The sequence below is a fragment of the Olsenella sp. KH3B4 genome (genome assembly GCA_900111695.1).
Lineage (GTDB): Bacteria > Actinomycetota > Coriobacteriia > Coriobacteriales > Atopobiaceae > Tractidigestivibacter.
On record FOHD01000001.1, the window covers coordinates 230,069 to 287,739 of the forward strand.

Here is a 57,671-nt window from a genome sequence, read left to right on the forward strand (position 1 = left end):
CAGGGCCAACCGCGTCGGGCTGCCAAAGGTTGCTCCAAGGCTCCCGCACTTCTCTAAGCGAGACTTTCTGAGCGCACAGCGCGAAGCAGTCTCGCGTGAGAAGCGCGGGAGCCCCGAGGGGGATGCTTAGAACAGCCCGACGATCTTGCCGTCAGGCGTCACGTCGATCTTCTCGGCGGCCGGCACCTTGGGGAGTCCGGGCATCGTCATGATGTCCCCCGTGAGCGCCACTATGAAGCCGGCGCCTGCAGAGACCCTGAGGTTGCGCACCGTGATGCGGAAGCCCTCGGGGGCGCCGAGCTTGTGCTGGTCGTCGGTGAAGGAATACTGGGTCTTCGCGACGCAGATGGGGAGCTTACCAAAGCCCTGCTCCTCGAGCTCCTTGAGCTGCTTGGCCGCCTTGGTGGTGTAGTCCACGCCATCGGCGTGATAGATCTTGGTCGCGATGGCGTCGAGCTTGTTGGCGATCGTGTCGTCCACGTCGTAAGCGAACTGGAAGTCGTTGGGCTGGTCGCAAAGACGAACGACCTCCTCGGCGAGCGCCAGGCCGCCCTCGCCGCCCTTGGCCCACACCTCGGAGAGCGCCACGTTCACGCCGAGCTTGTTGCACTCGTCCTCAACGAGCTTGAGCTCAGCGGCGGTGTCCGTGGGGAACGCGTTGATGGCAACGACGACCGGAAGCTTGAAGACGTCTTTGATGTTCGAGACGTGGCGGAGCAGGTTGGGCAGGCCGGCCTTCACGGCATCGAGGTTCTCCTCGGTAAGCTCGGCCTTGGGAACGCCGCCGTTGTACTTGAGGGCCCGGACGGTAGCCACGAGCACGACGGCGTTGGGGTGCAGGCCGGCGTAGCGGCTCTTGATGTCGAGGAACTTCTCGGCGCCAAGGTCGGCACCGAAGCCCGCCTCGGTGACCACGTAGTCTGCGAGCTTGAGGGCAGTCGTGGTGGCCTCCACGGAGTTGCAGCCGTGGGCGATGTTGGCGAAGGGGCCGCCGTGTACGAAGGCGGGGTTGCCCTCGAGCGTCTGGACCAGGTTGGGCTTAATAGCGTCCTTGAGCAGCGCCGTCATGGCACCCTCGGCGTGGATGTCGTGGACCGTGACGGGCTTGCGGTCGTAGGTGTAGGCAATGACCATGCGGCCGAGGCGCGCCTTGAGGTCCATGAGGTCGGTTGCCAGGCAGAAGCATGCCATGACCTCGGAGGCTACGGTGATGTCGAAGCCGTCCTCGCGCGGCATGCCGTTCGCGACGCCACCAAGGCCATCGACGATGCTTCTAAGCTGGCGGTCGTTCATGTCGACGCAGCGCTTCCACACGATGCGGCGCGGGTCGATGCCTAGGGCGTTACCCTGTTTGATGTGGTTGTCGAGCATCGCGGCGCACAGGTTGTTCGCGGCTCCGATCGCGTGGAAGTCGCCCGTGAAGTGCAGGTTGATGTCCTCCATGGGGACAACCTGGGCGTAGCCGCCGCCCGCGGCGCCGCCCTTGATGCCAAACACAGGTCCCAGGGAAGGCTCACGCAGGCAGAGCATGGCGTTCTTGCCCATCTTGCAGAGGGCGTCCTCGAGGCCGACGGACGTGGTGGTCTTGCCCTCGCCGGCAGGCGTGGGGTTGATTGCGGTGACGAGAATGAGCTTGCCCTTCATTGGCACGTCCGTGAAGGCGTGGATGTCGACCTTTGCCTTGTAGTTGCCATAGAGCTCGAGCTGCTCGGGACCCAGGCCAGCCTTCTTGGCGACCTCGGTGATTGGCAGCATCCTGGCCTCTTGGGCAATCTCGATGTCGGACTTAGCCATCTCCAGACTTCCTTTCGCTTTATGGCGCTGGTCGACGCCAAAGGTTACCGAGTTTCACGGGACGAACTGACCATGTTCCATTGTGCCGTTCTTGGTCTAATCGTCTTGGCAAGAATCCAACTTGAAACAGGGACACCATCAACACGCGATGGTCGAGAGGCCAATGCGCCATCCATAGTCCGCCCGTCCGGCAGCAGACACCAATTGCCACCCGATGTCAAAACCATGGGGTCCGCCGACAAGGCGGACCCCCTTACTTCGTGCGTCAATAGGAGCCCCTAGAATGAGGTCCAGCCGCCATCGACAGTCAGTTGAGCTCCATTTATATACGCGTTGTCATCATCAATGAGGAACAGTATTGCACGCGCGATGTCCTCCGACGTTCCCATCATGTTGTTCCCTGCCGCATCGCAGCCCAAAGACACGCCGCCACGAACGTTATACAGGTCATTGCCCTCTGGATCCATGACGTCGCGATCTGGCCACTTTTCCATGGCGTTCCCCAAAATGCCCGAGATGATTGCGCCCGGATTCACAACGTTAACCTTTAGGTTGCGCCAGTGATATGACCACGCGAGGTTTCGAGCCAGGCCAAGAACCGCATGCTTGGAGGTGACGTATGCAGCGCCGGCAGTCGAGCCATACAGGCCACCAACAGAGCCAACTATCACGACGTTCGCCGCTGGCCCCTCATGGTCAAGCAGCATCGATAGACAGTCACGAACCAGGTAGAAGCAATCGTTGCAGTTCACATCCATGACGTACTGCCAAAGCAAGTCGTCGGTCTTGTGGGCTGGGCACATGAGGTCGAGAACCCCTGCGACGTACAGCAGGCTGTCAATTCGCCCGTACTTTTCGCGAACAGTCGTGACGAGCCTTGACCGGTCCTCGGCACTTGTGACGTCTCCGTAAACCACGTTGAGATTGTCTTTGAATTCTGGCAACTCTTCGTTGATTTCCTCAAGCGTATCGGCCATGTTCTCCCTGTTGTTGTCGAATCCGGTTACGGTTGCGCCGGCAGCAAGGAGCAACTTGAGGGTCGCCGCCCCCATTCCCGAAGCGCATCCAACCAGTACGACAACCTTTCCCTTCATAGAAGCCATGAGGCATCCCTCCTAGCACCACTTGGGAGCTACGATTACTGCAGGTGAATCATTGGGGCCAATGGTTACCTTGGTACCAATGGGGCACTTTTCCGCATCGACAATCGCAAAGCCGATGTTCTTGTCGACTGTGTAGCCGTAAATCATCTGACGGCATTTACCAACCGGCACGCCACGCTTGCGGACTATCTCGTTCTGACAGATGTCCTCATAGCTCTCGCGTTCTATCTCAACGCCAACGAATGCAAAGCGCGGACCCTCCTCCTGGGCCTTCTCCAGCGCAGCTCGTCCGATGAAGTCGTCCTTTTTATCGAAATGGACCGACCATCCAAGGTTCGCCTCAAATGGCGTCAGGAAGTGATAGTCCTGCCGGAGAGCCATTCCCTTCTCCATAGGGAGACTTCTCACAAATACCTCGAGTGTCTGCAGCTCCCGGATGCCAGTGCTGCGGAGAAGCTCAGAAATGCGAGCGGAATCAGACCGTGAGCAGTAGAGCTCATAGCCAAGCTCTCCCGTAAAGCCGCCTCGGTCAACATGAACCGGGATTCCAGCGATGGTGGCATCCACGATTTGGAAACGCTTCAAATCGTCGACGGGAACGTCTAGGAGCTTATCCATCACCTCTGTCGAGCGAGGACCCTGCACCGAGTACATATCCACAGTTGCCGTGATGTCGGAATAGGAGACATCGAATCCTTGCTTGTGCTCATCCAGCCACTTGATCATTTGAGGCCCGTAGAGCGTTGAGAGCCACCAGTGGCTCTCCTCAAGGCGGATTGCCATGAGGTCATCTATAATTCTGCCGTTGTCGTCAAGCATGGTGGTGTACTTTTCACGCCCCACCTTGCACAGCGCGACGGTATTGACAAGAAGCTTGTCCAGAAGCGCAGTCGAATCCGGCCCCGTCACGTCCACTGTGTCGTGGGTCCAGCGATACCAGCCAGCGCTGTTTCTCACCGCAAATGCATCGGCACGCGCAACTTCGTCGTCTTTGAACAACATAATTCGTCACTCCCCTACACCATGCGGCTATCGAGCTTGCGCCCTATCTGAATGAACTGGAACTCGTCGTCTTTTCCGTCAATCCAGACGGACCACTCGGGCGACACAAGCGTCTTAATTGCACCGTTCCACTCCGCCTCGTATCCAGCGGTAATTTCGTCGAGGGGCGCCATGGGAAACCGGCCATTGAAGTCGTCTGTCGAGACCTTTATGGTGACGCCGTCTTTGTCGAACGCCTCCCATTCGAAGGGGACAAGCTGGCAACCCATGATGGCGCCAATGTAGGCACCCATGACACGAGGATCGTTATCTCCAATTTCGCGAGGAATGTCGAGCCACGTCCTGAGACCCTCTCGTGCGAAGGGGTCGATGAAGTGGTTCTTTCCTGCGGTTGCAAAAACGATGGAAAGCACTCGGTCAAAGTCACCCTCGTTTTTCTCCATATCCCTTATTGCGATAAGCGGGAATGAGACCGACCAGACCCAGCCCATCTGAGCAACCCAGTTGTACTGCCACTCAAAGGACTGCTCCTCACCGAACGCCTGCGTGTACTGGCCACTGCGAAGGCCCTCTGCATGCTTCACACGGCGCTCTGGTGGTGTGTCGTGAACGGGAGCAGTAGACGCGCCTCGGTGGTCAAGCCACCCCTGGTGGTCCAGACCATACGCGTCAAGTCGCTCTGCAACCACTCGGCAGTGGGGGTTGCCGCACCCGCGGGCCTCGCACATGTTTAGAGCGACGTCGTTGGTAATCTTCCCATGTTCGCCACCAGCCGCAATGTCGAAGTTAGCGGTAAACATCGCGGTTGTCATGTTGCACATCTCAGAGCCCACGATGTCCCAAGGGCAGGAATCGAGCTCCTTCTCAACCCGGTTGCGAGTGAATTGTATGACGCGGCCCGCCATGTCCTCGGCCTCGTCCCCGTAGTCACCCCAGATGGCGCCTATCCACGCCTCCCTGTCGACGAATTCGGGGATGTTCCATTCATCGTAGAAATCATTGAGATACTGCTGCAGCTGGCCTTCGGATCCCGAGCATGCCGCACAGTTCATCATGTTCGCGCATTCGCAGATCTTCTCCGTACGGTCCTCCCAGTCATCGTTGAGAATGCGCATGACCTGGAAAATGTTTGCGGAGAATGCCGCGATTGTCCTGAGACAGTAAGAATATGCCTCCTTCTCGGGGATCAACTTCCCGAACGCCGTCTCGACTCCACGATGAAGTCCAACCTTCTGTTCGAGTGTCATGTCTCGCTCCTCCTCCAACGACAGCAATGGGACTGCACAAGCCTCATGAAGGAGGGTGGACGTAGATACGCTCTGCGGCTAGCTGCGATCTTGCGGATATATTCATCCAGGATACCTACAAATCGTAGGCCCCGCCGTCACCATGCGTCCTTCTACCGAGACACGCCGGTCCCTTGGACGGAAACGGGAACACGAAGCCCCGCTCCTCTGCTACATTGGCAATGGCATAACGTAACGAAAGTTTTTATCATTTAGGCACACACGGTGGTTGTAATGAAGCTGAGCCCACAACTGGTCTTTGATAGCCTGCCGGCTGAGTTTGGGGCACAGCTTTCTGGCATCTCCCCCATGGATGCAACACTGGAGGCGCCGGAACTTCTCGCAACGGATGCTCAGGAGCTGCAGGGGGGACGGCTCATCGTGACAAACGCGAACCGCCTCCCCCGGCTTGCCAAGGTAACCGCAGGCTGTGCACTGCTCTGCATAGGAGATTCCAGGAGACTCGACTGGTTCAGAAGATACTGTGCGGTCATTACCGTACGTCCAGATTTGGATTTCTACACGGTTTTCTCCACTGTTCAGCAGGCATTCCTCCGCATTAGCAAGTGGGTGCTCGACCTATACCAGATTCTTGAAAGTGAAGGCTCAATCCAGTCCATGTTGGAGGTGTCCTCCGCGGTCACCCCGGCTTCCGCGATTGTTGTCGACTCAAGCTTCACTTGTGTTGCCTCCACCGGAGTGGGGGCAAACCAGGAAGGGACTCCAAGCGGCACATCAACCGGAATCGCGGATGGGGTAAGCAAGCGAATCCCCATCTCAGACGTAGACCAGTACCTTGCGTCCTACAACCTCTCGATGAGTGTAAAGGAACCTTTCACCCTTGACTTTGGTGAACTACAGAGCTTGAATGCAAATCTCATTGACTCCAACGGATACCATGGGTGCCTCTCGTTTCTCTACCCCAACCATGACCTGCGCCCCGGCGACGGCCTCATCGTGAGGCATCTGGCTCACATGGTGCTCCGGGGCATGTCCCTCGTGGGCAGTGGCACAGAGACTGGCAATGACGTATTAAAGCGGGCCCTCTCCTGTCTGATAGACAATCTCCCGCTTGGCACCTTGGAGCTTGCCGCTCTTCAAGCAGCCTCCTCGAACGGGACATACGTCTGCGTGCTTATGCGACCGCAGAGGCGAGCACGGGAACTACCGCTCTCCTACATCTGCAACTCGCTCGAGGAAGACATTCCCGGAACGGTAGCGTTCGAATATAGACAAACTTCCGTGGCAGCTTTCATTCGCATTGACAATCTTGCACCGGAAGGGAGCCGCAGAGACGAGCTTGAGCGCAAGCTACTTCCCATCCTTGCCTCGTTGGACATGAAGGCTGGCATGTCTGACCATGTGAGCGATCCCCTTGAGGCGAGAAGCTATTTCCTCCAGGCGAGCATTGCTCTCGACAAGGGGTCATGCCTGGATGAGAGCCCCCTTCTCTACCGCTTCCAGGACTTTGCGCTCGCCGAGCTGCTGGAGAATTGCACAGGGGAGATGCCCTTGGAATTGTACTTTACGAGCGGTCTCAGGCGACTCCTCGCTCATGACAGGGATTCTGCGATTTCATACGTGCAGACCCTAAGCGTCTATTTGAAGCACAACATGAACGTCACGCACACCGCCAAGGCGCTCTACATTCACCGATCAACGCTTCTCGACCGCCTCGAACGCATGAAGGCGCTCCTGAACGAGGACTTAAATGACCCCGACGAACGCCTTAGGATCGAAATGGTGCTTCGCGCACTTGAGCTGCGAGACCAGTTGAAAACGCAGCTCGGGGGATACGACCAGGAGCAGTCGAATCCCCCGCGCCAGACTCACCTTCCTACACTAGTCGATGTCAGACCCGCCGACTAGTCTCCAAGGGCCTTAAGCTCGGCATCAATCTCATCGAGATGCTCTGCGAGTTCCTTGGCCTGGGGGAAGCTCGCAAGCTTTCTCAACGTAAGCCCAAACACCATCTTCATTTGCGGATCGGTCTTGAAGCCAGGGGAATACTTGGCCACGATATCGGCCGCAGCCTCGTTTTTCGCCAAGACCTTTATCTTGCTGTCGACAGAAACACCCATTGCTTCCTCCTCACCTCGACGGGAATACATCCCGTGCCTGCGTGGATTGCGAGGGCATCCTCGCGGTTCACCAACAGCATCGTGGCAAGAGGCGCTTTCGTACACCGCACAAACAGGAGGAGGTTTTGGGCAGGGACACCTACAAAGTATCTGTCATCGCCGCTGAGTTCGCGACCGAGTAGAGAATGTTGTGACACGCCTTACGCATGGGCTATGGGGGCACGCTCTCGGCCGGAACGCACGACGGTACGTTCTTTCTCAACATGATGATTCCGCTACCTGCGAGTCATTTGGATTAGGTGTTTAGGGAGCAGTGTCTTCAGCCGCGAAGCCCCAGCGCTAACGGATGTCCATCACCGTCTGACGCTCGACAAGCGTGCCTGCAATCCTAATCTGCTGGACACGATAGTTGGGGCTCGTGGCGAGAAGTGCCTGCTCAAACGCTCGACGTCCGCGCGAGAAGAGATCGAACCGGACGGTCGTGAGACGGTTGTGCGGAACCGAGGCAGAGAGCGAGTCGTCCACGCCCACAACGCTCACGTCCTCGGGCACCCGCCTTCCGGCGTCCTCCAAGGCGGCAATGACGCCGAGCGCCATCTGGTCGTTGGCAACGTACACGGCCGTCGCGTCCTTGTCGGCGGCAAGTGCCGCGCCTGCCTCGTAGCCGCTGTCTGCCGTCCAGTCGCCACGCAGCGGCTCGACGACGTCGAGACCGCGAACCTCAAGCGCGTCTCGCCAACCCCGCTCGCGGAAGTTTGAGTCGACGGAGTACAAGGGCCCGGCCACAAAGCGAACCTGGCGATGCCCCCGCGAGAGCAGGTGGTCCATCACGAGCATCGAGCAACCGTACTGGTCGGAGTCAACCGTGGTGCAATGGGGGTGCTCGTACATGGTGAGCAGGACCGTGCCAAACCCAGGGCTGGGACGGAAGGTCTCGAAGTCCTCCGCCTTGATGCTCATGCTCATGATCATGGCGTCAACCGGCAGGGAGAGCATGCGCTTGGTCATGCGCTCGAGGGAGACCGGATCGTTGTCGCCCATCTCGACCATGGTGATGGCGTCCCCATGCTCACGGGCTGCAGTCATGATGCCATCGAGCGTGGAGAGGTTGCCAAACTCGGTGATGTTGTAGATGCAGAGACCCACCGAGCGATACCGCCCGCTCCTGAGCGACCTTCCGGCGAAGTTTGGCCTGAAGCCAAGCTCGTCCATGGCCTTCTGAACCGCTCGCCTCGTCGACTCGCTCACGTTGCGCTGTCCGTTGACCACGCGAGAGACCGTCTGCTGAGAGACCCCTGCCTTCTCAGCTACGTCTGCCATCGAGACAAAACGATACGAGCTGTCATGGCGAACCGCGCTCATCCCAGGTCCTCTCCTGCACGCACCTGCCCAGTCGGGCCCTACCAGTTACCGTCCGTCGGACAAGCGAGAAAAACCTCGAGACTCTCGTCGCCCAACGTCGTTGAGTACGTTAACATAACTCTGCTTGCATTCGAGCAGCTTTGCACAAATTGCTGCTTACTGGGCAATTATCGCACGTGAGAGGAGACCCCATGATCAGTTCGGAGGTCCTTGGGCGTATGCCGACAGGAGAGCAGGTCCATCTCTTCACAATCAGCACCCCTCGGGCGCGTCTCAGGCTCATGGAGTTTGGGGCAGCGCTTCTCTCGCTCGAGGTGCCAGATGCCTCGGGTGCGATGGGAGACGTGCTCCTTGGGATGGCGTCGCTCGAGGACTACTTCGACAACCCCGCCTGCCACGGCTCGACCGTAGGGCCAATTGCAAACCGCACCGACGGTGCCGAGATGGTCGTGGGGTCCGCTGCCTGTCACCTTGCGAGAAACGATGGGCCAGGCCTGCAAAACAACCTCCACACCAGCCTTGTCTCGGGTCTCCACAAACGCGTGTGGAGGGCGGTGCCAGACGAGCGGAGAAACGCCGTGCGTCTCACCTGTCATCTTGGCGAGGGAGAGCTTGGCCTGCCAGGCAACCGCACCTTCACCAGCAATGTGTCGCTGGTTGACCTTCCCAACGGCACTACGCAGGTCACGATCTTGTACACCTGCACGACCGATGCCCTGACCTTTGTCAACATGACCAATCACAGCTACTTCAACCTCGCCGGCCACGACACCGGCACGGCAATGGGGACGATCGTGCGCCTGGAGGCAGACGAGTTTCTCCCTGTTCGCGAGGACTCGGTCTCGACGGGCGAGATACGGCATGTCGACGGGACGCCCTTTGACTTTCGCGAGCCAAAGGCCCTGGGGCGTAACATCGACGAAAGCGACGAGCAGCTCCAACGTGCTCGTGGGTATGACCACTGCTTCTGCATTCGCGGCTGGAAGCCGGGGGCTCCGCCTCGCCTGGCGCTTTCGGCATATGACCCCAAAAGCGGTCGCATGCTGGAGATTCGCGTAACCACGCCAGGCGCGCACCTCTACACGGGAAACTGGCTCGATGACACCCACGCAAAGGGTGGCGGCACCTACGGGGCGCGTGCCGGCTTTGCCTTCGAGCCCGAGTTCTATCCGGACTGTGCGCATCACTTCTCGTGGCCGCAGCCCATCTGCACCCCATCCCAACCGTACACCCAAACTATCGTCTACCAGCTGGGAACAGTCGCGCGGTAAGCAGAAAATGATGTAAAGGTGAGATGGGCGCTCCCCTCTCATTGCAATGACACGCAACCCGGCATGCCGGGAGGAAGGAGAACACGATGAACGAGACGAGCGCAGGCTGCCAGGACGGCTTCGAGCGGGCACGACAGCTCTTTTACCAGGAATTTGGTCAGCCACCCGCAGGCGAACGCCTGCTCAGAGTGCACGCTCCCGGCCGTTCTGAGATTGCGGGCAACCACACCGATCACGAGGGCGGCCATGTGATCGCAGGTGCCCTCGACGTCGCCGTTAACGCACTCGCTCGCCCCAATGGCCTGGGCGTTGTGCGCCTTGCAAGCGACAGCTACCCCACCATCGAGGTCTCCCTCGACGTTCTCGACCCCCAGGACGCCGAGAAGAACACCACTGCATCGCTGGTCAGGGGCATGGCATTCAGGATGGCTCAGGACGGCAGGGTCCCTGCTGGCTTTGACCTTGCCATGACAAGCACCATCCCCGTAGGCGGGGGCCTCTCGTCCTCGGCAGCCGTCGAGGCCGCGCTGGGGCGCGCGATGGAGGCCCTCTGGGAGGGACGCAGCTACGAAGCCCTCGAGATGGCGCGCATGAGCCAGTTTGACGAGAACGTCTACTTTGGGAAGCCCTGCGGCCTCATGGACCAGGCGTCCGTCTGCCTGGGAGGCCTTGCCTTCATCGACTTTGCCGTCCCGGAGGACCCCGTTGCCCGGCGGCTCGAGTTCGACTTTGAGGACCACGGCTACGCGCTGTGCCTGGTAGACGTTGGCTCGAGCCACGCAGACCTCACCGACGCGTACGCAGCCATGCCGCAGGAGATGCAGGCGGTTGCTGCCGCGTTTGGGAAGAAGCGCCTCTGCGAGGTTGACCAGGATGACTTCGACGCCCATGTGCCAGAGCTGCGGCGCGACCTTGGCGACCGCGCCGTGCTGCGCGCCATCCACTACTGGCGCGAGAACGAGCTGGTCGACAAGCGCTGGGTCGCCCTCAACGAGCCGGACATCGACGCCTTTCTCGCCTGCACACGCACCTCGGGCGCAAGCTCGGCAATGTTCCTCCAGAACGTCTCGTGTGGCGTGAAGAGCCAACCGGCCATGGTGGCGCTTGGGCTTGCCGAGCGCGTGCTCGACGGTCGCGGCGCCACGAGGATCCACGGTGGCGGCTTTGGCGGCACCATCCAGTGCTTTGTTCCTCTCGACCAGGTCGAGGAGTTCTCTGACCGCATGGACGCCTGGCTCGGCGCCGGTTCCTGCAGGCGGTATCGCATCTCTGACAGGGGGGCGTACGCAGAATGGGAGTAGAGAGAGATTCGGCGGCCATAGACGGGACGTCCCTTGTCGACGCCGCAACGGGAATCGTCGACTACGCCGCTAGCCACGGACTCATTGGCTGGGCGGACCGCGTGTGGGGCGCAAACGCCGTGGTCGAGGCAGTTGGCGCAACAGGCCCCGGGCCCAGCGAGGCATGGGTGCTCGCCGAGGGCACCGGCTCCCCCGCCGTGACGCAGGGAGCGACTGCCGAGGCACCGGACGACCTTCTCGCCACGCTAGCCGAGGTGGCTGTGGCCAACGGCTGCACCGCAGACACCGCGAGCGGCCGCGATCGAATCGCAATGCGTGTAATGGGGCTTCTCATGCCAAAGCCCTCCGAGGTCGAGGCAACGTTCAAGGGGCTTCTCGCGCAGGATGGACCCAAGGCGGCTACCGACTGGTTCTACCGCACCTGCTGCGATGCCGGCTACGTGCGGCGCACCGCCATTGCCAGGAACGTGTGCTGGGACACGAAGACCAGCTGGGGCTCGCTCGAGATAACCATCAACCTCTCGAAGCCCGAGAAGGACCCCCGCGAGATCGCGGCGGCAGGAAAGGCGCCGGCTGGCGAGAAGTATCCTGCCTGCCAGCTCTGCATCGAGAACGAGGGCTACCCGGGACGCGCAGCAACAGACCCTATGGGGGCACACCCCGCCAGGCAGAACCTGCGCATTATCCCCATCTCCCTTGGCGGCGAGCGCTGGGGCCTTCAGTACAGCCCCTACGCCTACTTCAGCGAGCACTGCATCGCCATGAGCGCGAGCCACCGCCCCATGCACGTTGACCACGCCTCGCTCTCGTGCCTGTTCGACTTTGTTGACCTGCTGCCGCACTATTTCATTGGCTCCAACGCCGACCTGCCCGTGGTTGGCGGGTCGATTCTCTCGCACGACCACTTCCAGGGCGGTGCCCACGTCTTCCCCATGATGCGGGCAACGACGGCGGAGAGGTTCTCGCTGCCGGGCTATCCTGAGGTCTCTGGCGAGGTTCTGCACTGGCCGCTCTCGGTCCTTCGCCTCTCGTCCGCGAGCCGTGAGCAGCTCCTTGACGCCTGCGTCCACGTGGTTGCGGCTTGGCGCGCCTGGAGCGACGAGTCTGTGAGCGTGGTTGCGCACGACGCGGACGGCACGCCGCACAACACGGTGACCCCCATCGTGCGGCGCGTGGACGGTAAGGGGAACGTGGGAGGCTCGACGTACGAGGCCTATCTCGCCTTGCGCTGCAACGTCACGAGCCCCGAGCACCCGCTGGGTGTCTTCCATCCTCACGAGGAGTGGCACCACATCAAGCGAGAGAACATTGGCCTTATTGAGGTCATGGGGCTCGCCATTCTGCCGCCACGCCTGGTGGGCGAGCTTGGGCGCGTTGAGGAGCTGCTGGTTTCTGGCGCGAGCGAGGAGCAGATGGCCGCGGACCCGCTGGCCTCCTCACATGCCGCCTGGGCGGCTCAGCTTGCCGCTGAGAATCCCGGGCTCTCCGCCAAGAACGTTCGCGAGGTGGTGCGCGACGGCGTGGGCCAGGTCTTCTCGCACGTGCTTGAGGATGCGGGCGTCTTCAAGTGGGACGATGAGGGTCGAGCGGCGCAGATGCGGTTTGTGGCGTCGCTGTAACAACGCGTGCATCAAGACACGAGGGCCATCCCGGCAGCGCTGGGGTGGCCCTTCTCGATTGTGCGAGGCGTGCCAGCAGGCCGAGCCACGGCGGCTCGTCGGCCGCTGGACGCGCCCCTGGCTGCACGCACTCCCTCTCTCCAGGATAACTGCGGTTTAATTGCTGTTATTTTAACGATCCTCCGAGAATAACCGCAGGTAGCAGCCCTGGGTGCAATTTGGGAGCTGCAACTAAACCGCACATTTCCTAGAGCTAAGGATTCCCGAGCAAGATACGCTTCCCGAATCCGGGGATGGCACAGATCGCGTAATGCCGCGAATTCCGAACGGTTAGAGGCACCTAAACGGCGAGAATACGCGGCATTGAATCTCTTGCCGCGCATTCTGGACGGTTAGACCCCTCTAAACGTCCGGAGTTGTCCTAAACGGCGAGAACATGCGGCATACCAACGCCCCGGCACCCGCGGCCCGACACCAACGGCCCGCCCAAACGCAACAGTGCGTCGGGGCGGGCCATCAGGGATGGGAGCCGTCTGGAGGGGGTTCCAGACGGCAAGGGAGGATCTACCAGCTACTTCTTCTGGACGTACTTCAGGCAGTCGAGCGTAACAGCCGTAAGGATAATCACGCCAGAGAACACGAACTGCAGGTTGGTGTCAATGCCCAGGATGGTCAGGGAGTACGTGAGTGCCGTGAAGATGAGGACGCCCACCGTCACGCCGGAAATCTTGCCAATACCACCAGTGAAGGAGACGCCGCCAACGACGCAGGCTGCGATTGCGTCCATGTCCCAGCCCTGGCCATACGCGGCAGAACCAGAACCAACCATGCGCATGCACTCGAGCCAGTCACCAAAGCCGTAGAGAATGCCGGCCATCACGAAGGCCATCAGCGTCACCTTGAAGACCGAGATGCCAGAGACAGCGGCGGCCTCGGGGTTTCCGCCCACGGCGTAGAGGTTCTTGCCAAAGGTAGTCTTGTTCCAGATGAACCACACGATGAGAATAGCGGCCACTGCCCAGAGGATGATTGTGGGGAAGCCGTTGACCTTGGGGATCACCATGGACGGGATGGCAGGATCAATGGAGCCAAACGAGACGCCCTTGGTGGCATAAGTCACAAGGCCGAAGATGATGAGCATGTTGGCCATGGTCGAGATGAACGGATGCATCTTGAAGCGCGCGGTAAAGAAGCCCGCGATGGACGTGAAGAGCGTGCAGAGAGCAACGCACACCACAAGCGCCAGCACAATGCGTCCAACAAGCGGCATGCCAGTGAAGTCAAACACGTGGCCAAACACGGAGCCCGTGTTGACGCCCTGGTGCATGATGATTGTCGCTGCCGTCATGCCCATGCCCATCATGCGGCCAATCGAGAGGTCCGTGCCGGTAAGCAGGATGAGGCCAGCAACGCCCAAAGCCAGGAACATGCGCGGCGATGCCTGCTGGAGGATGTTAAGGACGTTCTGGTACGTGAGAAGCTGCGTGCCCTTCACGACAGGCGTAATCGCACACAGGAAGATGAAGACGAGGAGAATGACGATGTACAGGCCGTTCTTGAGAAGGAACTGCCTACGATCGAAGGTGTACTTGTAGTTCTCCCACTTCTGGGCCTGACGCTGCGCAAACGTGAACTTTGACATGCGCAGGAGGTCGATGAGGTGGTACTCGTAGCTGAAGGCCGCGTGCTCGCGGTCCTTGATCTGCTGCATCTCCTTCTCGAAGACAACCTTAGCGTCGAAGCGACGGTTCTTATAGACGTAGTTCTCGTCCTTGACCTCGGCGCGGTCGGTGAGGCCCGAGAGGTTCGTGCGGTGCTCGTCCTCGAGCGACTTGAGGTTCGCCTGATAACGCTCCTTGGCGAGGACGCGCTCGCGGGCGCAGCTCTCGCGCACCGGCTCGAGGTACTCCTTGGCGTAGTGCTCCTTGAGGTAGCCCTCCGCCTCGGAGACGAGGCTCGCGACCTCCGCCTTGTGGCTCGCCTCGATGGCCTTTGCGGCCTCAAGCTCGCCCTTGTAGCCAGCGATGGCCTGCGTGCGCTCCTCCTTGGTAAGGATGCGGTCACGCTTGGTCGCATCGATGTCTCCCTGGAGCTTGACCACGCGGTCGGTACCGTCGCGCCTCAGCTCGTCGATCTTTGCCTGGATGGCAGAAACGTGCTCGTCGATGGGACGGAGCAGAGCTTGCTCCTCCTCGGCCGTAAGCACCTTATCGCCCTGATTTGCCATGTGTGCTCATCCCCCTTACAGGTACTTCGCGCTCAGACGCAGGAGCTCTTCCTGGTTGGTTTCCCTTGTGTTGACGATGCCGGAGAGCCGGCCGTTGGACATGACGCCAATACGATTTGTGATGCCGAGAATCTCGGGCATCTCGGAGGAGACGACGATGATGGTCCTCCCCTGCTTGGCCATGCCAATGATCAGCTCGTAGATCTCGTACTTCGCGCCAACGTCGATGCCGCGCGTAGGCTCGTCCATGAGGAACACCTGCGGTCCCCGCTCGAGCCACTTGCCAAAGATGACCTTCTGCTGGTTGCCACCGGAAAGACTCGAAATCATGTCATCCGGTCCCATGCACTTGGTGTTCATAAGCTTGATCTCGGCCGCCGTGGCGTTTGTCATCTTGGGATCGGAGAGGGCGATGCCGCTCCGGTAGTGGTTGAGGTTGGCAATCGTGGTGTTGAAGGTGAGGTTGCCCTTGAGGAACAGGCCGTTTGCCTTGCGTTCCTCGGTGATCAGCGCGAAGCCGTGCTCCATGGCCTCGCGCGCATTGTCGAAGTTCATGAGGTGGTCGCGGAAGTAGACGCGGCCGGCAGCGCGCGTGCGCACGCCGAAGATGGTCTCGAGAAGCTCGGTGCGACCGGCCCCCACAAGGCCATAGAGGCCAAAGATTTCTCCCTTGCGCACGTCGAACGAGATGTCCTGCAGGTAGGGCGGGTACTTCGTAGAGAGGTGCCTGATAGAGAGGATTGGCTCGCCAGGCACGTTATCGACGGGCGGGAAGCGGTTCTCGAGCGAGCGACCAACCATGGCAGCGATGAGCTCGTTCATCGTCGTCTGGGAGGTGGGCTTGGTCATGACGAGCTTGCCGTCGCGAAGCACGGAAATCTCGTCGCAGATCTCGAAGACCTCGTCCATCTTGTGCGAGATGTAGATGAGGGAGATGCCCTGCTCCTTGAGCATGCGCATCATGCCAAAGAGCTTCTCGACCTCTTGCGACATGAGCGACGAGGTGGGCTCGTCCAAGACGATGACCTGGGCGTTGTACGAGATGGCCTTCGCAATCTCGACCATCTGGCGCTGCGAGACGGACATCTTGCGCATGGGTTGGTCAAGGTCGACGGTCATGCCCAGACGGCGGAAGAGTTCTGCCGCCTCCTTGCGCATAAGGCCCTCGTCAACGACGCCAAGCGAGTTGACCGGATATCGTCCAAGGAAGAGGTTGTCCACCACGCTGCGCTCGAGGCACTGGTTGAGCTCCTGGTGCACCATAGCGATACCGTTCTCAAGAGCATCCTTGGGACCGGAGAAGCTCACCTCTCGGCCGTTGAGAATGATGGTGCCCTCATCCTTCTGGTACGTGCCAAAGAGGCACTTCATCATTGTGGATTTGCCGGCACCGTTCTCGCCCATGAGACCCATAACCGTGCCGCGCTTGAGGTCGAGGTCGATGTGGTCGAGTACCTGGTTGCGCCCGAAGGATTTGCACATCCCGCGAATCGACAGCACCACGTCGTTCTGGCTGTCTGCCATACTCCCCCATCCTTCCTACTAGTTGCCCGCAAAAGGTGCGGGGGGAACACCCCTCCCCCCGCACCGGGCGCGTGTCACGAACAAGACGTACGAAATGCCTTAGCTCAGGAGGGAGGTGTAGGACGAGGCGTTGTCGGTCTTCACCATGTTGATGGCGAAGGCGTCGTACTCGCTCGGGTTGCCAAGGCGGTTGGTGATGTTGGACTCGGTCTGGCCGTCGCCGCCGATGTAGTCCACCGTGAGGTTGAGGAGCTTGTCGTACTGCTGGAGCAGCGGCTGGTAGGTGGAGCTCAGGAAGTTGTCCGCCGCGTTGTAGATATCGAGCCAGACCTTCTTGGAGGGGGACTTCGAGGAGTCGAGCTGCTTGGAGGCGCCCTCGTAGATCTTGGTGGAGTCCGTGAAGTCGGTGTAGTTGTCGGCGGTCACGGCGACGTTCATCGCGTAGTAGGAACGATCTGCCTCGACGTACTTGTAGGTATCCTCAGCAAGGACGTTGCCCGCATCGTCAGCCTTGGAGATGCCGGTGTTGATGTCAACGCCGTCAAGGGAGTTGCGGAGCAGACGAAGGGTGAGGTAGGCCTGGATGTCGGCGTGCTGGCTGATGGTTCCGCCGTAGCCTTCGGAGATGGCCGCAACGGCGTCATTGTTGGCGTCATAGCCAAAGGTCGGGACCTTGTTGTCCTTAGACCAGGCGTTGAACATCGACATGCCCATGCCGTCGTTGTTGGAGACGATAAGGTCAATCTGGTCACCAAAGGAGGACGCCCAGGTGCCGATGGCGTTACCGGCCGTTGCAGCGTCCCAGGTAGCGCCGGCGGAGTTCTTCATCTCCTGCGAGGCGAGCTCGCGCACGGTGTAGGTCTTGCCACCGATCTCCATCTTTGCGTCCTGGACCAGCGAGGAGGAACCGTCGGTGTTGGTGCCGATGGGGTCAGAGACGATGTTGCCGTCCTTCTCGATGCCGGTGCCGAGCGACTTACGGACGCCGCGCGTACGAGCTATGGAGTCGTTGTGGCCCACGTCACCAATGGCGAGGACGTAGCCGATGATGCCGTCGCCGTTGCGGTCGAGTGTGGCGATGTTCTTCTCGATGTAGTCCTTGACCATCTGGCCCTGCGCCTCGGCGCCCTGGTTGGCATCGAAGCCGACGTAGTAGGTCTTGTCGTTGAAGTTGAGGGCTGCGGTGTCAAGCTCACCAGTGGAGCTGTTGGACGGCTGGCGGTTGAACCACACCAGCGGCTTGTCCTTGTTGGCAACTGCGTCGGTTCCGGAGGAGGCGGTTGAGTCGCTAGACGAGCTGTCGGAGCTGCCGCCGCAGCCGGCAAGCACGCCCACGCTGGCAAAGCTCAGGGCACCGAGTCCGCAGACCTCCAGGAACCTACGACGAGACATTTCCATGGGTTTCTCCCTTTCCCCGTAGTTCGCGCCCCGTTGCGCAAACTTTCGTTGTGAGTACGTTAACGCCACTTTTAACTGGCGTTGTTAACGTTCTCATTTGTTCGACCAGCGGTTGTGGAAAGGGCGGCGGACGGCCATGTAGAGGGGGCAGTGGACGTCCCATGGGAGCTTTATTGGAGCTGCCTGCTTCGCCGTTTAACGGTTCGACGGCACCGCTTGGGCGGGCCTGACGGACGTTGGGGCGGCTGGGCCGCGCCGGGATTTGCTATGCCGCGGATTCCGAACGGTTAGAGCCGCCTAAACGGCGAAAACGCGCGGCATGTGGGAACATGCCGCGGATTCCGAACGGTTAGGGCCGTCTAAACGTTCGGAAAATTCCTAAACGGTGAGAACGCGCGGCATGAGGGCCTTATCGTGCAACAAAAAATGGGTCCGCGGCGGACACTCCGTCGCGGACCCATAACACGCTGGCGAAAAAACAGCCACACCTATGCCAGGTCCACGATCTGGCCCTTCAGCTGCTCGATCGTGGTCGTGAGCTCAGCCTGCTGCGCGCGCTTCTTCTCGATGACGGCAGGGGCCGCCTTCGCGACGAAGCCCTCGTTGGAGAGGGTCCTGCTCACGGAGCTCAAGTCCTTCTCGGCCTTCTCGAGCTCCTTCCTCAGGCGCTTCGCCTCCGCGGCAAGATCGACGAGGCCACCGAGCGCCACAAAGATCTCGAGCGTGCCGTCGGCCACCGTGACCGACCCCTCCGGCTTCTGCTGCTCGTGGCCGAGGGCGAGCTGGTCCACGCGGCCGACAGAGCAGATGAAGCCACGCTGGGCCTCGAGCACCGCGGCGTCCTCCGCGGAGGAGCGCACCGCGACGTCCAGCTCGGCCTTCGGCGACAGGCGGTAGCGGGCACGGGTGGAGCGCACGGCGGAGACCACGCGCTTCGCGAGGTCGAAGTCGTGCTCGGCCTTGTCGTTCACAAAGACAGCAAGGTCTGCGGGCTCAGGCCACGCGGCGGTCATGAGGAACTGCGAGGAGTGGTCGTCAAGGCCGCTCGCGGGAAGGGCGTCCCACACGCTCTCGGTGACAAAGGGCATCACGGGATGCAGCAGGCGCATGGAGACGTCGAGCACGTAGACGAGGTTGCGCTGCACCTGGAGGCGCTCCTCCGGGGTGCCATGGAGCAGGCGGCCCTTGCAGAGCTCGATGTACCAGTCGCAGACCTCGCCCCAGAAGAAGGACTGCAGGTCGCGGGCGTAGTCTCCAAACTCGTAGCCCTCGAGCTGGCGCGTGGCGGCCTCAACGGCACGAGCCAGGCGCGAGAGCATCCAGGCATCCTCGGCCGTCTCGGCCTTGGGTGCACCGGGCGTGTAGCCGTCAAGGTTCATCTGGACGAAGCGGCTGGCGTTCCAGATCTTGGTCACGAAGGAGCGCGCCTGCTCGGTGCGCGGGCTGTCGATGAGCGCGCGCGTCTTCTTATCGAGGTTGGCGTCGAACTTGACGTCCTGATTGGTGGTGATGAGCGTGAGCAGGTTGTAGCGCATGGCGTCGGCGCCGTACTTGTCCATGAGCGCCATGGGGTCAACGCCGTTGCCCTTTGACTTGGACATGCGACTGCCGTCCTTGGCGAGGATGGTGGCGTAGATGTACACGTCGTGGAACGGCACCTCATGCGTGAAGTAGAGCGAGCTCATGATCATGCGGGCAACCCACAGCGCGATGATGTCTCGTGCGGTGACAAGCACCTTGGTGGGGTGGTGGCCCTCCATGCCCTCGGGGTGGTCGGGCCAGCCCTGCGTGGCAAAGGTCCACAGCTGCGAGGAGAACCAGGTGTCCAGGACGTCGGGGTCCTGGTGCACATGGTGGCCGCCGCACTTGGGGCACACGTCGGTGTCCTCCATGAGGGCGTCTTCCCAGCCGCAGTCCTCGCAGTAGAACACGGGAATGCGGTGGCCCCACCACAGCTGGCGGGAGATGCACCAATCCTTGAGGTTGTCCATCCAGGTGAGGTAGGTCTGCGTCCAGCGCTCGGGATAGAACTTGACCTCGCCATCCTGGACGACCTTGGTGGCAGGCCCCTTGAGCTTGTCGACGGCGACAAACCACTGCTCGGAGAGCCATGGCTCGAGGGCGGTGTCGCAGCGGTAGCAGTGCATAACCGAGTGCTCGAGGTCCTCGATGTGGTCGAGAAGGCCGTGCTCGTCGAACCACTTCACGATGGCCTCGCGCGCCTCGTCGCGGTCCATGCCGGAGAACTCGCCGTAGCCGTCCACGATGTGCGCATGCTCGTCGAGGATGTTGATCTGCTCCAGGTTGTGCGTCTGGCCCATAGCAAAGTCGTTGGGGTCATGCGCGGGCGTAACCTTCACGAAGCCGGTACCAAAGTTCTTGTCGACGTGCCAGTCGGAGAAGATGGGGATCTCGCGGTTCACGATGGGCAGCATCACCGTCTTGCCCACGAGCTTAGCCTTCTCCGGGTCCTCCGGCGAGACGGCCACGCCAGTGTCGCCCAGCATGGTCTCGGGGCGCGTGGTGGCCACGGTGATGTACTCGATGCCATCGACGGGCTCGGTAAGCGGGTAGCGCAGGAACCACAGGTGGCCCTTCTCGTCATGGTACTCGGCCTCGTCGTCCGAGATGGCGGTGCCGCACACGGGGCACCAGTTGACGATACGCTTGCCACGGTAGATGAGACCGTCGTGGTACCAGTCGCAGAAGACCTTGCGCACGGCTCGGCTGAACTCGGGGCTCATGGTGAACTTCTCGTCATCGAAGTCGATCGAGCAGCCCATGCGCTTGATCTGTGAGACGATTGTGCCGCCGTACTCGTGGGTCCAGTCCCAGCAGGCGTCGAGGAACTTCTCGCGACCCATCTCGAGGCGAGACTTTCCCTCGCTCTTGAGCTTCTTGTCCACCTTGGTCTGGGTGGCGATGCCGGCGTGGTCGGTTCCCAGGATCCAGCGGGTCGAGCGGCCGCGCATGCGGTTGTAGCGGATGAAGGTGTCCTGGATGGAATCGTCCATAGCGTGGCCCATGTGCAGGATGCCGGTCACGTTGGGCGGCGGGATGACAACGGTGCAGTCCCCTACGCCCTTGCTGCGACGGTAGCAGCCAGCGTCAACCCACTTCTGGATGAGCTGGGGCTCGGCCTCTTGCGGATTGTAGGTCTTGGGCATCTCTTCCACGATACGGTCCTCTCGAACACAGCCATGTGGGGCGCACCTGGCGCCCAGATTGCAGCTTCCCAGCTTAGCACAGGCGCAATGAGACAAAGGGACAGTCCCTTTGTCTCATGCTTTCGACTATTATCGGGGCGATTGCAATAGGACAAGCTAGAACGCGGAGAGACGCATGGCAAACGTTGACGAGACACCTACGTCCAGGCTCGAACTGGTCATGGGAAAGGACGCCGTGAGAAGGCTCGCAAATTCCCGCGTGGTGGTCCTTGGACTGGGCGGCGTGGGTTCCAACTGCGCCGAGGCCCTTGCGCGCGGCGGCGTGGGGTCGCTCGTCCTCGTGGACCGCGATGTGGTCGAGCCAAGCAACATCAACCGCCAGGCCGTGGCCTACACGAGTACCGTGGGCCAGCGCAAGACCGACGTGATGGCGCGCATTGTGGCAGACATCAACCCCTCAGCCAGCATCACGCCCATCCACGTGTTTCTCACACGAGACAACATAGGCCAGATTCTGGGTGGGCTAGACCCGCGCCCGGACTTTGTGGTGGACGCGATCGACAACGTGACCGCCAAGCTCGTCGTGGCTCGCTGGTGCCAAGAGGAGGGAATGCCCCTGGTCTCGAGCATGGGAGGCGCCAACAAGCTCCACCCCGAGCTCCTGCGCTTTGCCGACATCTCGAAGACGCATGGGTGCCCGCTCGCACGCATCATCCGCAAGGAGTGCCGGAAGCGCGGCATCCGCAACCTGAGGGTGCTCTACTCCCCCGAGGAGCCGGTGCGCCCGCACACGCCCGAGGGCGCAAGCGGCAAGGCGGCCACGCTGGGCACCATGTCGTACTTCCCGCCCATCATGGGCCAGATGATCGCCGGCGACGTGATCTTGTCCCTCACGGGGCTGGATGGCAGAGGCGCCCCCAGCGAGGGCGATGCGCTATGAGGCTCTTCGACGCCCACGTGCACCTGGACTTCTACGCAAACGCGCCGCAGGTGGCAGCGCAGGCACAGGCATTTGGGCTCTCGTTTCTCGCCTGCACGGTGACGCCAGCGGGCTATCTTTGCGCGGCGCAGGAGCTTGCCGACGCACCGGGGGTCCATCTTGCCGCTGGCGCCCATCCCTGGTGGATCGCAGACGGTCGCATTGCCGAGAAGGACGTTGACACGCTGGTCTCCATATTGCCTGAACTGCGCTTTGTTGGCGAGGTTGGCCTGGACTTCTCGCCAGCGCACGTGGGCGAGGGAACGCAACGCGCTCAGGTTTCGGCCTTCGAGCGCATCATGCGCATCTGCGCCGAGACGAGCGACCCCTCGTGCCCCAAGATCGTCTCCATACACTCTGTGCGCTCGACAGACGTGGTGCTCGACGTGTTGGAGCGCACGGGCGCCGTCAGGTCCTGCCGTTGTATATTCCACTGGTTCTCCGGAAGGCCAGAGGAGCTGTGGCGCGCCGCCCGCATGGGGTGCCACTTCTCGTTTGGCGAGCACTCCCTTGCAACCAGGCGCGGGCGCGAGTACGTGCGCGAGGTGCCCTCAGAGCTGCTGCTCACCGAGACCGACCTCCCCGCAGGCGAGAAGGTCTTGGGCAGCGCAGAAGAGATCTCCTCGTCACTCGAGCGGGCGATAGCGAAGGCGTCAGAGGTGCGCGGCGAGGACGTAGCTGCCCTGGCAGTCGCGAATGCTGCCGCTCTTCTCGAATGAGACAAAGGGACTGTCCCTTTGTCTCTTTGGCGGGGACGAGCGGGCGAACGCAGCGTGGCTTCTGCGTCATGGTAGAGTCATGCCGTGCAGTTTTGTACGCAGACACGGCCATCCTACAGGGAGCAGCCAGACGATGATCTTACAGAGCGGAACACCTGTCGCGCAGAAAACGCAGAGGGGAACCATGCTGGCAACCTCGTCACGGGAGCTGCCACTTGACCTCAACGACGTTGTTCTCGTCTTTGCCTGCAACGAGCTCTTTGTTCCCTACCTCTCGGTGGCGCTCCAGTCCATCCTGGTGAACGTCTCCCCTAGCCGTCACTATGACATCGTGGTCCTCACGCGCGACATCACGCCCAAGAGCATGATCACGCTCACACAGCAGGCTTCCAAGCACAATGTTGGCCTGGGCTTTCTGGACGTAGATGCCGCGCTGGGCGACATCAAGCTCCCCCATCATGGCCACTTTAGGCCCGAGACGTACTTCCGCCTTTTGGCCCCGACGCTTCTGGACAATGTAGACAAGGCCATCTACCTGGACTCTGACATTGTGGTGTGCTCGGACGTGGCGGAGCTCTTTGACACGGACGTCACGGGATACCTCCTGGCGGCCACGCGTGACGCGGACACCATTGGCCAGATTGACGGCTATGATCCCACGGTCTACGCCTACCTCAAGGACCAGCTGGGCATGACCGAGCCGCACGACTACTTCCAGGCAGGCGTGCTCCTCATGAACCTTGAGAAGTTCCGTCAGACCATCTCGGCGGAGGAGCTGCTTAACATTGCCACCGAGCGCACGTGGCGCTGGCTCGACCAGGACGTCCTCAACAAGGTCGTGGACGGTCACTACCGCAGGGTGCACATGAAGTGGAACTACCTCGTTGACTGGCAGTACATGCGCCGCACGCACATCGTGGCGCAGGCTCCCAAGGACGTCCAGGACGAGTACGACGAGGCCAGGCGAGACTATCGCATTGTTCACTACGCCGGTCCCGACAACAGGCCGTGGCTCTACCCAGACTCCGACCTGGCCGGACTCTTCTGGCAGTACGCGGCAGGCTCTCCCTACCTCGAGTACCTGCGAGATCAACTTGAGAAATCCCGAAGGACCGTGGACGGCATGGCTCGACGCATCAAGGCCGTGGCAATCTATCGCGGAATCATGCACGCATTCGACTACACCTGCCCTGCCGGGACCAAGCGTCGCCAGAAGTTCATCGAGTACTACGAGCGCTTTGGCGGTTCGGTGGGCTAGCGAAGGCTAGCGAAGGCATAGCAGCCAGGTCTCAACGATCAGTAAGAAAACGGCCGCGCCCGGGTCTCCGGACGCGGCCGCAACGTTACGCTACCAGCTCAAGCGTGCTAGCTCGCGCGGTGCTTGGGCAGGAGCGACTCCTGACGCACCACCTCGGGCTTCTCGGCGCCTCCTACGCTCTCCTTGGTCACGATGACCCTCGTGATGTCGAGGTCGCTCGGGAGGTCGAACATCGTGGACTGGAGCGTTGACTCGCAGATGGCACGCAGGCCGCGGGCGCCCGTGCCACGGGCTATGGCCTGACGCGCTATCTCGTTCAGAGCATCGGGCGTGAACTCCAGCTCGACGCCCTCAATCTCGAAGAGCCGCTTGTACTGCTTGACCAGCGCGTTCTTTGGCCTGGTGAGAATGTCCACAAGGTCTTCCTCCTTGAGTTCCCTCGTGGAGGTGATCACCGGGATGCGGCCAATGAACTCGGGAATCATGCCAAACTTGTGCAGGTCCTGGGGCATGACCTGCTCCATGAGCTCGTCCTCGTCCTGGTCGACGTTCTTGCCAAGCTCGGCGTTGAAGCCAACGCCCTTCTTGCCAATGCGGTCGGCCACGATCTTGTCGAGACCCACAAAGGCACCGCCGCAGATGAACAGGATGTTGGTGGTGTCGATGTGTATGAGCTCCTGCTGAGGGTGCTTACGGCCACCCTGCGGAGGGACGCTCGCCTCAGTGCCCTCAAGGATCTTGAGGAGCGCCTGCTGCACGCCCTCACCCGAGACGTCACGCGTGATGGAGAGGTTCTCGGCCTTGCGCGCGATCTTGTCGATCTCGTCGATGTAGACAATGCCCAGCTCGGCGCGGGAGACGTCGCCGTCAGCAGCGGTAATGAGCTTGAGCAGGATGTTCTCGACGTCCTCGCCCACGTAGCCAGCCTCGGTGAGGGTAGTGGCATCGGCAATGGCGAAGGGCACCTCGAGGAAGCGGGCAAGGGTCTGGGCAAGCAGCGTCTTGCCGGTACCGGTGGGACCAAGGAGCAGGATGTTGCTCTTGGCGATCTCCACCTCCTCCTCGCCCTCGGGCACCTCGTCGTTGCCCGAGAGGATGCGGCGGTAGTGGTTGTAGACGGCTACGCTCATGGCGCGCTTGGCCGCCTCCTGGCCAATCACGTACTGCGAGAGCTCGTCATAGATCTGATGCGGGGTGGGCAGCTCCTTGAGCGGCAGAGGGGATTCCTCCTCGGTGTCCTCGTCCATCGCAACAGAGCCGTCTGCCTCATCGATCATCTGGGAGCACGCGTGCACGCACTCGTCGCAGATGTAGACCCCACCGGGACCTTGAATGAGCTTGCTCACCTGGCTGCGGCTCTTGCCGCAGAACGAGCAGTGCATCTCGTTGTCGCCGTACGAGCGTCCGTTTCCGTTGTCGCGGTCCTGAGCCATGCGCTACTCCTGCTTACCCTGATCGTTACGGTTGGTGATGACCTTGTCGACAAGACCGTAGGCCTGCGCCTCGCTCGCGCGCATGTAGTTGTCGCGCTCGGTGTCGGCGTTGATCTTCTCGATGGGCTGACCGGTGGCGTCGGCAAGCATCTGGTTGAGGTGCTCGCGAATCCACTTGGTCTCGTCAGCGACAATCTGGATGTCGGTCTGCTGGCCCTGGACGCCAGAGCTGGGCTGGTGGATGAGGATCATCGAGTTGGGAAGGGCAAGGCGCTTGCCCTTGGTTCCACTGGCGAGAATGGCCGCGCCCATGGAGGCCGCCATGCCCACGCAGATGGTCGAGACGTCGGGCTTGATGAAGTTCATCGTGTCGATGATGCCCAGGCCAGCATAGACGTCACCACCGGGAGAGTCGATGTAGAGCGAGATGTCCTTGTCGGGATCTTGGCTCTCGAGGTGGAGGAGCTGCGCGATCACGAGGTTGGCGGAGTCGCGCGTGACCTCCTCGCCGAGAAAGACGATGCGGTCGTTGAGCAGGCGCGAGTAGATGTCATAGCTGCGCTCGCCACGAGGGGTCTGCTCGACGACGTACGGGATGAGCGGAATGTTCGTTGGGTTGTGCATGATGCTCCCTTCAGGAATTGTTTGTGTTCCGTTCCAATGTGCCCCGAACGGCTTGCGCCATCCGGGGCACGGCGTCAGTTCACAGGGTCTGCACCATTAGTTCTGGTAGCGGCGCTGGCGCTACTCGGCGTCCTCGGACTTCTCGCCCTCGGCGTCCTTGGCGGCCTCGGCAGCCTCGTCCACAACGGTCACCTGGGCGTTCTCGACCAGCCAGTCGAGGGCCTTGGTGCGCTTGATGGAGTCGCGGATGGCCGGGAGACGGCCCTCGGAGCGCCACTGCTCGATGGCCTTGTCCACGTCACCGACGTTGGCCTTCTCGAACTCGTTGCGGACGTCCTCGTCGGTAGCCTCGAGGCCGAGCTGGCGGGCGATGGCGTCGAGCGCCAGGGACTGGCGGGCACGCTCCTCGGCCTGGGCGTGGAGGTCGGCGATGAAGGCGTCAGGCGAGATGTTGCGAGCCTTGAGGTACATGTCGAGCGAGATGCCAGAGCGCTGCATCTGGCCGAGAACCTCCTGGCCAAGCTCGTTGAAGACCTCCTCCTGGTAGTCAGAAGGAATCTCGTCAAGCTGCAGGCGCTCGCCCACTGCCTCGACGACACGGTCCTCCTTGAGGTTGGGAAGGTTGGCCTTCTTATCCTCGGCGATCTCGTCGCGCACGGCGCTCTTGAACTCGTCGACAGTGTCGTAGCCAAAGCTCTTCTTGGCGAACTCGTCATCAAGCTCGGGCGTGGTGGGGCGCTGGATACCCTTGACCGTAGCCTTGGCCTTGTAGGAGTGCTCGTGGCTCTCGTCGCCGTCCTCGTGCTTGATGGTCCAGGCAAGGTCCACAACGTCGCCAACCTTTGCGCCGGTGAGCGCCTGCTTGACCTCGTCGGGAACCTGGCCGTCAACGAGCGCGAGCGTCTGGCCCTCGCCGGCGAGCTTCTCGGCACCCTCGACGTTCTCGATGTCGGCCTTCACGACGTCGCCCTCCTGGGCGGCCTCACCCTCGGGGACGTCCTCATAGGAGGTGTGGTAGGTCATGTAGCGCTTGACCTGGGCCTCGACCTCGGCGTCGGTGACCTCCTCGGGAGGCATGTTGATCTGAGGCGCATCGTAGGAGTCAAGCTCGGCCTCGGGGCGAACGCCAATGGTGACGTCGATGGTGTAGTCCTGGCCCTCCTGGGCGAGGTCGGCGTCCTGGGCAAAGTCAGGACGGCCAACAGGGACGATGTTGAGCTCCTCGAGCATGAGGGGCTCCGCGGCGTTGAGGAGGTCGTTGGTGGCCTGGGCGAGCACCGACTCCTTGCCCAGGATGCCGTCGATCACGGGACGGGGAGCGTGGCCACGACGGAAGCCCTGGAAGTTGTACTTGTGCGCGAAGTCCTTGTAGGTCTTCTTGACAGCCGCGTCGACGTCGGCGGCGGGAATGGTGAGCTTTGCGGCAACCTTGTTGTCTTTCGGCTCCTCAGCGGTGACGGTGATCTTCAACGTTCCTCCAGTGTCTCGTCCTCGGCGGGCGGGCGTCCGCCGTGGTTTCCTGCGCATGCGGCTCATGTGGTGCGGGCGAAAGGACTCGAACCTTCACGGGGTCTCCCCCACTGGAACCTAAATCCAGCGCGTCTACCAGTTCCGCCACGCCCGCATAGTCACACATAGCCTTGCCATAATAGCAAATGCACAGGTCTTGGCCTAGGAAACGAGAAAGAAATCGACACGAGCACACGTAGGCGGCGCCAGTCACTGACTCCAGAGGGAACCCGACCTCGTCTCCGGAGGGCTTGGCTTGTTGCATCTTGCACCAAAATGACGCTTCCGGCGACATTTTGCCGCCGGAAGGCGCGTTTTGGCAGCAACCACGTACGAAAGAGCCCTCCGGCGTCGCGGTGACGCCGGAGGGCACGTAAGCGCAACCGCACGAGAAGTGCTACAGGTCCTGCAGTGCGTAGACGTCGAGCGGGCCCTTGCGCAGCGCGGCGATTGCTTGGATGAGCGCCGTCGCGCCAGACATGGTCGTTGCCATGTCGACGCCGCGGTTCACCGCCTCGCTGCGGATCTTGGCGCCGTCGCCGCGGGAGCTGCCCCCACGCGGAGTGTTCACGATAAACGCAATCTCGCCAGCCGCCATCATGTCAAGCACGTTGGGGCTGCCCTCGCTGATGGGCCGCACGACCTCGCACGGAATGCCGGCGGCGCGCAGCGTCTTTGCCGTGCCACGCGTGGCGACAAGGTCATAGCCCAGGTTGGTGAGCGAGAGCGCAACGGGCGCGATGGAGCGCTTGTCCCTGTCGCACACGGAGACAAACACCTTGCCCGACATGGGGATCTCGTAGTCAATGGCCTCGCGCGTCTTGGCGTAAGCCTTGGGGAAGGTCGTGTCGATGCCCATGACCTCGCCGGTGGACTTCATCTCGGGCCCAAGGTGGACGTCGGCACCCGGGAAGCGGCTCCAGGGCATGACGGCCTCCTTCACGGCGTAATGCGAAGGCGTGCGGTCCTCGGGCGGAAGCCCCAGCTGGGCGATGGTCTCGCCGGACATGATGCGTGCGGCGCAGCGCGCAAGGGGCACGCCGGTGGCCTTGGACGAGAAGGGCACCGTGCGGCTGGCGCGCGGGTTCAGCTCGATGACCAGGACCTGCTCGTCCTTGACCGCAAACTGGATGTTAAGAAGGCCGTGGATGTCCACCGCAAGCGCAAGCTTGCGGGTAATCTCGCGCACGCGCTCCACGATGGAATCGGAGAGCGAGAAGGGCGGCCAGCAGCACGCGGAGTCGCCGGAGTGGATGCCGCACTCCTCGATGTGCTCGAGGACCGAGCCCACATAGCACTGCGTGCCGTCGCAGAGGGCGTCAACGTCCAACTCGATGGCGTCCTCGAGGAAGGAATCGAGGTAGACCGGGTGGTCGGGCGAGACGCGCGTTGCCTCGGCCATGTAGGTGCGCAGGTCGTCGTGGTCGTAGACAATAGCCATGCCACGACCGCCCAGTACGTAGCTCGGGCGCACAAGAAGCGGGTAGCCAATGCGACGCGCGACCTCGGTGGCGTCCTCCATGGTCTCTGCCGTCGAGGAGGGTGGGTAGGCGATTTCCAGCCGATCGAGCAGGCTTGCGAAGCGGTCGCGGTCCTCGGCCAGGTCGATGGCCTCGGGCTGGGTGCCCATGATGGGGACGCCCGCGGCCTTGAGCCTGCCGGCAAGGTTGATGGGGGTCTGGCCGCCCAACGTCACGATGACGCCCACGGGCTTCTCGACCTCGATGACGTTCATGACGTCCTCGAAGGTAAGCGGCTCGAAGTAGAGGCGGTCGGAGGTGTCGTAGTCGGTCGAGACGGTCTCGGGGTTGCAGTTGACCATAACCGTCTCGTAGCCCTTGGCCTCAAGCGCGTACGCGGCGTGGACGCAGCAGTAGTCAAACTCGATGCCCTGGCCAATGCGGTTGGGACCGGCCGAGAGGATAACCACACGGGGCTTCTCGGCCTCCGTGCGCTCGGTTGCGCCACCGTCCTCGTAGGTGAAGTAGTGGTAGCTCGTGCGGGCGGCAAACTCGCCGGCGCAGGTGTCGACGGTCTTCACGAGCGGACGAACGCCCACGACCTCGCGCACGGCACGCACAACCTCCTCGCTCGTCCCCGTGAGGTAGGCAATTTGGCGGTCAGAGAAGCCAAGCTCCTTGGCTGCCAGCATGTGGTCGTGGTCGAGGCCAATGAGCCCCAGCTCGGAGATCGTGCGCTCGGCGGTGACGATGTCCGCGATGCGGTTAAGGAACCAGCGGTCGATGTGCGTGAGCTCGAAGACGCGCTCCACGCCCCAGCCACGGCGCAGCGCCTCTGCCACATAGAGGATGCGCTGCGGAGTGGGCGTGGTCACACGCTCCTCGAAGGCGTCCTCGTCAAAGTTGTCGTTGCCGTCGGCGCCCAGGCCTGCGTGTCCCTGCTCGAGCGAGCGCATGGCCTTCTGCAGCGCCTCCTCGAAGGTGGAGCCAATGGCCATGACCTCGCCCACGGCCTTCATACGCGTGGTGAGCGTGGAGTCCGCGCCCTTGAACTTCTCGAAAGCAAAGCGCGGAATCTTTACCACGCAGTAGTCAATCGAGGGCTCGAAGCAGGCCGGCGTGGCCTGCGTGATGTCGTTGGTAATCTCGTCCAGCGTGTAGCCAACGGCGAGAAGCGCCGCCTCCTTGGCAATGGGGAAGCCAGTGGCCTTGGATGCCAGGGCCGAGGAGCGGCTCACGCGCGGGTTCATCTCGATGACGATCACGCGACCGTCGTTGGGGTTCACGGCAAACTGCACGTTGGAGCCACCGCAGGCAACGCCCACGCGCTCGAGCACGGCCAGCGAGTAGTCGCGCAGGCGCTGCATCTCGAAGTCGTTGAGCGTCTGGCAGGGCGCCACGGTGATGGAATCGCCGGTGTGCACGCCCATGGGATCGAGGTTCTCGATGGAGCACACCACGATGCCGTTGCCAGCGGAGTCGCGCATGACCTCCATCTCGATCTCTTTCCAGCCCTCGAGGCTCTGTTCGATGAGAACCTCGGAGTTGGCAGAGAGCGCCAGGCCCTCGCGGGCAATACGCACCAGGTCATCGTGGGTGTATGCCATGCCGCCGCCGGCACCACCCAGCGTGTAGGCGGGACGGATCACCACGGGGTAGCCAATGTCTTCCGCCGCGCGCTCGCATTCCTCGAGCGTGTGCGCGGTCTCGGAGCGGGCGACCTCCAGGCCAATGTCACGCATGGCCTCGGCAAAGAGCTCGCGGTCCTCGCCGGTCTGGATCGACTCGATGTCGCAGCCAATGACCTCCACGCCGTACTTGTCGAGCACGCCCTGCTCGGCAAGCGCCACGGCGCAGTTGAGGCCCGTTTGGCCGCCCATGTTGGGCAGCAGCGCGTCTGGGCGCTCCTTGGCGATGACCTTGGCGACCGAGGCGGCCGTGATGGGCTCAACGTAGGTGCGGTCGGCGGTCTCGGGGTCGGTCATGATGGTGGCGGGGTTGGAGTTGACGAGAATGACCTCGTAGCCCTCCTCGCGCAGCGCCTTGCACGCCTGGGTACCGGAGTAGTCAAACTCGCAAGCCTGGCCAATGACGATGGGGCCAGAGCCAATGATGAGGATCTTCTTGATGTCGGTACGCTTAGGCAACTAGAAGCGCCTCCCCTCGCGAACGTCGATGGCAAGGTAGTCCTCGCGTCCGTCCATGAGGCGCGAGAAGGACTCGAACATGTACGCCGAGTCGTTGGGGCCGGGCTTGGCCTCGGGGTGGTACTGCATCGAGAAGGCCGGCAGGTCGAGGAATTGGATGCCCTCGGGCGTGCCGTCGTTGAGGTTAACGTGCGTGAGACGGATGCGGCCGTAGCGCTCGTTCATGGCGACGGGAGCAACGTGCATGCGGCTCCAGGTAAGGAGGCTCTCGGGATGCTCGGTGAGACCGCCGGAGAGCTCGGGGACAAGCGGACCAAAGGTAGAGAAGACCGGGCCGTAGTTGTGGTTTTGTGCCGTGATCTCAACCTTGCCGGTGAGAAGGTTCATCACGGGCTCGTTGCCGCCGTGGTGGCCGTAGGGGAGCTTCTCGACGCGGGCGCCCGCAGCCAGGGTGATCATCTGGTTGCCCAGGCAGATGCCAAAGACGGGGAGCTTGCCGAGAATGGCGCGCACGGTCTCGGGCACGGTGGGCACAGTGTCGGGGTCGCCAGGGCCGTTGGAGAAAAAGACGCCGTCGGGCTCCATGGCAATGATTTTCTCGGCAGGTGTGTCCCAGGGGACAACCGTGACCTCGATGCCCACCTCGGCCATGCGGCGCACGATGCCGGCCTTCTCGCCGCAGTCCACGGCAACCACGCGGTGGTGCACCTCGCCCTTAGGCCTCACGACGTGCGGCTCCTTGCAGGAGACGTCGGCGACGTAGTTGTGCTCCTCGATGTGCGGGGACTCGCGGACGCGGCGGACGAGGCTCTTGGGGTCGAGGTCCGTGGTCGAGATTGCCGCGCGCATGGCCCCGCCCTCGCGAATGGCCAGGGTGACCGCGCGGGTGTCCACGCCCTCGATGCCCACGACACCGCGGGACGCAAGGAAGTCCGGCAGGCTCACGACGCTCTGCCAGTTGCTTGGCGTGTAGCAGGCGTCATGGCACACAAAGCCCTTGAGATGCAGTGCGTCTGCCTGCATGTCCTTCTCGTTGACGCCGTAGTTACCCAGCTGAGGATAGGTGAAGGTGACAATCTGACCAGCATATGACGGGTCGCTCACGATCTCCTGGTAGCCCACCATGGACGTGTTGAACACAATCTCGCCGAAGGTCTCGCCCTCCGCGCCAACGCTTCGGCCCCTGAGGGCCGTACCGTCCTCAAGCGCCAGGAGGGCCTCCCGATGCCTGCCGCCATCGACCAAGAGGTTCACAGCAACACCGTCCTTTCTGCGTACAGCGCCGCCGACGTGCCATAAAAAAGGAGCCGCGCGCAGCGTGCGCGTGCTCCCGAGAGGCTGGGCCGGATTCTGCGCTATGGACGCCTTCTCGGTATCTCGTACCGCTCGTTAAAGGTCGTTGCAAGTATACGGGGCATGCATGTTTCGTTGACCGAATTCAACAAGTCTGCAACAATCCCCTATGGTTTGGCATGGATATGGATACTTGTGTGGATACCAAACATATTGTTTGGTGCCGTGGAACGGAGCCGCTGACCTTCTCGTCAAGGCGCTGATTCCGGACGTTTAAGCCCCCTTAAACGTCGAACTTTGGCGGCATAAAATTGTTCCGCGGAATTTGGACGGTTAGGGCACCTTAAACGTCCAAGAGGCGCGGCATCAAAAAAGAATCGCGAGCGAGCCCCTTCTAAAGGTGAAAACATAAAGGCCCTCCAGAGGCGTCACGCCGCCGGAGGGCCAGACCAATCACTTGCCGCGAAAAACGCAGATCAGCGGGCTAGCACACACCCTGGGCCATCATGGCGTCGGCGACCTTGAGGAAGCCGGCGATGTTGGCACCAAACACGAGGTTGCCCTCGTGGCCGTACTCGCGCGCAGCGGAAGCGGCGGCGCTGTAGATGGAGTTCATGATTCCCTTGAGCTTCTCGTCCACCTCGTCGAAGGACCAGGAGAGGTGCTCGTGGTTCTGGCTCATCTCGAGGCCAGAGACAGCGACGCCACCGGCGTTGGCCGCCTTGCCGGGAGCGAAGTACACGCCGTTCTCGATGAGGAACGTGGTCGCGTCGGTGGTGGTGGGCATGTTGGCACCCTCGACCACGTACGCGCAGCCGTTGGCCACGAGCTTCTTGGCGTCATCGAGGTCAAGCTCGTTCTGCGTGGCGCAAGGCATCGCGATGTCGCACTTCTCGCCCCAGGGACGCTCGCCATCGTGATAGACGGAGCCGGGCTTGCGCTCCGCGTACTCCTTGATGCGGCCACGCTCAACGACCTTGATCTGGCAGAGAAGGTCGAAGTCGATTCCCTCGGGATCATAGACGTAGCCGTTGGAGTCGGAGGCAGTCACCACGTGGGCGCCAAGCTGCTCGGCCTTCTGGATTGCGTACTGGGCAACGTTGCCGGAGCCGGAGATGCAGATGGTCTTGCCCGCAAGCTCCTCGCCCTTCTCGGTGACCATGTTCTCGAGGAAGTAGACAGCGCCGTAGCCCGTGGCCTCGGTACGGGCGAGAGAACCACCATACGGGATGCCCTTGCCCGTGAGGACGCTGGACCACTCGTTGCGGACGCGCTTGTACTGACCAAACATGTAGCCAATCTCGCGGCCACCAACGCCAATGTCACCGGCGGGGACGTCAGTGTCGGGGCCAATGTGGCGGCAGAGCTCGGTCATGAAGCTCTGGCAGAACGCCATGACCTCGCGGTCGGACTTGCCCTTGGGGTCGAAGTCCGAGCCGCCCTTGCCGCCGCCCATGGGCAGCGTGGTAAGGGAGTTCTTGAAGATCTGCTCGAAGCCCAGGAACTTGAGGATCGAGAGGTTCACAGACGGGTGGAAGCGCAGGCCGCCCTTGTAGGGGCCAATGGCGGAGTTGAACTCGACGCGGTAGCCGCGGTTCACCTGGACCTTGCCCTCGTCATCAACCCAGGGCACGCGGAACATCACGATGCGCTCGGGCTCGACAAGACGCTCGAGAAGCGCGGCGCGCTCATACTCGGGGTGAGCATCGAGCGCCGGCTGCAGCGTGGTGAGAACCTCCTTGGCGGCCTGGATGAACTCGGGCTGGTCGGAGTAGCGCTCCTCCAGCTGTGCAATGACCCTCTCGGAATACGTCATGAAGTCTCCTGTTCCTCGATCTTCTGGACCCTTTCCAGACGCGCGGTGATTTCCCCGAACGCGCACATCGTTGAACATCATAGAGTTAGGAACGAGTTGAAAACGATCTATGCCTCGCTAGAGACACGATAGAAATGCGCCAGTAACCGAACGCCGTTCATATACGGGCGAATGGTATTAAGGAGGGACAGCGAGCGGTTCCCGCCGAGGAGGATGACCCGTTGAAGCGCGACGAGAACTACCCTATACTTCATAACGTTCGGGGCGTAGCGCAGCTTGGTAGCGCATCTGCTTTGGGAGCAGAGGGTCGCTGGTTCGAATCCAGTCGCCCCGACCAGATAATCGCAGGTGGGGCGGGGTAAAACCCGCCCCATTTTTGTTTTTCCTATCGAGAGACACACCGACTACCTGTCAGACGCTTTGACGCAGTTGTCCAGCTGCACGTGCGTTATGGAGTCGCGCAGGCGCCCGGTGTCCACGGGGCACTTGGCCTTCGCGTGGCCCTCGGCGGCCAGGCCAACCTGCTCCAGGCCGCGCGAGAGCGCCGGCGCGAGCGCCGAGAGCCACTCCTGGGTGTGGTCGCTCACGTCCACGTTGTTCGCCATCCCGCATCACCTCGCGGCCATGGTCGCGTCGCGGTCACGCGGCAAGGAAGAGGCCCCCGCCGTGGTGGCGGGGGCCTGAGCCATGCATGGGTTTTGGGCTGGGCTACAGCATCGAGCCGAGCGCGGCCGCCGTGGCGGAGACCGCCGCCGACACCGACGCGCCAACGACCTCGCGCGCGGCGCTCCTTAGCGGCTCGCAGGTGGCCATGTACTCCAGGCCGTCCAGCGTGACCTCGGGCGACGACTGCGCCCACAGCACGCGCAGCGGCGCGCCGTCGATGTCCTCTGTGGTTATGAGGCCGTCCACCTTGCCGGCGCGCTGGAGCTTGCACGCAAGCACGTCGCGCTGCTCCTCGCTGACGCCCATGGCCTCCGGGCTCACCGCCGCCACGTCGAACGGACGCCCCTCGCAGGAGCGGATGGCGCCCAGGATGCGGGCTATGGTCTTGAAGTCGCTCATGCGAACGTGACCTCCTTGCCGGTGAAGTCATGGACGCCATCGATGGCTATGCTGTTGTCCCCCATGTCCATCACTGGAATGGTCGCGTACTTGGTGCCATCAACGATAAGCTCGCGCCATCCGGTGCTAGGGAGGTCGTGGTCTAGCACCATCAGCGTCTTACCGTTGATTTCGATGCAATCCAGTATTCTCATCAACCCCAGACCCCCTTAGCTTGCCTAGGTAATAGTCAATCGCTATCTTTGTCTGCTCGTTCTCCTCTTTGGGGATATTGTACTGCTCCTCAAAATCCAAGAGGTACATCTGAGCATCGCGTTCCCGCAGGTTGCGCATGGTTTCCGCGTCAAACTCCGAGTAGTCGCCACGCTGCGACTGCCAGAAGTGAAAGACCTCCTCGAGAACCTCTGACGTTGTTGCATCGTTCCTCAGGATGATGGTGTCTCCTACTGCGGAGGCCCCAGCGCCCATCTTGTCCAGATGGTCCTCCCACTCCTTGTCTCCTCGTATTACCTTCCCGCCATGTCTCTCGACGTAGTTCTTCTGCGAGTTGTACAGGGCGTCGTTGACGACCTTCACTCTGCGGCGCGGCTTGTCCTGCTTCCTTGTAAGCTCTACGGCTTGCCTTAGCGCCTCCTGCTGCTCTGCCCTGGTCATCGACGGGAAGTCGCGGCCGGTCCTGCCGTCGGCGTTGAGCTGTGACACGATGCGCCTTCGCAGCTGCGTCTTGCTGACGCCTGCCCTCTGTGCGGCCCTCTCGGTCGCCGGCGTGTCCATGAACTCCTTCAGGCTCCGGCCGCTCGGCTTTGGCCTCTTGGGGTCGCGGCCCGCCTTCCAGTCCTCGTAGCTGGTCTCAAGCTTGGAATCGTTGCGGTCCTCGAAGGCGTCGTAGCCGGGCATGGAGGCAACCAGCGTGCAGCGGCAGTTCCACACCTCCGAGGCCGGCCCCGTGGGGTCTCCCGGGTAGCGCAGGCCGTTGCTGAACCGGCCGTCGTCGCCCACAAGGAGGCACAGATTGCCTCTTCCCCGAAAGCTCACACGTGTTGTTTCTTATTTGATTTTGTCAGCAGACTAACAGGGATTTTCTCGCAACAGATAAGAATAGAAACAACACGTGTGAGGTTTAGGCGAGGCCGCAGCAACACAAAAGGCATCTTCGCTAAGAGAAAAAAGGGGCCAGGCGACAATTCGCCTGGCCCCTCTCGCCTAACGCCGCAACAGCTCACTCCCCCTATGCGAGAAGCGCGGTGAGGTCCTCCTCGGGCGTCGAGATGGGAGAAATGCCAAACTCGCGCACCAGAATGTCAAGGACGTTGGGGCTCACGAAGGCAGGGAGCGTAGGCCCAAGCTTGATGTCCTTGATGCCCAGGTAGAGAAGGGCAAGCAGGTCGGCAACAGCCTTCTGTTCGTACCAGGAGAGCACGATCGAAAGCGGCAGGTCGTTCACGCTACAGTCGAAGGCATCCGCGAGAGCCAGGGCAATCTCGACGGCGCTGTAGGCATCGTTGCACTGACCGATGTCGAGAAGCCTGGGGATACCGTCAATGTCGCCCAGGTCAAGGTCGTTGAAGCGGTACTTGCCGCACGCAAGGGTGAGGATGACCGTGTCATTGGGAGCCTGCTTGACGAGCTCAGTGTAGTAGTTACGGCCGGGCTTGGCGCCGTCGCAGCCGCCAACGAGGAAGAAGTGCTTGATCTTGCCAGCCTTGACGGCGTCGACAACCTTGTCGGCAACCGAGAGCACCGCCGCGCGAGCAAAGCCAGTCACGACCTTGGTGCCGCCGTTAATGCCCGTGAGCTGCACGTCCTCGTCGTAGCCACCAAGCTCCTTGGCCTTCTCGATGACCGGGGTGAAGTCCTTCGAGCCATCGGCAGCCGCGGGGATGTGCACGAGCTCAGGATAGGAGACAACCTCAGTCGTGAAGACGCGATCTGCGTAGCTGGGGCGAGGAGGCATGAGGCAGTTCGTGGTGAACACAAAGGCAGCGGGGACGTTGGCGAACTCCTTCTGCTGATTCTGCCATGCGGTGCCAAAGTTGCCCTTGAGCTGCGGATAGCGCTTGAGCTCGGGATAGGCGTTGGCGGGCAGCATCTCGCCATGCGTGTAGACATTGACGCCTGTGCCCTCGGTCTGCTCGAGGAGCAGCTTGAGGTCGTGGAGGTCATGGCCGGAGATGACGATGAAGGGGCCCTTCTCGATCTTGAGCGAGACCTCGGTGGGCTCGGGCATGCCGTAGGCGCCAGTATTGGCTGCATCGAGGAGGCCCATCACGTCGTGGCTGAGCTTGCCCACCTGCATGGAGACAGCGAGAAGCTTGTTGAGGTCGCTCTCGGTGGCGAGGGTAGCAAGGCAATCGACAAAGGCCTGCTGGGCCTCGTCACTCACGGAGCCGAGCATGCGGGCGTGGTACGCGTAGGCAGCCGCTCCACGAAGCCCAAAGAGAATGAGCGACTTCAGCGAGCGCACATCCTCGTTGTCAGACCAAACGTGGCCGAGGAGCAGGTCCTGGGCAGCCTCGATTCCAGCGGCGACAGCGATGCGCTCCTTCTCGGCACGTACGTCTGCCGTGATGGCGTCGACGGTGTCCTTGGAGAAGTTGACGTTGGTGATGCAGGTAAAGAGCCCGCTAACGATGAGCTTGTCGGCAAGCTCGCTGCGAGTACCGGCCTGCTTGCAGGTGCAGGCGAGACCCACGAGCGCACCCGTGAGCTCATCCTGTGCAAGCGCAACGTCAAACGGCTTGCCGCAGACGCCGGCGCGCCCGGTGCATGCCGTGCACTTTGCGGTTTGCTCGCACTGGAAGCAGAACATCTTCTCGTCCATCAATTCCCTCTCTCTTTGGGTGGTTCGTTGTGTACTAGTCTGCTCGCGTCCGGAGATGTGCTAAGTTGTGTTCACAACATTCCTCGATTTTTTGGCGGTGCGACATGCGTGGTGTAGATGCCGAGTTCCTGTCCAAGACGCCCCTCTTTAGGGGCGTGACGCCTCAGGAGGTTAACGAGATGCTGGGGTGCCTTGCGGCACGGCCCAAGACGTACGAGAAGGGCGATTTGGTCTGGGTGGAGGGAAGCCCCGTCAAAAGCGTGGGCATCGTCCTTGAGGGCGGCGTGCGCGTGGAGGGCGCGGACGTCTGGGGCAACGCCAGCGTCATGGGGAGCTTCTCGGCAGGCGAGCTCTTTGGGGAGGCATTCGCCGCCCTACAGGACGAACCGCTGCTCACCAACGTGGTTGCCACAAAGACGCCCACGCGGGTGCTCTTCGTCGATGTGACCCACATCATGCACAGCTGTCCTAGGGCCTGCGCCTACCACGCGCGGGTTGCCGAGAACCTCCTGGCATCCGTTGCGCGCAAGAACGTGCGCCTTACCCGAAGGATTCGCGACGCTGCCCCAAAGTCAATCAAGGGTAAACTGCTCGCGTATCTCTCAACACAATCGAAGCTTGCGGGGTCGAGCGAGTTTGACATTCCGTTCACGCGCCAGCAGCTTGCCGACTACCTGGGAGTTGACAGGTGCGCGCTCTGCACTGTGATCGGCGAGCTTGAGCGAGAAGGTAAGCTCACGGCAAACCGCCGACGCTTCTCGCTTCCCGAAGTTGCCGCAAGGCGGTAGCGGGATCTCTCCCCTATCAACGCAGCGCCGACGCGACCTCGCTCCTAAGACGCGGCAGCACCTCCGTCTCAAACCAGGGGTTCCGGCTCATCCAGAGCTGATTTCTGGGCGAGGGATGCACGAGTGGGAAGAACTGCGGCAGGTAGTCGGCGTAGTTGCGAACCACGTCGGTGAGCTTTGTCGACGAGGAGAGCTCGAGGTAGCGCCGGGTGGCGTAGGAGCCCACCAGCACGGTGAGCCGCACCTGGGGCATCATGCCGAGAAGCACGGGGTGCCACTTCTCCGCAAACCCACGACGAGGCGGAAGGTCGCCGGACTTGCCCTTGCCGGGGTAGTAGAAGTCCATGGGGAGAAGGGCGACGGCGGAGGGGTCGTAGAACGTGACGCGGTCGATGCCCAGCCAGCTGCGTAGACGGTCGCCGCTTTTGTCGTTCCAGGGGATGCGCGTCTCCTGCGCAACCCTGCCGGGAGCCTGGCCGATGATCACCAGCCGAGAAGTTGCAGACGCCGTGTAGAGGGGGTCAATCCCCTGCCGCGTGAACTCCCCGTTCTGCTCGTCTGCGCGAATCGCCTGGAAGACGCTATCGAAGTCTGCTTGAGTACCTGTCATGGAAGGGCCTCCTGCCTCAATGTTGCTGGCTCCACTGTGGCACGCGCGGCAAGGCGTGTGTGTTGCAAATGCAACGAATAGAGAAGTGCTGTAGGTGACGCAAGCCTTTTGGCCCCGCTTCCCACCATCGTCCATCTTGTTGTATACTTCCCCATGCTTTGCGGCGGTAGTTCAATTGGTAGAGCGTCAGCCTTCCAAGCTGATTGTTGCGGGTTCGAGTCCCGTCCGCCGCTCCATGTAATTGCAGCCCAGGGTATTCGTAACCCTGGGCATTTTTTCTTTCTATAGTAATAGGAATCGTTACTAAAAGAGCTTAGATATAATAAAAAGGCCTCCGCGGGAGGTGCTTCCGCACCGTGCATTGGCCTTCATCTTTTTTATACCCAAAGTTATGAAGTCAAGTCAATTATCTGACGTGACTTGCTCACAAACAACAGCCTTCGTACCCGTCCAACAAATGGTAAAAGGCGCCGCAGCTCATGTTCAACATCTGCGTCGCTTGCACCGCGCATGCGACTGGAATCGATAATTACGTTTGGTGATTGAGTGGCAGCACGTCTCAGCACTCTCTGGAGCGACCGAACATTTCCCGTCTCGGGACATTTCATCTCCCAGAGAACCCCATCCATCTGGATGTCCGGAGTTCGCACCCGATTGCCGCCTATTCGCCGTACGAACGTAACCGAGCGTCCATCTGCAGCGAGAGCACGAGCCGTCCTTAGCTCATGCGGCCATACATCGCAGTTAGCCGGTATCGTTATGTTCCCAGAATTCTTCATGGACAGCATTCTACATAGAGAGTAACAACCTGTGGTTCAGCAAGCTGCGGAATCAACCAGAGGACATCCTGGCGTAGACGTCCATCGCAATCGACCTCCTCATCCAGACTCCGCATCTCATACCCTACAATGGGGCAGTAACGCGATTTGGGAGGTATTGGATGGGCACGTCTCCGCTCGGCCGCACGTTTGTCATAGCAAACCCCGCCGCCAACCGAGGCGAGGGCGCAGAGGGCGCCGCATTTGTGCAGCGGTTCCTCGACTCCTATCGCGGCGCAACCACTGCGCACAAGCTCATTCTCACCAAGGCGGCGGGCGACGCACAGAACCTCGCTCGCGAGGCCCAGGACTTTGACTCCGTCATCGCCCTTGGCGGCGATGGCGTCATCCACGAGGTAGTGAACGGCCTCATGGAGCGCGATGCAAATGACCGGCCTCAGCTGGGCATCGTTCCCATGGGATCCGGCAACGACTTCGCAAGAACCCTAGGCATGGCAATCAACGACCCATCTCGAGCCCTTGCGCAACTTGTTCGCGGCCGCGTGACGCCGCTTGAGGTTGGTCGCGTGAATGGCGTGTACTTCATGGAGACGCTCTCATTTGGCATGGACGCGGCAATCGCGCTTGACACCGTAAAACGCCGCCAGGAAGAGACGACCTCTCAGCACGGCGAGGGACTCTTCATTACGTCTGGCATTCGCATCTTCTCCGAGGGTTCTAATGGCTGGCCATGCAGGGCACGCTTTGACGAGAGGCCCGAGGTCACTCTTCCTACGGTTATCTTTGCTGTGCAGGTTGGCCCCACCTATGGCGGAGGCTTTGCTATCTGCCCCGACGCCGATCCGTCCGACGGTCTTCTCGACGTATGCTACAACGTCAAGATTCCTAGCCGCCCATGGCTGCTCTCGCTTCTCGGCCTTGCGAGGTTTGGCCGTCACACGGGCTCGAGCTGCGTGAACCTGCTTAAGTTCACCCATGCGACCATGGACTTCGAGACGCAGCCTCCCTGCCAGGTCGACGGAGAGGAGCTCTGCGGAACGTACTTCGAGGTGGACGTGGTACCCAAGGCGCTCCGCGTCATCGTGCCGTAGCGCTTTTCCACCACCGACAATGAGAAAAAGGGAAACTCCCCTTGTCTCACAAAAGGGCCCCGACGGTAGCGTCGGGGCCCTTAGTCTCAAGCTCTAAAGCAGAGAAGTTGCACTCCCCTACTTGGCGGCCGCCTGGAGCATGGCCTTGACCTCGGTTGCGGTCTTGAGAGCCATGACCTTCTCGGCCAGGGCGTCGGCCTCCTCCTTGGTCCAGAGGGAGAGAATCCTCCTCGTGCGCAGGATGGAGGGAGCGGAGACGGAGTACTCGTCCAGGCCAAAGGACATGAGAATGGGGATAAGCAGCGGGTCTGCCGCAGCCTCACCGCACATACCAACCATGATGCCAGCCTTGTTGCCCTCGCCGATGATGCGCTTGAGCGAGCGCAGGACCGCCGGCTGGTACACCTGGTAGAGATAACCAACGCGATCGTTGCCGCGGTCGGCGCACATGGTGTAGCCGATAAGGTCGTTGGTACCAATGGAGAAGAAGTCGCACTCGGCGGCGAGATCGTCGGCAATGAGCGAGGCGGCGGGCGTCTCGATCATGGTGCCAACCTCGATGTCCTTGTTGTACGCAACGCCACGCTCGTCGAGGTCATGCTTGCACTCCTCGATGAGGGCCTTGGCCTGGCGCACCTCGTCGATGGTGGTGACGAGCGGCAGCATGATCTTGATGTCACCAAAGGCAGAGGCGCGCAGCAGGGCGGTGAGCTGGACCTTGTACTGGTCGGGGTTGTTCAGGCAGTAGCGCACGGCGCGGAAGCCCATGAAGGGGTTCTCCTCCTTCTGCAGGTGCAGATAGGGGATCTCCTTGTCGCCGCCCACATCCAGCGTACGGATGATGACCGGCTTGTCCTTCATGCGGAGAGCGACCTTCTGGTACGCGGCAAACTGCTCGTCCTCGCTGGGGAGCTCCTTGGCGTCCATGAACAGGAACTCGGAACGGAAGAGGCCAACGCCCTCGGCGTCGTGCTCGAGAGCCGCGTTGGCATCATCGGGGTTGCCGATGTTTGCAACCAGCAGCTTCTTGTCACCGTCACCGGTCACGGTTTCCTTGCCGCGGTAGGCCTCAAGGGCGGCCTTCTCCTCGGCGAACGCCTTAGCCTTGGCACGATAGTGCTCGAGGTCGTGGTCGGAAGGCTGGGAGATGACCTTGCCGTTGGTGCCGTCGACAACAACCATGTCGCCGGTCTTGATGTTGACCGTGGCGTCCGCAACGGAGAGAACCGCGGGAATCTCGAGCGCGCGGGCGATGATGGCGGAGTGAGAAGTGCGGCCACCGGTCTCGGTGACGATGCCCGCGACGTTCTCCTTGTCGATGTCGGCGGTCATGGACGGCGTGAGCTCGTGCACCACGACGATGGAGTTCTCGGGCAGCGTGGAGAGGTCGACGACCTCCTTGCCCAGAAGGTCGGCGAGAAGGCCGGTCTTGACGTCTGCGACGTCAGCCGCGCGCTCGCGGAAGAGCTCGTCGTCCATGTTGGCGTACATGGTGTAGAAGGTGCCATAGGCCTCGCTCACGGCCTGCTCGGCGCACATGCCAGAGTCGATGGAGCCCGTGACCATCTCACGGATGCCCTCGTCCTCGGCAAACTCGATATGAGCACCCATGATGGCAGCTGCGTCCTCGCCAACCGTCTGCTTCATGCGGTCGATCTGAGCGTTGGTCTGCTCGACGAACTTCTCGACAGCAGCAGCATAGCGAGCCTTCTCGGCCTCCGGATCCTCCGGCGCATGCGGCGTGAACGAGAGGTCAGGCTCGACGGCTACACGGGCCACGCCAATGCCGATGCCATCAGATGCGTTTACTCCCTCATACATTGCAATCCCCCTCATAACCGGCCGCTGTGCGGCCACCTCCCAGAATGCCAAGCGCCCCGGGTGGGGCGCTAAAGAGCCAAACACAGTTTAACGCGTTACTCGCCCTCGGGGGACTGCTTCTCCCCATCGTTTCCCTCGGCGGCAAGAGCCTGAGCCTCAGCGCGTGCCTTTTCGTTTTTGATATCGTCCGCGATACTTGCCGGCATCTCGCGACCCATCTTCTTGTAGAGGGCTGTAACCACGCGGTCGATGGTCGAGCGCTTGGCGATGCCCTTGCTGGCGGCGGTTGCCGTACCGCAGGCGGAAGCGTAGATGAGAGCGTTCTCGTAATCCATGCCGCGCGTGACCTTGGCGAGGAAGCCAGCGACCATGGAGTCGCCGGCGCCCGTTGCATTCACAAGGCGCACGCGTGCCGTGGGCACCATGTGCTCGGTGCCGTACTCGTCGAGAAGGAGCGAGCCGTTGCCGCCGCAAGAGACAATGACGTTGCGGGCGCCGCCCTCCTGGAGCTTCTTGGCGTACGGGAGGCAGTCCTCGGGCGTCTCGGGCATGGGATCAGCCTTGAAGATGCGGCCGACCTCGTGGTTGTTGGGCTTGATGAGGAAGGGATGCGCCTTGATGGACTCCATGAGGAGCTGGCCGGGGGCATCGACCACAAACTGGATGCCACGGCCGGCAAGGCGGGCCATGATCTGGTTGTACATGTCCTCGGGCAGGGAGTTGGGGATGGAGCCCGTAAGGACGAGGGTGTCACCGGACTGCAGGACGTCCATGCGGCCGAGAAGCTCGTCGACCTTCTTCTGCGGAATCTTGGGACCCATGCCGTTGACCATGGTCATAACGATGCCGTTGAGCTTGACGTTGATGCGCGTGTAGCCGCGATCCAGCTTCACAAAGTTGCTAGCGATACCAGCATCCTGAAGCTCGTTGATGAGGTACTCGCCAGTGAAGCCCGCGACGATGCCCATGGCCACGTTGACTACATCGAGCTCGTTGAGAAGCGTGGAGATGTTGATACCGTTACCGCCGCAGTAGAGCTCCTCGCTCGAAGAACGGTTGGTATAGCCCATATCCAGAGTGAGGGGATGCATCACGTAGTCGAGCGCGGGGTTCAGGGTCATCGTGTAAATCAACACAAGCTCCTTCCAGCGGGTTCCCTCGGCAGGGTACAGTATGCCGCAATGGGAGAGGCAGGGGGCTGGAATCGTTCTCACCCCGCAAACCCCATGCGACTACTGCACCGACGTAGTTACCATTCAGTGTAACGTATCGAAACCTAACACCCGGGGAAAAACGAAACCATAGAGCGCGGCTTTTGGATTGGCCACACCGCTTGGCGACGCGAGAGGCGGCATAAAGAAAAACCCGGAACCAGAGGTCCCGGGCTGCATGTACATGGTGGGTCGTGAGGGGGTCGAACCCTCGACCTTGGGATTAAGAGTCCCCTGCTCTACCAACTGAGCTAACGACCCATATTCGGCTTTCAGATGGGGTGGGTGAAGGGGTTCGAACCCTCGACCTACGGAGCCACGGTCCGTCGCTCTTCCAACTGAGCTACACCCACCATTTGGCCCACCTCGTGAAGCGCTCGTTTATTATGACAAAGAATCGGACGGATGCAAGCACTTTCTTGAAAAACTTTCGGAATAAATCTGAGGGGCGCCGAACGCGACGTAGAACCTAGTCCTCCGCGGTGGCAAGGAACTCCTGAACGCGAGCGTCCGTGGGGTGGTCCATGACCTCTTCGGCAGGCCCATCCTCCACGATACGGCCGTCGAGAAGGAATGCCACACGGTCTGACACGTCGCGCGCAAAGCCCATCTCGTGGGTCACGATGCCAATTGCCATGCCGTCAGCGGCAAGCTCGCGGATGATGCGCCTCATGTCCGCCGTGAGCCTGGGATCAAGCGCCGAGGTGGCCTCGTCGAAGTAGAGGACCTTGGGGTGCATGGCGAGCGCCCGCGCTATGGCCACGCGCTGCTGCTGGCCGCCAGAGAGCTGGTTGGGGACCTTCTCGGCATGCTCAGACAGGCCCAGACGCTCGAGGATCTGTCGAGCCTCCTGCTCGACCGTAGCGGGGTCTCTCCCCTGCACCGCTATGGGGGCATCGCAGACGTTGCGCATGACGGTGAAGTGCGGGAAGAGGTTGTAGTTCTGGAACACGATGCCAAACTGCATACGCGCCTTGGCGCTCGCCTCCTTGGAGTAGCTCGCCCGGCCATTCTCGTCCCGCTCGGTCACGCGCAGGCTGCCGTAGTAGAGCTCGCCCGCGTCAAAGGTGTCGAGCAATGTGAGACACCGCAGAAGCGTCGACTTGCCGGCACCGGAAGGACCGATGACCGAGACAACCTCGCCACGCGCAATGGAGAGCGACACGTCGTGGAGAACCTCTCGCCCCGAGAAGGACTTGCGCGCCCCCTTCACATAGACGGCAGGGAGACCAAGGATCTGCGAGACGGAGGCGTCAGGCACGGGAATCTGGTGACGAGACGAGCGGGCCTCGTGCTTCTCGGCGTTAGTCATGGTAGTAGTCCAGCCTCTTCTCGATGCGCCTCATGATGTACTCGATGATGAGGCAGGTAACCCAGTAGATGAGTGCCGCCACGGCAAAGGCAACCATGGTGCGCTGGCTCGTGACGATGGCGCGTGCCTGGGTGAACATCTCGAGGACACCCAGCGAGAAGGCCAGCGACGTGTCCTTGACAAGCGTCACCACCTCGTTGCCCATGGCAGGGAGCACGCGCTTGACCACCTGCGGCAGCACGATGCGCCGGAAGGTCTGGCTGCTGGAGTAGCCAAGGACCTCTGCGGCCTCGTACTGGCCGCGTGGGATGGACTGGATGCCCGAGCGATAGATCTCGGCGAAGTAGGCGGCGTAGTTGATGACGAAGGAGATAAGCACCGCAATCATGGGGAAGTTCGCGTCGGTCTTGAGGCCAAACACGTAGTACGGCATGAAGGAGACGGCGAACATCTGCAGCATGAGCGGCGTGCCACGCAGGACCGAGATGAAGAGCTGCATGAGAAGTGAGAGCGGCTTGAACTTGGAGAGGCGACCCAGCGCCACCAGCATGCCCAGGGGGATGGACCCCACGAGCGTCACCGCAAATATGATCATCGATATGCGATACCCCGAGAGGAGCATCCCCATCATCGTTGCGAAATCCACCTTACCAGCTCCCTTGCCGCACCATTGCCTACGCCGTCATTCCCACGGTTGTCCTACGCCTTGGGCAGGCACCAGAGGTCGTAGGAGACGCCCTGGTCGGAGTACTTCTCGCAGAGCTCCTTGACGGTTCCCTCGGAGTCCAGGGCCTGGAGGTCCGCCTCGACGGTCTTGGCCAGCTGTGCGCCGTCGTCCGTCTTCGCGAAGCCCACGCCAAAGTGCTCCGAGTTGAGGTTCTCGTCGAGGATGCGGAACTCCGATGTCTTGTCGCCAATGTTGAAGACGGCAACGGGGTAGTCGATGGCAATGGCATCAACCTGGCCGCTCTCGAGCATCATGAAGGCGGTGTTGTAGTTGTCGATGGTCTGGAGGTTACCAAAGCTCTTGCCAAGCTCCTCCTGCGAGCCGCCCTCGGAGAGGACGTCGAGCGCAGCGGAGTCTGCCTGGGTGATGACGTTCTTGCCGGCAAGGTCGGAGAGCTTCTGGACATCGGAGGAGGCGGGAACGACGACAACCTGGCGGTTCTCCATGTAGGGGTCGGTGAAGGCATAGCCGTCCTCGCGTCCCTCGATGGTGAAGCCGTTCCAGATGCAGGTGATCTGGCCTGAGTTGAGCAGGGTGTCCTTGGCGTCCCACGAGATGGGCGTGGGCACGAGCGTCCAGCCCTCGCGGTCGCAGACCGCCTGGGCAAGCTCGATGTCGAAGCCGGTGTAGGAGCCGTCGTCGCCCATGTAGCCATAGGGTGGGAAGTCCTGGTCGAAGCCAAGGACAAAGTTGCCGTCGAAGGAGGACGTAGAGGACGAGGGCGCGTCTGACGAGCTAGAAGAGGCGTTGGAGCTGCTGGTGCTTGTGGAGGAGCCACAGGCGGCAAGGCCAAGGGCACCCGTGATTCCCAGGGCGGCGGTGATGAACTGGCGGCGGTCAAGCGTGACGTTGGACATGGTTGCTCCCATCTGCAGTAGATGACGTAGGCGAGGCACTTTAGTGCGATGGAGTACAGGTGTACAGAATAGCGGCGACACGACCCGGGTTCAACATTTTCAGCTCGTGTGCACCCATCGCTTAACAATTACGGCAGGGGATGCGGCTCGGCGGCACTGCCAGACGGCACTGCTCGGCAGATTGCTGTCACTGTTGAGAAGGATATGGACGAAATTCCACCCGCGGGGTCCACAAAACGTCGGAATTCTTCTCAACGGCGAAGTTGGATCTCCCCGCCACTGCTCCTGTGTGGCGCCCGCACTCCAAGGCAAAGTAAAAATGACGGTTGGTTGCAGTTTTGGTAAAGATTCTTATACGACATTGCCCCAGTAGTAATTCTCTGACCTGCTGTTTATCAGATTCGCAACCAGTTTATACTTGGGGTACCCCCAAAAAACCTACTCTCAACCGAAGATTCCTGCCATCGTGCGTTCGATGGACGCCAACAGTGGCAGAGCTCGTAGTGACAACGCCGAAGCCGCAAGCGCAACCGGAAAAAGCGGCTATCGTAGGGAGCGACAGGAAGCACAAAGGCCAGGAGGCGTGCGTGGATATTACAACCCAAGGTCTTGGCGGCGGGAATTCCGGTCTCGTCGAGGTTCGCAGGGCACTTGAGCCAGACCCTGCCCTCGTGGAGCGCGTGGATACAGACGAACATGTCTGGCAGGGTAAGATCTTCGCAGTGGACCACCTCTTGGTAGAGCTTTCCGATGGCTCGCACGCATGGCGTGAGGTGGTTCACCATCATGGCGGCGCAGGGGTCGTAGCCATCCGCGATGGCAGGGTGTGCCTCGTTCGCCAGTACCGGGTGGTGCTTGGCCGGGTAACGCTTGAGATTCCGGCCGGAAAGCTCGAGGGAGACGAGCAGGGCGAGAAGTGCGCCGCGCGCGAGCTCGCCGAGGAGACGGGGCTACACGCCGAGAAGCTCGTGCATCTCGCCACAGTACTGGGCTCTCCGGGCTTCACCGACGAGCACACCGAGGTGTTTCTTGCCCAGGGGCTCTCGCAAGGGGTCTCCCGCCCCGACGAGGGCGAAGTCCTGCGCGCTGTCTGGCTTCCGCTGAACGAGGTAGTACGCGCAATATCTGCGGGGCTCATCCAAGACGGAAAGACTGTCACGGGGGTTCTTGCCGCCCGGGCGCTACTTGGGGATGAGCCCACAGGCAACTTGCGCTAGAATGGCATGGCCGAAAAGGCGACGCTCCCTTAACTCAGCTGGATAGAGTAGCGGACTTCTAATCCGAATGTCGAGGGTTCGAATCCCCCAGGGAGCACCAGAAAGCAGCAGCCCAGGGCACGTGGTGCCCTGGGCTTTTTGTTTAGAGCGGCTTAAGCTCCACGCCACGCAAGAGAGAAGAGTCTCTCCCCTACTTCACTTCTGCAAGGTCGCCGCGGTTGAGCGCCTCCTCGTAGAGGTGCTTGAAGACCATGCTGCCATGCAGGCCGTCGTGCTCGAACTCGTTGGTGACCCAGGCATGGCTTGCGCCCACCCGCGAGAGCGTGTCCAGCTGAAGGCCAGAGTCCACATAGGCGTCATCGAAGTAGACGGCCGCCTGGAGCGGGACCTCGTTTCTCGCAAGCTGCTCCTGGTCGTAGAGATGGCCAAACTCGGTGTCGGCCATGAGAACGTCCATCGCGGGGGCAAACGGCGTGAGCGACGGATCGTCCTTGAACATCCAGGGGAACATCGCCTCGGCAAAGAGCATGAGGGGACGCGCGTCCTCGGAGAACTCCGGTCTGCTCGCCGCCTCGTGCGCCGCGGCCCAGTCTATGGGCGCGTTCAGCGTGCCGTCCGCATAGATGAACTCCTGGAGCGTCCAGTAGAGCGGGCTTGTGTACGAGGAGGTCATCGACTGGACCTGATCGAGGAAGCCACCAAAGAGGCGCACGTGGGAGGCGTCTCCGCCGGCCGCGGCAAGAGCATCGTCGCAGGAGCCGTCGCCATCGGAAAAGGCAACGTCGAAGAGGGCGTGCAGACGCTCGGGCGCAGGCTTCATACCAAGGCCACCCCCCACGAGCTGAAGTCGCCTCACCGAGAAGGGAGAGCCATCGGGCAGGGTCACGTCGCCTGCGGCAAGGCGGTCGGCCACGAGAGAAACGCGCTTCTCGTCCTCGGGATAGCGCTCGTAGTAGGCGCGGGTTTTGGCCACCATGCGCGGGAAGGTGTGCGCATAGACCTCCGCCGCGCTTGCTGGCACGTGGGGAATGCCACCGCAGGTAAAGCTTGCCGCAACACCAGACGGGAAGGCGGAGAGGTTTGCCAAGGTGAGAAACCCACCATAGCTTTGCCCCAAGGTAACCCACTTGCGACCGCCAAACTCGGTGAGGCGCAGGTACTCGAAGTCGCGGATGATCGAGTCTGCCATGAATCGCTTGAGGTAGTTGGCCTGGCATCGCGCCGGATCTGCACCATGAGCGGCGGCCTCGTCCCCCACGGCAGCGATGCGCGCACCGTCCACGCGCGAGGAGCGTCCGCAGCCACGCTGGTCGGGTAGAACCACGCGAAAGTGGCGCAGTGCCTCCTCGACCCATCCGTCACTCTGGGGCGAGAGGGGCCGAGGGCACGCACCTCCGGGCCCACCCTGGAGAAACACAATGAGCGGCAGGTCGCGGCCAACGTTCTCGGGCGAGCAGAGCACGCGGTAGAAGAGCTTGATGCTCTTGCCCACAAACGCAGGGTCGGGTTTCTCGGCAGCACCCTCCATGGCAAGCGCAGAGGGGTCATCCTGGTCCACGCCGGCAAGGGCAGCCGGGCTGGTGCCACGCCAGTCGAGCGGCACCTCGATGGAGTGGTCTTCCGCGTAGATGCCCGGAAGGTAATAGCTGGTAAGAAGCGCCATTCGAATCCCTCGCCCTAGAGCAGGTACTCTGCGATCTGGACCGCGTTGGTGGCAGCGCCCTTGCGGATCTGGTCACCGCAGCACCAGAACGCGAGCGAGTTCACGCCGTCCGGCGCCGAGAGGTCGCGACGGATGCGGCCAACGTAGACCAGGTCCTGGTCGGAGGTGTCAAGCGGCATGGGGTAACGCAGGTTCGCGGGGTCGTCCACGACCTTGACGCCAGGCGCGGCAGCAAGCGCCTCGCGCGCCTCATCGGGCGAGATGGGACGGTCAAACTCTGCCGTGATGGACTCCGAGTGCGAGCGCATGACCGGCACGCGGACGCAGGTGCAGTTCACGCGGACCTCGGGAAGGTGCATGATCTTGCGACCCTCGTTCTGCATCTTCCATTCCTCCGAGGTGTAGCCCTCGTCCTTGAAGGATCCAATCTGCGGGATAAGGTTCGCGGCCAGCTGGTAGGCGAAGGGGCTCGTGTCGCCCATCTCGCCGCCCTCGGCAACGACCTTCATCTCTCGCTGGAGCTCGGTGAGGCCGGGCATGCCGGCGCCAGAGGCGGCCTGATAGGTGGAGACGATCAGGCGACGCAGACCGGCTAGCTTGTGCAGCGGCCAGGTGGGCACGAGCCCGATGATCGTGGCGCAGTTGGGGTTGGCGATGATGTTGCGCGGGTGGTTGGCGATGTCCACGGCATTGATCTCGGGGATGACCAGCGGAACGTCGGGGTCGAGGCGGAAGGCGTGCGAGTTGTCCACGCATACCGCGCCACGCTTGGCCGCCTCGGGAAGCAGCGCCTTTGCGGTAGCGTCGCTCGCGGCGCCAAGCACGATGTCGGCGCCCTCGAACGCCTCGGGGGTCGCCTCGGCCACAGGCACGGCCTCGCCGTGGAAGGAGACGGTCTTGCCAACCGAGCGCGCGCTCGCGAGGGGAACGAGCTTGGCCACGGGGAAGTTGCGCTCCTCGAGGCACTGAATCATCTGCGTGCCAACGACGCCTGTGGCACCGAGAATGGCGACGGTCTTGTCTGCCATGATTGTGGGTCCTTTCTCTGCGTGCCCTTGAGGGCAGCGATGGGTTCTTTAGGCCTTCTCGGCCGAGACCATCTCGTTTCGAACAAAGCGCTCGTAGATGACCTTGATTGCGCGCTCGAAATCGGTGTTGTCAACGCCCAGGATGATGGAGATCTCCTCAGAGCTCTGGGTGATCATGCGGATGTTGATGCCGGCGTCTCCCAGCGCGCCGAAGATCTTGCCCGAGGTACCGGAGCGCCTGGACATGTTGCGGCCGACAACCGAGATGAGCGCCAGCTTGTCGACCATCACGATGTCGTCGGGCTTGATCTCGCGACGGATGTCGTTGACGATCGAGTAGATCTTGTCCTTGACGTCGGCAGCAGCAACCACAACGCCAAACGAGTCGACACCCGTGGGGATGTGCTCGATGGAGACGCCATAGCGCTCGAAGATGGAAAGCGCGCGAGAGATGACGCCGACCTCGTTGGACATGTGCGCCTTCTTGACGTGCACCGCCATGAAGTCCTTGCGGCCGGCGATGCCCGTGATCAGGTGCTCGTCCGCACCCGTCTCGGCCGTCTCGCGAATCGTGGTGCCAGCGTCCTGGGGACGGTTGGTGTTCATGATCTTGATGGGGATGTTGACCTCGCGCACCGGGAAGATGGCCTCCTCCTGGAGGACCGAGGCGCCCATGTAGGAGAGCTCGCGCATCTCGTCGAACGTGATGCGGCGAATGGAGCGGGGGTTCTCGACGATCCTGGGGTCTGCGGAGAGGAAGCCCGAGACGTCCGTCCAGTTCTCGTAGACGTCGGCATCGAGGCAGCGGGCGGCGATGGCGCCCGTGATGTCGCCGCCGCCGCGCTGGAAGAGCTTGATGGCGCCGTCGACGGTAGCACCGTAGAAGCCGGGCAGCACGAAGGCGCCGTTCCTGTGGGCGAAGTCCTTGAGGCGCACGGCGGTGCGCTCCATGTCCACGTTGCCGTCATGGTGAAACACGATGACGTCCGCGGCATCCACAAACGGAAGCCCCAGGTACTCGGCCATGATGTTGGCGGTGAACCACTCTCCGCGCGAGACCACGTACTCGGGCGAGTGCTTCTTGATGTTGGCGGCGAAGGTCTCGAACTTCTCGGCAACCGGCCACTTGACGCCCAGCTCGTCGGCAATGTCAATAAAGCGCTGCTCGATGTCGGCGAGAAGCGAGGTGCAGTCGACGTGGTACTCGATATGCGCGTTCACAAGAAGCAGAAGATCGGTGATCTTGTTGTCACCCGAGAAGCGCTTGCCCACGGCAGAGACAACCACAAAGCGGCGGTCGGGGTCTGACTCGACGATGGACTTGACCTTGCGGAACTGATCAGCGGTGGCGACGCTGGAGCCCCCGAACTTGCAGATCTTGATCATGTGAACCTCTCCTAGCTGTTCGCGGACACGGCCGCCATGAACGTGGTTGGGTCGGACTTCAGCGCCTCGTCAAGCGTGGCGCGCGCCTGGGTTGCGGTGAGGTCATCCACGATGACGGCACCCGGCTCGTAGAACGTCGCGCCGGGGATGGTGGCCTCGGTGCGGAACACGTAGGGCCCGTGAAGCATGGCAGGGTCATACGTGAGACCACGAGAGAAGTCGTAGGTAGGCCTCCTTCCGGCCACGCAGTCAAGGATGTCCTGGACGATGGCGTTGCCTGTGGGGAGGCTGCCCGCGCCCTGCCCGTAGAACTTGAGCTCGCCAATCGAGGGCGCGTCGAGCGTCACGAGGTTGAAGTTGGTGGGCACGTTTGCCTCGAGCGTGGAGGTGCTCACCGCAACGGGCTCGACCGATACGGCGTAGCGACCATCCGCCTGGACGCCGCGGCCAATGAGCTTGACCGTGAGGTCGCGGCTTCCAAAGAGGCTCAGGTCGTACTTGGTGAGGTTCCTGATGCCAGAGACGGGCAGGTCCTGCGTGCAAGCAACGTCAAAGGCAACTGAGGCAGAGATGATAGTCTTGTTGCGCACGTCGATGCCGTCGATGTCGGCAGTGGGGTCCCTCTCGGCAAAGCCAAGCTCCTGCGCCTTGCTCAGCACCTCGGCAAAGTCCGCTCCGTCCTTCAGCATGGAGTAGACAATGTAGTTGGTGGTTCCGTTCATGATGCCCGAGAAGGACTGGATCTCCTCGATGCGGCGCACCTTCTCGATGCTCGCAATCCAGGGAATGCCACCGCCCACGGAGGCCTCGATGAGAAGACCCACACCCGCCTTGGACGCGGCCTCGGCGAACTCGGCAAAGTGGGCAGCGACAACGGCCTTGTTCGAGGTCACCACGTGCTTGCCGGCATTGAGCGCCTGCAGGATGAAAGAGTGGGCGGGCTCGATGCCGCCCATGCACTCCACCACGAGCTCGATTGACGTGTCATCAACGATGTCCTGGTAGTCAGGGGTCATACGCGGGTCGGTGAGACGATCGGGCAGCTCGAGGATGCGAGCGACCTCGACCTCGGGCACGCGCTCCTCGATGATCTGAGCAACGCCGCGACCAACGGTGCCGTACCCCAGGATGGCTATCTTCATCGGCTTCCAATCTCTTTCAACTGTGTGTCGGCCCGTGCCGTGCGCCGCACGCCCATGCACGCTACCAGCTATCATACGAGCTGGACACGATACAAGGCCAAACAACGCAAGGAGCCGACCGTGGAAACGTTCTACCACAGCACCCGTTCGCGCGGGGAATTGGTAACAAGCAAGCAAGCAATTCTCGCCGGTCTGGCACCCGACGGGGGTCTCTACGTCTCTGACGCTCTTGGCTCGGAGAAGCTCGACCTTGCCCAGGTGTGCGCAAGCGGCTTCACCCAGACTGCCGAGCGCGTATTGGGAACTCTCCTGCCCGACTACACAGCAGAGGAGCTTGCCGGGTGCGTGAGCACAGCCTACGGTGCTCAGTGGGACACGCCCGCCGTGTGCCCTGTCACACCTTTGGGCTCAGACTGGCTCCTCGAGCTCTTCCATGGCCCCACCTGCGCCTTTAAGGACGTGGCCCTGCAGATGCTGCCGCAGCTCATGGGCGTTGCCCGTGAGGGAGACGGCCATGACGTGATGATCGTGACGGCGACCTCGGGCGACACCGGCAAGGCGGCGCTCGACGGCTTCTCCGACGTGCCACACACGGGCGTTTGCGTCTTCTATCCCTGGGGCAAGGTCTCCGACATCCAGCGCCTCCAGATGGTCACGCAGATTGGCGGCAACGTTGCCGTGTGTGCCATCCGCGGCAACTTCGACGACGCGCAGTCCGAGGTCAAGCGCATCTTCTCTAACCGTGACCTCGCCGAGCGCCTCGCCGCGCGCAACGTGGTGCTCTCGAGCGCCAACTCCATCAACGTTGGCCGCCTGGCTCCGCAGGTGACGTACTACTTCGACTCGTACGCCCAGCTCGTGCGCAAAGGCGCCATTGCCCGGGGCGACGAGGTCACCTACGTTGTCCCCACGGGCAACTTTGGCGACGTCCTTGCCGGCTACTACGCTAAGCGCATGGGTCTGCCCGTTCGCAGGCTGGTCGTGGCGTCGAACGCCAATGACGTTCTCACCGACTTCCTCACCACGGGTACCTACGACAAGCGCCGCCCGTTTGTGAAGACCATCTCGCCCTCCATGGACATTTTGGTCTCCTCCAACCTTGAGCGCCTGCTGTACTTTGCCTCCAACGGAGATACCGAGCTTGTCTCGTCCCTCATGGCAGACCTTGTCGAGAAGGGCGTCTACACCGTGCCGCCCGCCCTTCTCGCCAGCATTCAGGAGACCTTTGGCTGCGGGCGCGCGGACGACGAGATGGCGCGCGAGACCATCCGTGCCACGTGGGAGAATTGTCACAAGCTCATCGACCCGCACACTGCCGTGGCGAAGCACGTCATGGACGCGCTGCCGCAAGACGGCTCGGTGCGGGTGTGCCTCTCGACGGCAAGTCCCTACAAGTTCCCGGCAGACGTGCTGGGTGCGCTGGGGCTGGATGCCTCGGGCATGAACGGCTTTGCGAGCATGGACTCGCTCGAGCACGTCACGGGCACAACGGCGCCCGTACAGCTCTCGAGCCTGCGCGACGCCGAGAGCCTTCACGACAACGTGTGCGATCGCGACAAGATGGGCGCCTTCGTTGAGTCCGCGTGCGCAAGGATCTTCCTGTGAGCGCGGCGGAGGGCGGACAGGCGGCCGTTGGCAAAACCGTGCGCGTAAGCGTGCCTGCGACCTCGGCAAACCTGGGCGTTGGCTTTGACGTCCTTGGCCTTGCTCTTGACCTTTCCGCCGAGTTTGCCTTCGAGCCGTCAGACGCCCTGAAGATCGACGGGTGCGCGCCCGAGCTTGCGGGCGAGGACAACCTGGTGTGGACCTCGTACCTCTGCGGCTGCAGGGAGTTTGGCCTTGAGGCCCAGCCGCTCCACATCACCGAGTCTTGCACGATTCCCGCCTCCGGCGGTCTTGGGTCCAGCTCAACGTGCGTTGTGGCGGGCATTGCGGCGGCCCAGGCGCTTGCAGGGCTGCCTCTCGACCGAGAGCGCACGCTTTCTCTCGCCACCGCCATCGAGGGCCACCCCGACAACGTTGCCCCCGCCGTGATGGGTGGCCTCGTGAGCTCCTACGTCGAGGGGCCAACGACAGTTACCACGCGCTGGGTGGTTGCCGACAACCTGCGCTTTGTTTGCATGGCTCCCCCCTACCGCGTCCTCACCCGCGACGCGCGTCGAGCGCTTCCTGCCATGGTCCCCACAAGCACCGTCTCCTGGCAGGTGGGGCGCTGTCTCGCCATGGTGAGCGCCATGGCCAAGGGTGATGCGGACGCCATTCGCGCATGCTGCCACGACCGCATCCACGAGCCGTACCGCGCGCCCCTCATCCCCGACTACCAAATGCTGCACGACGTCGCCCACGAGAACGGCGCCTGCACGTTCCTCATCTCTGGGTCCGGCGCCACGATGATGGCGATTGCGGACGGAGACGAGCGCGCGGCAAGCGTTGCCCACGCCGTGAGCGAGGCCATGCCGCAGCTCTGGGTGCGCACGCTGCGCGCGAGCGAGCATGGCACCACCGTGCGCGTGGCGCAGTGAGACAAAGGGACAGTCCCTTTGTCTCACGGGAACGTCACGGTGATCTGGGTGCCCTTGCCTAGCTCGCTCTTGAGGTCAATCGTCGCGTCGTGGAAGGCAGCGGCGTGCTTCACGATGGCAAGCCCCAGGCCGGTACCGCCCCGCTCCCGGCTGCGGCCCTTGTCCACGCGATAGAAGCGCTCGAAGACTTTGGCCTGGTCCTCCTCGGGAATGCCTATGCCCGTATCACTCACGCGAACGCAGGGCTTACCATCCTGCGGCAGCACCCACACAAAGACGCTGCCGCCCTTGCGGTTGTAGCGAATGGCATTGGAGACGAGGTTGCCAACCAGCTCGTCAAGCAGGCGCGCGTTGCCCCTAATGGTAGTCGAGACGCCATCGAGCTTGAGCCTCACGCCGGCCTCGCGGGCACGCTGCTCGTAGCGCTGGCATACGTCAGTGGCAACGGAGAGCAGGTCGATGGGCTCAACGCTCCCAAAGAGCTGCCTGTCCCGGGTTCGTTCCGTCTCGTCGAGCTTCGAGAGCGTAAGGATGTCGCTCACCAGGGCAGAGAGGCGCTGGGCGTCGTCGTAGATGCGGCCCGCGAAGTTGGGAATGTCCTCGGGACGCACAATGCCGTCACGGATAAGCTCGGAGGCGCCAGAGATCGCAGCAATGGGGGTCTTGAGCTCGTGCGTCACATTTGCGGTGAACTCCCGGCGCATGTCATCGGCGCTCTGGACCTGGTCCATGCGCTCGACAAGGTCGTGGTGCTGCTCGTTCAGACGAGAAACCAGAGGCTCCAGCTCCACGTAGGGAGCCTTCGCGTCATCGGACTCCGGGTCAATCTCCAGGATGGGCTTTACCAGCCGACTTGCTATGACACGGGAGACAAACCACGCGACAACCACCAGGCACGCCACCACGATCGCAATAAGCACCAGGTCCTGACCCACGATGCGACCCACGCTGGAACGGTCAAGCCCCAGACGCACGACATCGCCGGTGGGAAGGCGCCGCGCATGGTAGAGGCTCACGTATCCCAGGGTGTCAGAGTCCCTGTCGGACTCACCCTCGCCGGTCTGGTATGCCTCGGAGATCTCGGGCCGGTCCGCATGGTTCTCGAGCGAGGCGGCATCGACCTGGGAATCATAGAGCACCGAACCGTCGGGAGCAACGAGCGTCACTCTCTCCTCGCCAAAGTCCATGGACGAGAGCGCGTCAATCTCCCCTGCCGAACTACCCGCATCATCGACAGCTGTGGCAACCACCGCGCACT

General features: G+C 61.9%; 45 protein-coding genes and 6 tRNA genes (1 of these 51 cut by a window edge). 15 read left to right on the forward strand and 36 right to left on the reverse strand.

Annotated elements, in window-relative coordinates:
- Window positions 1-126 precede the first annotated feature (126 nt).
- The 4 genes from BMX94_RS01075 to BMX94_RS01090 all read right to left on the reverse strand — a co-directional run bounded on the left by BMX94_RS01075 (window position 127) and on the right by BMX94_RS01090 (window position 5,146).
- Window positions 127-1,794 carry a formate--tetrahydrofolate ligase gene (locus tag BMX94_RS01075; protein ID WP_218138429.1) on the reverse strand — a complete coding sequence of 556 codons (1,668 nt, stop codon included), beginning with the start codon at window positions 1,792-1,794 and terminating at the stop codon, window positions 127-129.
- A gap of 278 nt (window positions 1,795-2,072) precedes the next feature.
- Entirely contained in the window at window positions 2,073-2,897 is an 825-nt protein-coding gene (locus tag BMX94_RS01080; RefSeq protein WP_091002551.1) for an SDR family NAD(P)-dependent oxidoreductase, read from the reverse strand.
- 12 nt (window positions 2,898-2,909) lie between these two features.
- The gene (locus tag BMX94_RS01085; protein ID WP_091002553.1) at window positions 2,910-3,899 is read right to left on the reverse strand and encodes an aminomethyl transferase family protein; all 990 of its coding nucleotides are present in this window, start codon (window positions 3,897-3,899) and stop codon (window positions 2,910-2,912) included.
- A 14-nt stretch (window positions 3,900-3,913) separates the two neighbouring features.
- Complete coding sequence (locus tag BMX94_RS01090) at window positions 3,914-5,146, reverse strand: hypothetical protein (protein ID WP_091002555.1); 1,233 nt, start codon at window positions 5,144-5,146, stop codon at window positions 3,914-3,916.
- 273 nt (window positions 5,147-5,419) lie between these two features.
- Between BMX94_RS01090 and BMX94_RS01095 the strand changes: the two genes are divergently transcribed.
- Window positions 5,420-7,054 carry a PucR family transcriptional regulator gene (locus tag BMX94_RS01095; protein ID WP_091002557.1) on the forward strand — a complete coding sequence of 545 codons (1,635 nt, stop codon included), beginning with the start codon at window positions 5,420-5,422 and terminating at the stop codon, window positions 7,052-7,054.
- Here BMX94_RS01095 and BMX94_RS01100 read toward each other — a convergent pair.
- Window positions 7,051-7,266: a hypothetical protein gene (locus BMX94_RS01100; protein ID WP_091002559.1), complete on the reverse strand. Its 216-nt coding sequence runs from the start codon at window positions 7,264-7,266 to the stop codon at window positions 7,051-7,053. The two genes, BMX94_RS01095 and BMX94_RS01100, sit on opposite strands and share 4 nt — an antisense overlap.
- A gap of 339 nt (window positions 7,267-7,605) precedes the next feature.
- The gene (locus BMX94_RS01105; protein WP_286159974.1) at window positions 7,606-8,628 is read right to left on the reverse strand and encodes a LacI family DNA-binding transcriptional regulator; all 1,023 of its coding nucleotides are present in this window, start codon (window positions 8,626-8,628) and stop codon (window positions 7,606-7,608) included.
- A gap of 191 nt (window positions 8,629-8,819) precedes the next feature.
- Between BMX94_RS01105 and BMX94_RS01110 the strand changes: the two genes are divergently transcribed.
- From BMX94_RS01110 to BMX94_RS01120, 3 genes are all read left to right on the forward strand, one after another.
- A complete protein-coding gene (locus tag BMX94_RS01110; protein ID WP_091002561.1) occupies window positions 8,820-9,899 on the forward strand; it encodes an aldose epimerase family protein in 1,080 nt (359 codons plus the stop codon).
- An 86-nt stretch (window positions 9,900-9,985) separates the two neighbouring features.
- Window positions 9,986-11,200, forward strand: coding sequence for a galactokinase (locus tag BMX94_RS01115; protein WP_091002563.1), 1,215 nt, complete (start codon window positions 9,986-9,988; stop codon window positions 11,198-11,200).
- Complete coding sequence (locus tag BMX94_RS01120) at window positions 11,191-12,819, forward strand: UDP-glucose--hexose-1-phosphate uridylyltransferase (RefSeq protein WP_091002565.1); 1,629 nt, start codon at window positions 11,191-11,193, stop codon at window positions 12,817-12,819. Before BMX94_RS01115 ends, BMX94_RS01120 begins: the two co-directional genes overlap by 10 nt.
- Before the next feature lie 571 nt (window positions 12,820-13,390).
- On the opposite strand, the gene BMX94_RS01125 is transcribed toward BMX94_RS01120, so the two are convergent.
- The 4 genes from BMX94_RS01125 to BMX94_RS01140 form a co-directional block, all read right to left on the reverse strand.
- Window positions 13,391-15,046, reverse strand: coding sequence for a galactose/methyl galactoside ABC transporter permease MglC (locus tag BMX94_RS01125; protein ID WP_091002568.1), 1,656 nt, complete (start codon window positions 15,044-15,046; stop codon window positions 13,391-13,393).
- 15 nt (window positions 15,047-15,061) lie between these two features.
- On the reverse strand, window positions 15,062-16,570 hold the full coding sequence (locus BMX94_RS01130; protein ID WP_091002569.1) for a sugar ABC transporter ATP-binding protein: 1,509 nt from the start codon (window positions 16,568-16,570) through the stop codon (window positions 15,062-15,064).
- Window positions 16,571-16,669: 99 nt separating this feature from the next.
- Window positions 16,670-17,968: a substrate-binding domain-containing protein gene (locus BMX94_RS01135; RefSeq protein ID WP_091002571.1), complete on the reverse strand. Its 1,299-nt coding sequence runs from the start codon at window positions 17,966-17,968 to the stop codon at window positions 16,670-16,672.
- 488 nt (window positions 17,969-18,456) lie between these two features.
- A complete protein-coding gene (locus BMX94_RS01140; protein ID WP_091002573.1) occupies window positions 18,457-21,144 on the reverse strand; it encodes a valine--tRNA ligase in 2,688 nt (895 codons plus the stop codon).
- Window positions 21,145-21,310: 166 nt separating this feature from the next.
- Here BMX94_RS01140 and BMX94_RS01145 point away from each other — a divergent pair, with 166 nt between their 5' ends.
- From BMX94_RS01145 to BMX94_RS01155, 3 genes are all read left to right on the forward strand, one after another.
- Complete coding sequence (locus BMX94_RS01145) at window positions 21,311-22,075, forward strand: tRNA threonylcarbamoyladenosine dehydratase (RefSeq protein ID WP_091002575.1); 765 nt, start codon at window positions 21,311-21,313, stop codon at window positions 22,073-22,075.
- A complete protein-coding gene (locus BMX94_RS01150) occupies window positions 22,072-22,833 on the forward strand; it encodes a TatD family hydrolase (protein WP_091002577.1) in 762 nt (253 codons plus the stop codon). The genes BMX94_RS01145 and BMX94_RS01150 overlap by 4 nt, the downstream gene beginning before the upstream one ends.
- Window positions 22,834-23,017: 184 nt before the next feature.
- On the forward strand, window positions 23,018-24,091 hold the full coding sequence (locus BMX94_RS01155; RefSeq protein ID WP_091002579.1) for a glycosyltransferase family 8 protein: 1,074 nt from the start codon (window positions 23,018-23,020) through the stop codon (window positions 24,089-24,091).
- Between the two features lie 107 nt (window positions 24,092-24,198).
- Here the strand turns inward: BMX94_RS01155 and clpX are convergent, their stop codons facing one another.
- The 7 genes from clpX to gdhA all read right to left on the reverse strand — a co-directional run bounded on the left by clpX (window position 24,199) and on the right by gdhA (window position 34,373).
- Window positions 24,199-25,524, reverse strand: coding sequence for an ATP-dependent Clp protease ATP-binding subunit ClpX (clpX, locus tag BMX94_RS01160; RefSeq protein WP_091002581.1), 1,326 nt, complete (start codon window positions 25,522-25,524; stop codon window positions 24,199-24,201).
- 3 nt (window positions 25,525-25,527) lie between these two features.
- Window positions 25,528-26,148: an ATP-dependent Clp protease proteolytic subunit gene (locus BMX94_RS01165; RefSeq protein ID WP_032111898.1), complete on the reverse strand. Its 621-nt coding sequence runs from the start codon at window positions 26,146-26,148 to the stop codon at window positions 25,528-25,530.
- A gap of 120 nt (window positions 26,149-26,268) precedes the next feature.
- Entirely contained in the window at window positions 26,269-27,618 is a 1,350-nt protein-coding gene (gene tig / locus BMX94_RS01170; protein ID WP_091002582.1) for a trigger factor, read from the reverse strand.
- Window positions 27,619-27,685: 67 nt separating this feature from the next.
- Window positions 27,686-27,772 (reverse strand) — tRNA-Leu (locus BMX94_RS01175).
- 282 nt (window positions 27,773-28,054) lie between these two features.
- Window positions 28,055-31,264, reverse strand: coding sequence for a carbamoyl-phosphate synthase large subunit (gene carB / locus BMX94_RS01180; protein ID WP_091002584.1), 3,210 nt, complete (start codon window positions 31,262-31,264; stop codon window positions 28,055-28,057).
- The gene (gene carA, locus BMX94_RS01185; protein ID WP_091002585.1) at window positions 31,265-32,518 is read right to left on the reverse strand and encodes a glutamine-hydrolyzing carbamoyl-phosphate synthase small subunit; all 1,254 of its coding nucleotides are present in this window, start codon (window positions 32,516-32,518) and stop codon (window positions 31,265-31,267) included.
- Window positions 32,519-33,041: 523 nt separating this feature from the next.
- On the reverse strand, window positions 33,042-34,373 hold the full coding sequence (gdhA, locus tag BMX94_RS01190) for an NADP-specific glutamate dehydrogenase (RefSeq protein WP_072354820.1): 1,332 nt from the start codon (window positions 34,371-34,373) through the stop codon (window positions 33,042-33,044).
- A 260-nt stretch (window positions 34,374-34,633) separates the two neighbouring features.
- Here gdhA and BMX94_RS01195 point away from each other — a divergent pair.
- Window positions 34,634-34,710, forward strand: a tRNA-Pro gene (locus tag BMX94_RS01195).
- Window positions 34,711-34,777: 67 nt separating this feature from the next.
- Here BMX94_RS01195 and BMX94_RS01200 read toward each other — a convergent pair.
- The 5 genes from BMX94_RS01200 to hcp all read right to left on the reverse strand — a co-directional run bounded on the left by BMX94_RS01200 (window position 34,778) and on the right by hcp (window position 38,259).
- Window positions 34,778-34,978, reverse strand: coding sequence for an HK97 gp10 family phage protein (locus tag BMX94_RS01200; RefSeq protein WP_072354821.1), 201 nt, complete (start codon window positions 34,976-34,978; stop codon window positions 34,778-34,780).
- Window positions 34,979-35,081: 103 nt separating this feature from the next.
- Complete coding sequence (locus tag BMX94_RS01205; RefSeq protein WP_091002587.1) at window positions 35,082-35,438, reverse strand: YjcQ family protein; 357 nt, start codon at window positions 35,436-35,438, stop codon at window positions 35,082-35,084.
- Entirely contained in the window at window positions 35,435-35,632 is a 198-nt protein-coding gene (locus BMX94_RS10485) for a hypothetical protein (RefSeq protein WP_143052237.1), read from the reverse strand. The genes BMX94_RS01205 and BMX94_RS10485 overlap by 4 nt, the downstream gene beginning before the upstream one ends.
- Complete coding sequence (locus BMX94_RS01210; protein WP_091002588.1) at window positions 35,598-36,437, reverse strand: hypothetical protein; 840 nt, start codon at window positions 36,435-36,437, stop codon at window positions 35,598-35,600. The genes BMX94_RS10485 and BMX94_RS01210 overlap by 35 nt, the downstream gene beginning before the upstream one ends.
- Before the next feature lie 229 nt (window positions 36,438-36,666).
- The gene (gene hcp / locus BMX94_RS01215; RefSeq protein ID WP_091002590.1) at window positions 36,667-38,259 is read right to left on the reverse strand and encodes a hydroxylamine reductase; all 1,593 of its coding nucleotides are present in this window, start codon (window positions 38,257-38,259) and stop codon (window positions 36,667-36,669) included.
- A gap of 104 nt (window positions 38,260-38,363) precedes the next feature.
- Here hcp and BMX94_RS01220 point away from each other — a divergent pair, with 104 nt between their 5' ends.
- Window positions 38,364-39,047: a Crp/Fnr family transcriptional regulator gene (locus tag BMX94_RS01220; protein WP_059054676.1), complete on the forward strand. Its 684-nt coding sequence runs from the start codon at window positions 38,364-38,366 to the stop codon at window positions 39,045-39,047.
- Between the two features lie 16 nt (window positions 39,048-39,063).
- Here the strand turns inward: BMX94_RS01220 and BMX94_RS01225 are convergent, their stop codons facing one another.
- A complete protein-coding gene (locus tag BMX94_RS01225; protein WP_059054678.1) occupies window positions 39,064-39,657 on the reverse strand; it encodes a uracil-DNA glycosylase family protein in 594 nt (197 codons plus the stop codon).
- Between the two features lie 160 nt (window positions 39,658-39,817).
- Between BMX94_RS01225 and BMX94_RS01230 the strand changes: the two genes are divergently transcribed.
- A tRNA-Gly gene (locus tag BMX94_RS01230) sits at window positions 39,818-39,893 on the forward strand.
- A 153-nt stretch (window positions 39,894-40,046) separates the two neighbouring features.
- Here BMX94_RS01230 and BMX94_RS10815 read toward each other — a convergent pair.
- Window positions 40,047-40,445: a CdiA C-terminal domain-containing protein gene (locus BMX94_RS10815; RefSeq protein WP_353612412.1), complete on the reverse strand. Its 399-nt coding sequence runs from the start codon at window positions 40,443-40,445 to the stop codon at window positions 40,047-40,049.
- 152 nt (window positions 40,446-40,597) lie between these two features.
- Here BMX94_RS10815 and BMX94_RS01235 point away from each other — a divergent pair, with 152 nt between their 5' ends.
- Window positions 40,598-41,527 carry a diacylglycerol/lipid kinase family protein gene (locus BMX94_RS01235; protein ID WP_059054679.1) on the forward strand — a complete coding sequence of 310 codons (930 nt, stop codon included), beginning with the start codon at window positions 40,598-40,600 and terminating at the stop codon, window positions 41,525-41,527.
- A gap of 117 nt (window positions 41,528-41,644) precedes the next feature.
- Here the strand turns inward: BMX94_RS01235 and ptsP are convergent, their stop codons facing one another.
- The 7 genes from ptsP to BMX94_RS01270 all read right to left on the reverse strand — a co-directional run bounded on the left by ptsP (window position 41,645) and on the right by BMX94_RS01270 (window position 47,455).
- A complete protein-coding gene (gene ptsP / locus BMX94_RS01240; RefSeq protein WP_091002592.1) occupies window positions 41,645-43,348 on the reverse strand; it encodes a phosphoenolpyruvate--protein phosphotransferase in 1,704 nt (567 codons plus the stop codon).
- A 95-nt stretch (window positions 43,349-43,443) separates the two neighbouring features.
- The gene (locus BMX94_RS01245) at window positions 43,444-44,481 is read right to left on the reverse strand and encodes a 1-phosphofructokinase family hexose kinase (protein ID WP_059054684.1); all 1,038 of its coding nucleotides are present in this window, start codon (window positions 44,479-44,481) and stop codon (window positions 43,444-43,446) included.
- 263 nt (window positions 44,482-44,744) lie between these two features.
- Window positions 44,745-44,820, reverse strand: a tRNA-Lys gene (locus BMX94_RS01250).
- 16 nt (window positions 44,821-44,836) lie between these two features.
- Window positions 44,837-44,912: transfer RNA gene (locus tag BMX94_RS01255), tRNA-His, on the reverse strand.
- A 116-nt stretch (window positions 44,913-45,028) separates the two neighbouring features.
- Complete coding sequence (locus BMX94_RS01260; RefSeq protein ID WP_091002593.1) at window positions 45,029-45,871, reverse strand: amino acid ABC transporter ATP-binding protein; 843 nt, start codon at window positions 45,869-45,871, stop codon at window positions 45,029-45,031.
- Window positions 45,864-46,517, reverse strand: coding sequence for an amino acid ABC transporter permease (locus BMX94_RS01265; RefSeq protein WP_091002595.1), 654 nt, complete (start codon window positions 46,515-46,517; stop codon window positions 45,864-45,866). The genes BMX94_RS01260 and BMX94_RS01265 overlap by 8 nt, the downstream gene beginning before the upstream one ends.
- 53 nt (window positions 46,518-46,570) lie before the next feature.
- Window positions 46,571-47,455: a transporter substrate-binding domain-containing protein gene (locus BMX94_RS01270; protein ID WP_091002597.1), complete on the reverse strand. Its 885-nt coding sequence runs from the start codon at window positions 47,453-47,455 to the stop codon at window positions 46,571-46,573.
- A gap of 587 nt (window positions 47,456-48,042) precedes the next feature.
- Between BMX94_RS01270 and BMX94_RS01275 the strand changes: the two genes are divergently transcribed.
- Together BMX94_RS01275 and BMX94_RS01280 are read left to right on the forward strand one after the other, a co-directional pair.
- A complete protein-coding gene (locus BMX94_RS01275; RefSeq protein ID WP_091002599.1) occupies window positions 48,043-48,672 on the forward strand; it encodes an NUDIX hydrolase in 630 nt (209 codons plus the stop codon).
- Window positions 48,673-48,695: 23 nt separating this feature from the next.
- Window positions 48,696-48,772, forward strand: a tRNA-Arg gene (locus BMX94_RS01280).
- Between the two features lie 90 nt (window positions 48,773-48,862).
- Here the strand turns inward: BMX94_RS01280 and BMX94_RS01285 are convergent.
- From BMX94_RS01285 to BMX94_RS01300, 4 genes are read right to left on the reverse strand one after another with little or no spacing between them, the layout of a single operon-like run.
- Window positions 48,863-50,335, reverse strand: coding sequence for an alpha/beta fold hydrolase (locus tag BMX94_RS01285; RefSeq protein ID WP_091002600.1), 1,473 nt, complete (start codon window positions 50,333-50,335; stop codon window positions 48,863-48,865).
- A 14-nt stretch (window positions 50,336-50,349) separates the two neighbouring features.
- Window positions 50,350-51,363 (reverse strand): aspartate-semialdehyde dehydrogenase, encoded by a 1,014-nt coding sequence (locus BMX94_RS01290; RefSeq protein WP_091002602.1) that lies wholly within the window; start codon window positions 51,361-51,363, stop codon window positions 50,350-50,352.
- A gap of 48 nt (window positions 51,364-51,411) precedes the next feature.
- Window positions 51,412-52,749, reverse strand: coding sequence for an aspartate kinase (locus BMX94_RS01295; protein ID WP_091002603.1), 1,338 nt, complete (start codon window positions 52,747-52,749; stop codon window positions 51,412-51,414).
- A gap of 11 nt (window positions 52,750-52,760) precedes the next feature.
- Window positions 52,761-53,891, reverse strand: a complete 1,131-nt coding sequence (locus tag BMX94_RS01300; protein ID WP_091002605.1) for a homoserine dehydrogenase — start codon at window positions 53,889-53,891, stop codon at window positions 52,761-52,763.
- A gap of 120 nt (window positions 53,892-54,011) precedes the next feature.
- On the opposite strand from BMX94_RS01300, the gene thrC reads away from it, so the two are divergent.
- Together thrC and thrB are read left to right on the forward strand one after the other, a co-directional pair.
- A complete protein-coding gene (gene thrC / locus BMX94_RS01305; RefSeq protein WP_091002607.1) occupies window positions 54,012-55,496 on the forward strand; it encodes a threonine synthase in 1,485 nt (494 codons plus the stop codon).
- Window positions 55,493-56,413, forward strand: a complete 921-nt coding sequence (gene thrB, locus BMX94_RS01310) for a homoserine kinase (protein ID WP_286159975.1) — start codon at window positions 55,493-55,495, stop codon at window positions 56,411-56,413. Before thrC ends, thrB begins: the two co-directional genes overlap by 4 nt.
- 23 nt (window positions 56,414-56,436) lie before the next feature.
- Here the strand turns inward: thrB and BMX94_RS01315 are convergent, their stop codons facing one another.
- Window positions 56,437-57,671, reverse strand: partial view of a sensor histidine kinase gene (locus tag BMX94_RS01315; protein WP_091002612.1) — the 3' portion only. The gene runs 169 nt beyond the window's last position; only the last 1,235 of its 1,404 coding nucleotides appear in the window; its start codon lies off the right edge, out of view; the stop codon is at window positions 56,437-56,439.

Coding starts and splice junctions, on each gene's coding strand:
- BMX94_RS01235 (WP_059054679.1), top strand. CDS start 40,598: ATGGGCACGTCTCCGCTCGGCCGCACGTTTGTCATAGCAAACCCCGCC.
- BMX94_RS01220 (WP_059054676.1), top strand. CDS start 38,364: ATGCGTGGTGTAGATGCCGAGTTCCTGTCCAAGACGCCCCTCTTTAGG.
- BMX94_RS01120 (WP_091002565.1), top strand. CDS start 11,191: ATGGGAGTAGAGAGAGATTCGGCGGCCATAGACGGGACGTCCCTTGTC.
- BMX94_RS01155 (WP_091002579.1), top strand. CDS start 23,018: ATGCTGGCAACCTCGTCACGGGAGCTGCCACTTGACCTCAACGACGTT.
- gdhA (WP_072354820.1), bottom strand. CDS start 34,373: ATGACGTATTCCGAGAGGGTCATTGCACAGCTGGAGGAGCGCTACTCC.
- BMX94_RS01125 (WP_091002568.1), bottom strand. CDS start 15,046: ATGGCAAATCAGGGCGATAAGGTGCTTACGGCCGAGGAGGAGCAAGCT.
- BMX94_RS01105 (WP_286159974.1), bottom strand. CDS start 8,628: ATGAGCGCGGTTCGCCATGACAGCTCGTATCGTTTTGTCTCGATGGCA.
- BMX94_RS01205 (WP_091002587.1), bottom strand. CDS start 35,438: ATGAGCGACTTCAAGACCATAGCCCGCATCCTGGGCGCCATCCGCTCC.
- BMX94_RS01200 (WP_072354821.1), bottom strand. CDS start 34,978: ATGGCGAACAACGTGGACGTGAGCGACCACACCCAGGAGTGGCTCTCG.
- hcp (WP_091002590.1), bottom strand. CDS start 38,259: ATGGACGAGAAGATGTTCTGCTTCCAGTGCGAGCAAACCGCAAAGTGC.
- BMX94_RS01260 (WP_091002593.1), bottom strand. CDS start 45,871: ATGACTAACGCCGAGAAGCACGAGGCCCGCTCGTCTCGTCACCAGATT.
- BMX94_RS10485 (WP_143052237.1), bottom strand. CDS start 35,632: ATGAGAATACTGGATTGCATCGAAATCAACGGTAAGACGCTGATGGTG.
- BMX94_RS01165 (WP_032111898.1), bottom strand. CDS start 26,148: ATGCACAACCCAACGAACATTCCGCTCATCCCGTACGTCGTCGAGCAG.
- BMX94_RS01290 (WP_091002602.1), bottom strand. CDS start 51,363: ATGGCAGACAAGACCGTCGCCATTCTCGGTGCCACAGGCGTCGTTGGC.
- BMX94_RS01110 (WP_091002561.1), top strand. CDS start 8,820: ATGATCAGTTCGGAGGTCCTTGGGCGTATGCCGACAGGAGAGCAGGTC.
- BMX94_RS01130 (WP_091002569.1), bottom strand. CDS start 16,570: ATGGCAGACAGCCAGAACGACGTGGTGCTGTCGATTCGCGGGATGTGC.
- BMX94_RS01095 (WP_091002557.1), top strand. CDS start 5,420: ATGAAGCTGAGCCCACAACTGGTCTTTGATAGCCTGCCGGCTGAGTTT.
- BMX94_RS01270 (WP_091002597.1), bottom strand. CDS start 47,455: ATGTCCAACGTCACGCTTGACCGCCGCCAGTTCATCACCGCCGCCCTG.
- BMX94_RS01300 (WP_091002605.1), bottom strand. CDS start 53,891: ATGAAGATAGCCATCCTGGGGTACGGCACCGTTGGTCGCGGCGTTGCT.
- BMX94_RS01090 (WP_091002555.1), bottom strand. CDS start 5,146: ATGACACTCGAACAGAAGGTTGGACTTCATCGTGGAGTCGAGACGGCG.
- BMX94_RS01075 (WP_218138429.1), bottom strand. CDS start 1,794: ATGGCTAAGTCCGACATCGAGATTGCCCAAGAGGCCAGGATGCTGCCA.
- BMX94_RS01225 (WP_059054678.1), bottom strand. CDS start 39,657: ATGACAGGTACTCAAGCAGACTTCGATAGCGTCTTCCAGGCGATTCGC.
- BMX94_RS01115 (WP_091002563.1), top strand. CDS start 9,986: ATGAACGAGACGAGCGCAGGCTGCCAGGACGGCTTCGAGCGGGCACGA.
- ptsP (WP_091002592.1), bottom strand. CDS start 43,348: ATGTATGAGGGAGTAAACGCATCTGATGGCATCGGCATTGGCGTGGCC.
- BMX94_RS01080 (WP_091002551.1), bottom strand. CDS start 2,897: ATGGCTTCTATGAAGGGAAAGGTTGTCGTACTGGTTGGATGCGCTTCG.
- clpX (WP_091002581.1), bottom strand. CDS start 25,524: ATGGCTCAGGACCGCGACAACGGAAACGGACGCTCGTACGGCGACAAC.
- BMX94_RS01285 (WP_091002600.1), bottom strand. CDS start 50,335: ATGGCGCTTCTTACCAGCTATTACCTTCCGGGCATCTACGCGGAAGAC.
- BMX94_RS01135 (WP_091002571.1), bottom strand. CDS start 17,968: ATGGAAATGTCTCGTCGTAGGTTCCTGGAGGTCTGCGGACTCGGTGCC.
- BMX94_RS01145 (WP_091002575.1), top strand. CDS start 21,311: ATGGCAAACGTTGACGAGACACCTACGTCCAGGCTCGAACTGGTCATG.
- BMX94_RS01085 (WP_091002553.1), bottom strand. CDS start 3,899: ATGTTGTTCAAAGACGACGAAGTTGCGCGTGCCGATGCATTTGCGGTG.
- BMX94_RS01150 (WP_091002577.1), top strand. CDS start 22,072: ATGAGGCTCTTCGACGCCCACGTGCACCTGGACTTCTACGCAAACGCG.
- BMX94_RS01295 (WP_091002603.1), bottom strand. CDS start 52,749: ATGATCAAGATCTGCAAGTTCGGGGGCTCCAGCGTCGCCACCGCTGAT.
- BMX94_RS10815 (WP_353612412.1), bottom strand. CDS start 40,445: ATGCTGTCCATGAAGAATTCTGGGAACATAACGATACCGGCTAACTGC.
- BMX94_RS01100 (WP_091002559.1), bottom strand. CDS start 7,266: ATGGGTGTTTCTGTCGACAGCAAGATAAAGGTCTTGGCGAAAAACGAG.